Genomic DNA, 45,930 nt, shown 5'->3' with positions numbered 1-45,930 from the left:
TGCGATATGAGTACGATGAACTCAAATCTAAGTCTACAAAATTCATTAAAAATAGCTTATTGAATTTGACAGTTACCGTGGATTACATGAGAAATAAGGCAAAAAGATACATTTACGCTAATTTTGATGCAATAAATACACTGATTTTAAGGCAAAAAGGGATGAAATCGTAGAAATTGACTTGAATTATTTAATACTGTCAAATGGGTTTTCCTGACAAAAAAGTGAAAATTTTAGGTTGAAAGAGGAGACGTTTTCTTCAGCAAGGAGTGGATACTGTCAAACTTGGGTTATAACTACAAATAACTTATACAATTATATTATTATAGTACGGCTTTCATCCCCTACCTAACGGAAGGGGCCTTCACGCCTGTTGGGTTAAAGGTTTGCTTATGTGTAACAATGGCTTCTATAGAATAGCATGGTCACAAAGTATTATTTGGTGAACTCAATTTAAGTTATACAATGAGTGAAACAAAGGTACCAGCTATGATTATTGCCACGATTGATGCAGATAAAAAAATAGCGGAGTAAAATATAAGATCCCTGTCATGTTCCTGCACTCCATACATCAGGCCAAAAATGGTTATAAATATCCCGCCAACAGCTATAGCTATCAGATCACGGTATGCCGTATACAGAAAAAGAATTGCAATTATATAGATTACTGCTATAAGATAGGGGTTGCGATATAATGATTTTTCTTTTTTCATCCTGTCACCTGGGTACTTTCTATCAGGTATGGCCTGCAAAGGGGTGCGGTTACCAGAGTTTTTAAAATTAATGTTTTTGATGGTTGTAATTATAATATTCAAATCACAAAAGTTACAAAAGGAAAGTTGAGTAAATTATTTCTTTTCTTCAGGGGGTTTCCAGCCAAAACGTTTCATAACCATCTTAATACGGGCATTAACTTCTCTTTTGTCAAAGGGTTTTGAAATATAATCATCAATACCCAGTTCCATCCCCTTTAGTTTGTCATCTACTTTTGTTTTGGCTGTAATCATGATAATTGCAATGTCTCTTGTGTCCCTTTTCTTTTTCAGGATCTCAACGACTTCATAACCGTCCATATCAGGCATCATTATATCCAGCAATATAAGGTCGGGGAGTTCTTCTCTTGCAATTTCGATGGCATCTTTCCCGTTATATGCAACTAAAAAATCGTAGGGTTCATCTTTAAGGGACAATTTCAAAAGATCGGGAATATCGGGTTCATCATCTACAATAAGTATTTTAAGTCTTTCTTTTTTGACCTTTTTCTGGATATAGTATAGATTGATTTTTCCCTTGTCCACTACGTATTTCACATCAAGACTTTTCAGTCCCATTTCAACATGCATCTCTCCGGTATCCGAGGTATCTATTACAACATCGAAAAAGGATACCAAAGTTCCTTCTTTTTCACCAGCAGAACCTTTGTTGAGCATTGATACAGCGCTTCCTTCATACTGGTGGACATTTGACATGACGTATTTCAGGAAATTTTCAACAACCTGGAGATTATCCTTTGAAAGGATATTCATGTCATCAATGATCATTGTTGATCCGGGCATTTCAGAAAATAGTTTAGAGGTATGTGACCCGATTTTCATATAATCGGTCTGAGAAGAATAGTAAAGGATGTTTTCTTTTTTCTCTTTTGAAGGGTCTTCAATATCTATAAACCACATTCTGGCCAGATAGTCTTCGATATCCATCCCGTAATCTCTAAAATTAGCTATCACTTTGTCTCTTGAGTTTTTCAGGCAGAGCCATATTATATTCTTTTGATCATCATTTTCGAGTATGGAATGAATATAAAAATAGATTAACCTTTCACTGGATACACTTGCAGGAGCCAGAAAAACAGTAGTTTTGTCGGCAAGTCCTTCACGAAAAGTATCCATAATCTCTGCGGTATCTTCGCCGGACATTTCCCTCTACTCCTCCTGATATCTCTATTTGGCGTTTTAGAATATTAATGTTTGGGACTTCTGTTCACATTATAATAAGTCCCAAACCTGTTTGATGATTAATCCCTGAGTTGCTCTTCTACCATCCGGCGACCCAATGCAAGTCCTTCGTCAATCTTTGCACTATCCTGACCTCCACCACGTGCCATTGAAGGTTTACCTCCTCCGCCTCCACCGGTTAGACTTGCTATTTTACGTACGATGTTTCCTACGTTAACCCCTTTTGAAACTGCACTGTCACCCGCAGCAGCTGCGATCTTGACACCTTCATGATCACTTAAGAGTAATGCAACAATATCGTCACTTGAAGCAAGTTCTCCTGCCATTCGGGTAAGTTCATCGGCATCTGCACCGTCGACTCTTGAACTTATAAAGCGAATATCCTTTAGATGTTCAGCATTTTCAATTAAGTGATTTACGCGGGATTCTGCCAGTTCTTTCTTGAGCCGGGTATTTTCTTTCTTAAATTCTTTCCATTCAGTGAAGAAACGTTCAATGGTTGACGGTAGCTGCTCGGTAGATACCCTCAATGTTTCTGCAGAACTTCTGAGAAGTTTATCCCTTGCCTGGAAAGCTACAACAGCAGCTTCGCCTGCTGCATATTCAATACGTTCCACTCCATCCTGTATCCGTTCTGTCTTCAGGATTTTGATGGGGCCAACCTGACCGGTAAAGGTGCAGTGAGTCCCAGCACAGGCTTCAATATCGCTTCCTACATGCAATACGCGAATGCGGTCCCCTGGTGGTACTCCGCCCTGATAAAGGCTAAATCCGTATCTTTTTTCGGCGGTACTGCGATCCATCCACTCGCTAATTACTCGTTTGTTCTCCATTACCATCTGGTTTGCAATCATCTCAATCTCATTGAGTTCCTCAGGAGCAATCCTTTTGTAATGAGAAAGATCAAGCCTGGCGCGGTCGACGAATTTCTGTGCACCTGCCTGCCATATATGGTCTCCCAGCACCTGCCGCGCTGCATCATTTATTATATGGGTTGCAGTATGATTTCTTGCATGTGCCATACGACGTTTTTCATCCACTTTTCCCGTAACCATATCTCCTTTTCGAATATGGAGTTCATCTTCGATTTCTTCTATGGTATGGGTGACCACCCCGTTAAATATCTGGACATCGATTACTTTGAGTAAGGCATCATCTACCATGAATGTGCCATGGTCTGGCGGCTGTCCCCCTCCTTCAGGATAGAGAAGTGTGCTGTCGAGCACTATATTATTGTCAAAAACATCAAGAACAACAGCTTCGAATTCCATTCTGTTTGGCTCATCGTAGAAAAGCCGTTTTGTAGGGGGGAGTTTCTTGAGATGATCTGCATAGGGGATTTCTTTTTCCTCTTCCTGTACGGATTTGCTGTGCCGCTCAGCGACAAGGGAGTAAAAATTATCGGGTAGTTCGATTTCCACTCCTACTTCAGAGGCAGCTTCTTTGGATATCTCAGCCGGTATGCCATGACTGTCATACATGTCTATAACAGTGTCAAGAGGCATTTTTTCTCCCTTTTTCTTGTAGTGCTTTGCAGATTTTTGTATGAGTTTCTTCCCACGCTGCAGGGTTTCCTGGAATTTCTTTTCTTCGTTATCCAGTATGTCGTTTATTATATCAAATCTGTCGGCGAATTCAGGGTATTCGGGGAGATGGTTGATGTGCATCTGTATAATGTCAGATAACGGGATTGTGATGCCAAGGTCCTGCATCATCTTCATTGTACGTCTGATCACAAGTCTTGCAAGATATCCTGCTTTGACATTTGAAGGTATTATTCCGTCACCCAGCATAAATGTTATACAACGGGCATGGTCTGCAATGGCATATGCCGTTTCCACGGGCTCCATTATGGTGCCCAGTTTATCAGCAGTAATTCCTATGTTTGAAGCTACCTGTTTGCGCAATTCCAGCAGGTTTGCTTTTTCGCTTACATCCATCAGGCCTGCAAGCCGGGCGTTCTGGGATAAAATATTTGCATAATCTTCATCTTCCAGCCGATGTTCCACACCTGCCAGTTCCATAAGTTCCCCGACAACTTCCGGGAATATAGCATCATATACAGTAGGGGTTCCCTGGGATGCCCATACCAGCCTTTCCAACCCGTACCCTGTGTCCACGATGTAATTGTCCATTTTCCTGTAAGTATCACCTTTAATCACGATATCTCCGTCTTTGGATTGCTGGAGATTCATAAACACAAGGGTTGCCACTTCCAGGCCACCTATAAGAACTTCAACACAGGCACCGGCGTTTCCGCCACCTGCCCAGGGTTCTTCTTTGTAGGTTACAGCAAATGGGTCTACTCCAAGTTCGTTGAGCAGGCCGTCACAGAGCTGTACTGTCCGGTCTTTCCAGTAGATCTCATTATCCTTTTTGTTGAATGCGTGGTGTGCCATCATCTCAAAGGTAGTCAGATGACGGCCACTTCTTCCTACTGCGTCAAGATCAGAAAGGCGAATACATGGTTGTGATATGGTGAGTGGATTTGCAGGGGGAGCAACCTGTCCGGAAGTTACAAAGGGCTGGAAATCTGCTATGGAGGCGATAGTAAGATAGATATCATTTCTCCAGCGTGCTATCACAGGGTATCTTTCAATACGTGTGTGTCCATTTTTCTCAAAGTAACTAAGATAAAACTCCCTCATCTGTGCAAGATTAAACTTTTTCTTGAAGACGGGGTTGCCGATGAATGAATATGGGTCACAGGGTGCATCTCCGCATGTATCCCTGTCTCTGTCACGGGTCCAGAAATAACTGCCACATTTTTGGCACTGTTTTCTGATAAAACCGTTTTCGTAGAAGAAATTTATATCGTATTCCTCTTCAAGCATAATAATCCCAAATTGAATAGTTAATCGTAACAATAGAGCCTCAGATTCTTATGCCTAATGCCCCCATGTTTAAAAATATTTCTCATATATACACCTTCTCAACTAATTATTATTTGATATTTATATTTATTTCATCATATTTTTTGAACACAAGCATACATTAATAAGCTTATCTATGAGCAATTTGTGTACATTCAGGTTATATCAATGTCCATAAGTAGATTCTTCTATTTAGGAGATGATATTAATGCAGACTATTAATTACATGTCAATGGTTTTCAGGAGCGCAGTAGAAGATTACGAAAAAACCGGTGTTCATCCTTCAGTATTCCTTGATCCAAGTGGGCAACTCCAAATATATCTCTGTGATCCTGTTGCAGCGGAAGAAGAATTTGAAACTACCTATGGAATGGGTGACTATGAAGTTAACGGAGCCCAGTTTGTGAGCGACATTTCCGAAAATGAGAATATTCATGAAGTTAATTATGCAAAGTTAGTAACTCCCTTTTCTATGGATGATTGAATTCTTCTTATTTTTCTTACCTCCTTTTTATGCGAATCAGTAAATACATAATCAAAACTTTTTTATAACTTGTCTCTGTGCCAGTCTATTATATAGATAGGAGGCAACATGCAGATAAAGGCAAGTCCCGGGTTTCAGGTAAATCCTCATGTTTTTTATGTATCGGCAGTTCTGGTATTATTTTTCGTGTCGATTGGGGTCTTTTTTACAAAAAGATTATCTGAAATTTTTGAAACATTCCAAAATACGATTGTAGTAAACTTTGGCTGGTTCTACATTCTCTCAGTTGCATTTTTCCTCCTATTTGTTATCTGGCTATATTTCAGTCCCTATGGATCCATCCGGTTGGGCAAGGATTCGGATCGGCCGGAATATAAAGATACCACCTGGTTTGCAATGCTTTTCAGTGCAGGTATGGGCATAGGGTTGCTTTTCTATAGTGTCGCAGAACCAATTCTTCATTTCGCTTCTCCCCGGGATGCTGCACCCGGGACAATTGAGGCGGCAGTTGAAGCGGTGAACCTCTCTTTTTTCCACTGGGGGCTTCATGCCTGGGCAATATATACTGTGGTGGGGCTTTCGCTTGCATATTTTTCCTACAGGCATGATATGCCGCTGACAATTCGCTCTACAATGTATCCGTTGTTTGGTGACAGGATATATGGAATACGTGGAAACATTGTAGAAGTGCTGGCCATCTTTGGCACATTGTTTGGTGTTGCCACTTCACTGGGTCTGGGTGTAATGCAGATTAATGCAGGAATGGATTATCTTGGTCTGATGTCGGTGTCTATAAATAACCAGATTTTGCTGATTGTATTCATAACTCTTGCAGCCACTACTTCTGTGATATCAGGTCTGAACAGGGGAATACGTATATTGAGTCAGGTTAATATCCTGCTGGGTCTTGCCCTTGTCATATTCGTCTTTATCGTAGGTCCCTCTGTTTTCCTTTTGAGTTCATTTGTACAAAGTATAGGTTACTATTTGCAAAACATTGTTTACCTTACTTTCCAGACCGATGCCTTCACTGGTCTGGAATGGCAGAAAATGTGGACCATGTTCTACTGGGGTTGGTGGATCTCCTGGTCACCCTTTGTTGGCATGTTCATTGCACGTGTATCCCGGGGGCGCACAATCAGGGAATTTATCAGGGGAGTACTGCTTGTTCCTGCAATTGTAACTTTCATCTGGATTATCGTCTTTGGTAACACGGCAATTCATATGGAGGTGTTTGGCAACGGAGGTATTGTAAATGCCGTCCAGACAAGTATTCCCACTGCTCTTTATGTCCTGCTGGATAAATTACCGGGTTCATTAATAAGTTCTGCTCTTGCAACGATTGTTGTAATGACTTTCTTTGTCACATCTTCTGATTCGGGGTCCCTTGTTATTTCCATCCTTTCCTCAGGGGGAAATCCCAAACCTGCAATTCCCCTGAGGCTATTCTGGTCCCTGCTACAGGGTGCTGTTGCAGCTGTTCTTCTGTTGACAGGGGGTGTTGTGGGGTTGCAGACAGCTGCCCTTACCACGGCTCTGCCGTTCTGTGTAGTTTTAATTCTGATGTGTTACAGTATATCGAAGGGACTGAAAGCCGAATATGATGGAAAGAGGGTTATAGACTCGGAGAAAAAACCGCCGGAAAATACATCAAATAATAAAGCTAAACAACTGGTGGGAGAACTTTTCAAGGGTGGATCCAAATGAACATGTGGGAACAAAAATTGCGGGATATTTTCCAGACGGAAAAGAAAAATTCCGGGGAAAAGACTGCTCAGGAAATGAATGTCAGGTTTGCAGAACTCAATATGAGGGATTTTTTCAAACATGTGGTATTTCCTGCCTATGACGACCTGAAAAAGGAAATTGAAAAATATGGCAGAACTGTTGAGGTTAATGTGGATGATTCCGGGATGAATTCTGCCTCTATGACCATTTATGCTCCTTCCGACAAAAACCCTGATGAACAGGTTGAAGAATTTTATTTTGAAATGAGAGGGAGGGCCTACCAAAAGGCAGGCTTTGCTTTTCCGCAACATGCAGATGAAGAGCAGCCCCGGATCCGTAAGGTGGAAATATTACTTCGCAACGGTACTGTCGATGAATATGATATAGAGAATCTGACACGGGAAGATATCATCGAATGTTTTGTTGCGGAATATTCCAAGTGGATCAATTACTGATTTATTCAATTCATTACCTTTAAAAACCTTAAGGTCAATTTGGCGTTTCATGTCGAAAAAAATTCTGCTTACCAACGATGATGGTGTTTATTCAGCTGGTATACGTGCTGCTTACAAAAGTGTGGATTCACTGGGTGATGTGACGATTGCTGCACCGGCTTTCCAGCAAAGTGGTGTAGGGCGGTCAATTTCTATTTTTGAGCCCCTGCGGATGAACCGTACAAAGATAGATGGCGTGGATGCTTATGCAATAGACGGCACTCCCACTGATTCGGTGATACTGGGGATATTTTCGGTTATGAAGGAAAAACCCGACCTGATTGTATCGGGCTTCAATGTCGGGGAAAATATAAGTACCGATACCGCCACTACCTCAGGAACCGTGGGTGCAGCTCTGGAAGGTGCAAGTTATGGCATCCCGGCAATTGCTGTTTCCATCCAGGTCATAGAACAGGGGCTCAAGTTCGATGACCTGCGGGATTATGAACATGATTTCGACGTTGGTATCAAGGTAGTAAACCGGATTGCGAAAAAGGTCCTGGAACACGGGATGCCTGATAACGTTGATGTATTGAATGTGAACCTGCCGCATGATGTGGAAGAAGATACCGAGATTGATATCACCCGTCTTGCAAGGAAGTTTTACAATATGGAAGTGGAGGAGCGTCATGATCCCAGGGACAGGCCATATTACTGGCTGGCAGGTGGCCTTATGCCACAGGGTGAAGAAGGTACCGATGTGCATGCAGTTATCCAGAAGGGGCACATATCTATAACACCTCTGAGTCTGGATTCAACTTCCCGGGTGGACAACTCGGAAATAGAAAAATTACTTTGATCATTTTTTGATATGGATGTCGATCTCTTTCCATGTCGGGTCGACACCATGCAGACTTTCTGCAGAAGCTGCCGCAGTATTTCCCAGGAATTTCTGAACAAAATCGTTTATTTCTATATTTTCACCATCAACATTGAGTTCGACTTTCATTTTTGACACTTCCCTTTTTGTGCATATAGAATGGATTCCAATATTTATTATTCTTTGTATCCTTCTATTTCTGTATTAGAGATTCTAATTTGAACCTGGTGTCCGGGAGTCGATTTAATATTTATGTTCAATTCTTCTTCATGCAGAATCTTTTTAACAAATCACCATGTTTTTTCATCTGAATATATGGATTTCCTCAAGAAACTATTTGGTAAGGGCAAGGATGAGCCTGAAGAATTACATCTGGAATTTGAAAAACTCCGTGAATGGAGTAAAATCAGGTATGAAAAGGAAGTTAATGCTGCAAAACCCCTTATAAGCAATCTTTATTCCGATATTGGCAATAAACTTGAACAGCTCAGGGTCGACAAAAATTCCTTTCTGGATGCCACACCGATTGAATCAGCTGATAAGAAAATGGGTAAGATCGCAGATTCAAACCGGGATGTTATTGTTGATAACCTGGAAATACTTGATGAGAAAATCACTGTCCCACATGACAATTCCATAGAGGGGGCTTATGCCTTCTATATTGAATCGCTTTCCCATATGGATACTTTCCTGGACAATACCCGAAAAAGCATGCTTTATGCAAAAAGTCTCTATCCCACTGAATATAACAGAATAAACGGCGACCTTGCAAACCTGAACCATGCTTTAAGTGATTTATTTTCTACAATTGAAAAGCCCCGCAATAAGCTGGATATGATCAACAATATATTTGTAGATATTGAAGATATCCATAATCTGGAATCTGAAATTATAGATAGTCGAAATAAAATTCAGGAATTGAAGAATAAGTGTACCGCCCTGGATGCAAATATTCAGGATGCAAAATCAGATCTTGAAAAGTTGATTAACGGTTTGGAATATCCACGAGCAGAAGCAATTAACAGTGAAATTGACGATGTCAGGCAACAGGTCATGGATGTAGAAGCTGATATCAAAAGAATGTTCACCCCATTATCCAAGGCATTATCCAGAATGAAAAAACAGGATGAAAACGGAATTCATACCCTATCGCCACAAGTGCGTAATATACTTGGTATTGTCATGAAAGATCCTGTCTCTGCACTGGATTACGATCTGGATCCGTTATATGATGAATTAATTCTGAGACTTCAAAGTGATTCACTTGGTCTGAAGGATAAAAAGAAAAATAAAACTCTTGAACAGCTGCATTCAATAAAAAACTCTTTTTCTCTCAAATCCTTATATGAGAATAAAAAGAAATACGATAACAGGCTCGAGCAGTTAAGAGACCAATTGGATTGGATGGATGTGTATCATCAGAAAACCTCAATGGAAAAGGATATTTCAAAAAAGCAAGAGGCTTTTGTTTCCACACAGGATAAACTGGAAGATGAGACAAAATTCCTGAAATCCCTGGAAGAGAAACTGGAAAATACAAAATCGGAGTTGAGTTCACATGTGAATGATGCATTCGAGGAGGATATAGAGATACTTTTCAGGTAACAATTCACCTGTTAGTACTCCGTGATATTTCCCTGAAAAAAGGCACCCTTTTTTCCACAACTTCCTCCAGCAACCGTGGAATATCTTCTGAATTTGCGCCTTTTGTATCCACAAGATTATCATTTACCAACAGGCATGGTTTGAGTTTCCCGTCGGCTGTCACACGCAACCGATTGCAATTGGCACAGAATTCAGTATTGTCGATGGGTCTTACTACTTCAACTTCTGCACCGTCGATGATGTACTTTTTGCGGCGGTGCATTTTGCGTACATGGATTTCATCGGCCCTTTCTTCAAGTTGTTTTTCAATTTCTTGCACGTCAACCTGGTATTTTACAACATCCTGGAAATCCATTAACTGTATGAGTTGTAGTATGATGTTGCCTTTGTGTTTACGGACAAATTCAAGCATCTGGTCGATCTTGTCTTCATTGATCCCTTTGAGCATTACCATGTTCAGTTTTACAGGAGTAAGGCCAACTTCGATTGCTTCTTCAATCCCTTTGAGTACTTTATATACATCACCCGGATTTGCTGCAGTAATCAAACTGTAGTTTTTGTCATCAACACTATCCAAACTTACATTTATCCGATCCAGTCCTGCTTCCTTGAGGCTTTGGGCCCTCTCTTCCAGCAGTATCCCGTTGGTAGTTGCAGATACATCCTTCAAGGGGGGCAGGCGTTTCAGTATATCCTCGAAATCCCTGCGGACAAGTGGCTCTCCGCCGGAGAATTTCACCCTGTCTACTCCATACAGGCTGGCTGCCTTGATGATATCAGATATTTTTTTGGCTGACATTTCATCTGCCGCTTTCATATTCCCTTCATTGTGACAATAAATACAATTGAGATTACACCTATCAGTAATCGATATCCTGAGGCTCTTTATAGTGCGTCCGTAGGAATCTGTGAGATGTTTTTCAGGAGTCATGCTATATCGGTAATTGGTGTTTAATTTGGGATGGTGAAGGGAGTATATAAACTTAAGTTTATCCGGTAACAGTGAAGCTTACTGCCCCATATTTTAAATACCAAATCAAACCAACTTGTGCCATGAAAAAATCAATAGTTATTGCAGGCACACACAGTGGAGTCGGTAAGACAACCGTTTCCATGGGTATCATGGCGGCCCTGACCCGCCGGGGAATGAACGTGCAGCCCTATAAGGTGGGTCCGGATTACATCGATCCCACCCATCATACCGCAATCTGCGGGAGACCTTCAAGGAACCTTGATACATTCATGATGGGCGAGGAAGGTGTCAGGCAGAGTTTTCATTGCAATTATAATGATGCGGATATAGGGGTCGTTGAAGGTGTCATGGGGCTTTTTGACGGCATAAATTCTTCAGATCTTGCAAGTTCGGCCCATGTGGCCAAATCCCTGGGTGCTCCTGTGATCCTTGTGGTCAATGTGCACGGTATGTCCAGAAGTGCTGCGGCCCTCATCAAAGGCTACTCTGAATTTGACAATGATGTACGTATTGATGGGGTGATTCTCAATCGGGTGGGAAGTCCCAGGCATGCTCAAATGATCAGGGATGCCCTGGGGGATGTGCCGGTAGTTGGTGCCCTTCCAAGGAATCAGGACCTGACCGTTCCATCCCGTCACCTCGGATTACATATGGCCGATGAACGGGATTATGATCTGGAAAAACTGGGTAACTTCATCGAGGAAAACGTTGATCTGGATACTGTGCTGTCCCTGGCAAAAGAACCTCTCCCGGCTGCCCCTGAGGAATGCATACCCGACAAGGAGGCGGATGTGACAATAGGTGTTGCAATGGACAGTGCATTTTGTTTCTACTATCAGGACATGCTGGACTCCTTCCGCAGGGCCGGGGCTGAAATCAAATTCTTCAGCCCGCTTGAAGGTGATATTCCTGATGTGGACGGCATGTACTTCGGAGGCGGTTATCCCGAGCTCCACATAGCAGAACTTGAAAAGTCACGGACCACTCATAAGCTAAAGGACCTTTCAGCAGATGGGATGCCAATCTATGGGGAATGCGGTGGTCTGCAATATCTCTGCACTTCCTACGAAATAGAGGAGAGGGTCTATAAACTGGCGGATCTTTTCCCCGCTGAGACCGTCATGACGAAAAAATTGCAGGCACTGGGCTATACCAAAGGTCAGGCCGATTCCCCCATATTCAGGGGAGAAGTACGTGGCCATGAATTCCATTACTCTGTAACAGATTGTGCGTCTGACAGCCGTCTGGCTTACACTATGGAGCGGGGCAAAGGAATTGTTGATGGTATGGATGGTATCTATGAACACAATTCCGTGGCAAGTTACATGCACGCCCACCCTGGTTCCTTCCCTGTAGATGATTTTGTGAACAGCTGTCGCAAGTACAAACAACGCTGATCTCAGGTCTCATCCATGCTGCCACTTCTGTAGCCTTCGAGGTCCAGGCAGACATGTTTGATCCCTGTAGCTTTCAGGTGACTGATTAGATCATCCATTTTTAGGATGGCTGTTGGAATCTGTTCAGCGGGGACTTCTATACGGGCAAGGGTTCCCCCGTCATGCAATCTCATCCGGCATTGCAAAAATCCCATTCTGTGCAGAATATCCTCTCCCTGTTCAATTTTGCCGAGTTTCTCGACGTCCAGCATCTCGCCATAGGGTATACGTGAGGCCAGACAGGCAGAAGAAGGCAGGTCCCAGAAATCGCAATCTTTTTGTTTTGCTATCTGCCTGATATCTGCTTTGGTGATATTTGCAGATACGAAAGGATGAAGTATTCTCTCTTCCCGACTGGCGGCAAGCCCCGGTCGCAATGTCTGTGTATCCGAGACGTTGGTACCATCAGCAATAACCGTATAACCCAGGGATGCAGCATATTTCCTTGCAATTTCTATTACTTTCTTCTTACAGTGGTAACAGCGATCCCTCGGGTTCATTCTTATATTTTCATATTCAAGGGGATCAATATCCAGTACATGCAGCTTTAATCCGTAATCATGGGCAGTTTGTTTTGCCCTGCATACCGCATATTCGGGTATGAGTGGGGAATTCAACAGGATGCAAATATGTTTGTCCCCAAGCACTTCCCTGGAGACAACCGAAAGCAGGCTGCTGTCCACACCTCCCGAAAAAAGAATTGCAACTGGGCCGGTGGATTGTATGAAATCTTCCAGTTGTTTCAATTTGTTATTTGTCATGTTTTTCATATTATAAGTGGCCGCACTCTGGACAGTCCATCCTGCGGCATATTTTCATCCTGTCTAACGTTCCGCTCCTGCCGTCCCACATTACAATATGGCCGGTATGTAAATCTTCCCAGCCAAGCAGGTACTTGATCACCTCGTTTGCCTGCATCGTACCCACTACGCCTGCGGTGCAACCGATGATTGGAAATACTTCTTTCGGGGGTTTTTCAGGGATCAAACATTCAATGCAGGGTGTTTTGCCCGGGATGACTGTAGTGAGTTGCCCGTGGAATCCGTGAACTGCACCGTGGACCAGAGGCAATGATTGTCGGATTGCGGCCCTGTTGAGCAACATTCGTGTTTCATAGTTATCCAGCGCATCTACGATTATATCTGCTCCCTGTATCAATTTATCTATGTTTTCGGCATTGATTTCCTTATTGAAGGCTTCCAGTTCGATGTTGGGGTTGAGTTCTGCAAGTTTTTCTTCAGCAGACTGGCTCTTGCTTTTTCCGATATCCCGGTGCCAGTGCAGTATTTGTCTGTTGAGATTGCTCATTTCAACAGTATCCTTATCGACAAGGCGGATGTGACCTATACCGGCAACAGCAAGGTAATGCATAATTGGTGAACCCAGACCTCCACAGCCGGCTATCATTACGGTTGCGTTTTTAAGTTTCTCCTGGCCTTCTTCACCGACCATCATTATCTGGCGGCTATAGAGTTCTTTTTCAGTATCATTAAGCATCGGTTTTCTCCTTCAAAGGCTCAAAACCCTGTTTTTCCCTATAATCATTGATTGCCTTGTGTATGCCTTCTTCAGCCAGTACCGAACAGTGCATTTTTACAGGGGGTAATCCTTCAAGTGCCTCTGCCACTGCCTTGTTTGTAACCTCCCAGGCTTCTTCAAGGGTCTTGCCTTTGATCAGATCGGTTGCCATACTACTGGATGCGATGGCGGCACCGCATCCGAAGGTCATGAACTTTGCATCTGTGATTACATCATTCTCAATGCGCAGGTATATCCGCATGATGTCTCCGCACTGGGGATTGCCTACCTCTCCGACTCCGTCGGGATTTTCCATCTCGCCTACGTTGTGGGGATTCATGAAATGTTCCATTACTTTTTCACTGTACATCATTAATATCATTCCCTCTGTTCCTTTGGTGTCATAGGTGACATCGCCCTGAGCCTCCTGATAATTGGCTCCAGCGTTTGCAACAGGTAATCCACATCCTCTTCCGTATTTTCCTTTCCCAGGGTCAGGCGCAGGGACCCGTGTGCGACCTCATGGGGGAATCCGCAGGCAATAAGCACATGTGACGGTTCAAGGGAAGCCGAGGTACAGGCACTTCCCGTAGAGGCTGCAATAGAGTACGAATTCAGCATCAACAGAATGGATTCGCCTTCTATGTATTCAAAGATTACGTTCACATTGTTCGGCAAGCGTTTTTCCGGATGGCCTGCAAGGTGGGTGGCCGGGATCAGCAGGAGGCCTTCTACCAGCTGTGCTCTCAGTTTTTTCATATGAGCGGCATGCTCTTCCAGTTGAGATGTGGCCTGTTCGATAGCTGCACCCATTCCCACAATACCGGGAACATTTTCTGTGCCTGCCCTCTTTTTCTTCTCCTGGGCACCCCCATGGCTATGGTTATCGAGCCGGGTGCCTTTTTTGATATACAGGGCACCTACACCCTTTGGTCCGTAGAATTTATGGGAGGAGAGGGAGAGTAAATCCACATTCAGAGCTTCTACATCCACAGGCACCTGACCGATGCCCTGTACGGCATCCGTATGGAAATAGATGTTCTTCTCCCGGGCTATCCTGCCAATTTGGGGGATTGGTTGAATTGTGCCGATCTCGTTGTTTGCCAGCATTACAGATATCAGGATTGTATCGTCCCGGATGGCTTTTTTTACATCCTCTGTTCTGACCTGTCCGTATTTGTCCACTGGAAGATAGGTAACCTCAAAACCCTGCTTTTCCAGCCACTGGCATGTATGCAGGACTGCATGGTGTTCTATGGAGGAGGTGATTATATGGTTGCCTTTTTTCCTGTTGGCAAAGGCAATACCCTTGATTGCCCAGTTGTCGGACTCGGTCCCTCCACCTGTAAAATATATCTCATCTGTATCTGCATTGATGGCAGTGGCCACCTGCTGTCGGGCACTGTCAACCGCTTCTTTGGATACGTTTGCCATATCGTAAGGTGAAGAGGGGTTGCCGAAATTTTCAGTGAAATATGGCATCATCGTCTCCAGTACCTTCGGATCAGTAAATGTTGTGGCTGCATGGTCCAGATAGATGATATTTCCTGTATCATCCTTGTTGGTGTTCATTGTGACCTCCTTTATTTATTGTGATATTTTATCGTTCTTTAATGCTTAATACGTCCGTGTCACAATTGTGAACATATTATCTTTTTATGCCTTTTAAGTTTTTGCACGTATGTTCGGTAGAAAGCACCAACTGCCATTCACAATAGTGATATACCTGTAGGTCAATATCTATAGAAAATGAAGCGTGAGAATATGAAAACTGAAACTCCGTGTCAGGTTGTGGTATGGGATGTCCTGCCTGCTATCAGGGCTGCCCTTGCAAAAGAATTGGTGGATAACGGTGTAACCCAACAGGAAGTGGCTAAGCTTTTCGGGATGGCTCCTTCAGCGGTTTCCCAGTATCTTACCAAAAAAAGAGGTTACAGGATTGAATTTGATGACGAAATAAAAGCTTCTATAGCCAGTCTTGCGGTCGATATCCAGAATGGTACGGTTGATGATCTCTCTCACAGGTTCTGTGAGATTTGCCGCCAGCTCAGGGCTGATGATGCCTGCCCTGACGATCAGTAATGACTAACTTTTCTTTTTGCTATTCCTCCACAAATTATATATACAAGGGGCAACAATTCACAATTGTTAATTCACTATTGTGAATTGAGGGCATCAAATGTCTGCAAACACCAACCACCACGAAAGAAGCGATGAAGGCACTGGCTGCCTTTATCTCTTCTTTATAGTTTTTCATCTGGAAAAACAATGATGTGGATTAATAATGGATACGTATCGGCCGGGTGGCAGAGCGGTTATGCAACCGACTGCAGATCGGTGTAGGTGAGTTCGACTCTCACCCCGGCCTTTAGGAGGAAGAAAATGAAAGGCTCCAAAGACCATTTGATAGAGAAGACCTTTGAGGCCTTTTTTGAGCTGGAGGATATGCGGGAGATAATTCGTCGATCCCTTCCCACCGGCATGTCTGCCGTGGAAGAAGACGCATTCATGAAATCTACTGCTAACCTTAAATCGGTTATTGAGGCCCTCGAAAAAGGTACTTCTGAAAAACAGGCCAATTTTCCCCAAATAGTTGACCGTATAGGATTGAGGTACAGGGAAGAGGGAAATATAAACATCCAGCCTATCCAGGCTGCAGGCAGACTTACACCTGAGGCAAGGAAGGCTCTCATATCCTACGGGGATGGATATTCCACTTGTGACTCATGCCGCAAGCCTTTTCGTCTCGACAAAATTAGTCGCCCTCCAATTGCTGATTTCCACGAAGAACTGGCAGGCTTTGTGAATATGGATACTGCCAGGGTGGTTCCCGGGGCCAGGAGAGGTTTCCAGGCAGTTACATCTTCTCTTGTGGAAAAAGATGATCCGGTAATCGTTTCATCCCTGGCACATTACACGGAATTCCTGGCAGTTGAGGCTGCCGGAGGCAAGATCAGGGAAATACCACTGGACGATGACAACAAGGTAGATGTTGGCTCAACGGCCGAAAAGATAGAGGATGTTATCAGAGAGGACGGAAAACCTCCTTCCCTTATGATGATGGACCACTTTGATTACCAGTATGCAAATGAACACGATATCAAATCCATAGCCGGGGTTGCACATGATTATGACATACCGGTGCTCTATAACGGTGCATACACCGTGGGTGTGATGCCTGTCGATGGCAAGAAACTGGGTGCCGATTTCGTGGTAGGTTCCGGTCACAAAAGTATGGCCTCCCCGGCTCCCTCAGGGGTGCTGGCCACAACGGATGAGTATGCAGACCTCATCTTCCGCACAACCCAGATGAAGGGAGATGTAACTGGACGTAAGTTCGGCATCAAGGAAGTGGAGATGATGGGATGTACTCTTATGGGAGGTACCCTGCTTGCCATGATGGCCTCATTCCCGCATGTGAAAAAACGTACACAGAACTGGGATGAGGAGGTCCGCAATTCCAATCGGTTCATGGAAGAGTTCTTGAAAATAGAAGGCAACAAGGTGATTTCTGAGTACCCCCGTAGACACACACTGACCAAAGTGGATACAACACAGACCTTCGATAAAGTGGCAAAGGAACACAAACGCCGTGGCTTCTTCCTGAGTGACGAACTTTCAAAACTAGGGATTGTCGGGATGTTCCCGGGTGCCACCAGGGCATGGAAACTGAACACCTATGGCCTCAGCAGGGAAAAGATAGACTATCTTTCAGATGCCTTTAAGGAGATAGCAGTAAAATATAACCTTAATGTCGATTGAGGTGTAAACAATGAGCAGATCAAATAATTATGATCCGGAAACCCTTTCCATACATGCTGGACAGGAACCGGATCCCACCACAGGTTCAAGGGCTGTTCCCATCTACCAGACCACAGCCTATGTCTTTGATGATACAGAACACGCGGCAAACCTGTTTGCCCTGAAGGAATTTGGCAATATTTACACTCGCATGATGAATCCTACCACCGATGTCTTTGAAAAGAGGATGGCGGCCCTGGAAGAAGGAACAGGCGCTTTAGGGGTTTCCTCCGGCATGTCGGCCATTTCCCTTGCTCTGCTGACTATCACCCAACTGGGTGATGAGATTGTGGCTGCCGATAACCTCTATGGTGGGACATACCAGTTATTCAACCATACATTCCCCAAACTGGGCAGGAAGACCACCTTTGTGAATTCCACCGACTCGGAAGCCTTCCGGCAGGCCATCAATGAGAATACCCGGGCTGTGTATATCGAGTCCATAGGAAATCCCAAACTCGATGTCCCGGATTTTGAAGCAATTGCGGCCATCGCCCACCAAGCCGGTATACCGCTGATCGTGGACAACACAGTCGGTGTCGGGCTTGTGAAACCCATCGAATACGGTGCTGATATTGTCGTTCTTTCCGCTACCAAGTATGTCTGTGGCCACGGAACCTCTATTGGAGGTGTCATAATAGATTCCGGCAATTTCGACTGGAGCAACGGTAAATTCCCTGAGTTCACTGAACCTGACCCGAGTTATCATGGGCTGGTGTACTGGGATGCTTTCAAGGAAGTTCCTGAAATGGGTAACGTTGCTTTTGTCATGAAGGCCCGGGTCCAGTGGCTAAGGGATCTGGGAGCGGCAGTAAGTCCTTTTAATTCGTTCCTTTTCCTGCAAGGACTGGAGACTCTTTTCTTGCGTGTGAAAAAGCATTCTGAAAATGCATTCGAGATTGCCCGTTTCTTGCAGCGTCATCCGAAAGTTGCATGGGTAAATTATCCGGGATTTGAAGACCATATCAGTCATGAAAGGGCTGCAAGGTATCTCAAAGGGGGTTTCGGACCGATCGTAGGATTCGGTATCAAGGGAGGATTTGAGGCAGGTAAACAATTCATAGAAAATCTTGAACTGTTTTCCCATCTTGCCAATATCGGGGATGCAAAGAGTCTCGTTGTCCACCCCGCTTCCACCACCCATCAGCAGCTTACCTCCGAAGAACAGGCAAGTACCAGTGTTACGCCTGATTACATCCGCTTGTCCATTGGTATCGAGGATGCAAAAGACCTGATCGCAGACCTTGATCAGGCGTTGAACGAGGTGGATGTATGACCGAGAGGTCTGTAGGTTATGTGGAAACAAAACATCATCATCATCTAAAAGAACTCTTCAGGCTTGTGAATGGTGATGAACTGGCAGGGGTTTCCATAGCTTATGAGACCTATGGCAAACTTAATTCTGACAAATCCAATGTGATTCTTATATGTCATGCTCTCACGGGGGATGCCCATGCTGCCGGCTGGCATGAAGGCGATAAAAAACCGGGATGGTGGGATATTGTAATTGGGCCCGGGAAAGCCTTTGATACCAATAAATACTTTGTAATCTGTTCTAACGTTCTGGGGGGGTGTAAGGGAACCACAGGTCCGGCCTCCACCAATCCCCAATCCGGTTTGCCGTATGGTTTGTCTTTTCCCCGTATTACTATTGAAGACATGGTAAACCTGCAGTACAAATTGCTTAAAAATTTGGGTATATCCAGTCTTTATGCCATAGCCGGGGGTTCCATGGGAGGCATGCAGGTTCTGCAGTGGACCGTTTCCTACCCGGATTTCATGAAAAAAGCCATTGTACTTGCATCCACGGCAATTTCCTCGCCCCAGCAGATTGCCTTTAATGAGGTTGCAAGACAGGCAATAATTCGGGACCCTTATTGGAATGATGGGGATTATTATGGTGGGGAATTACCCAAACAGGGTCTTTCCCTTGCACGCATGATCGGACACATCACTTACCTGAGCGATGATTCCATGCATGATAAGTTTGGCAGGGATACCAGGGAAAACGAAATGTTCCAGGTGGAGAGTTATCTACATCATCAGGGTGATACTTTTACCAGCCGTTTTGACCCAAATTCCTATCTTTATCTTACCGGAGCAGTTGACAATTTTGATCTAAGTAATGGTTTTTCCCTTGCAAAAAGTTTCAGCAATATAGAATCAGAATTTATGATTATTTCTGTCTCTTCGGATTGGCTTTATCCTTCCTACCAGTCTGAGGAAATAGTCCAGGCGCTGGGTTCCAATGATATAAATGTGCAGTATCGTAAACTCATTTCACATTTTGGGCATGACGCCTTCTTGCTGGAAAAGGGGCAATTAAATTATCTTCTATCCACTTTCCTGGGGCATCTCACCGTGGGAGATGTCATGTCGGAGGATGTGTCGACTCTCCGTGAAGGGTGCACGCTGGAAGAGGCGGCACAACTAATGATTTTGAATAATGCAACACATATTCCGATTCTGGCAGCAAGTGGCCGTATTACTGGTATAGTGACTTCCTGGGATATCACAAGGGCTGTTGCCAACAAGATAAGTTCCATCGAAAAAATACTGTCACGGGATATTTTGACATCTCATCCAGATGAAAGCCTTTCAAATGCAGCTCTTATAATGGAAGATAATGCCATCTCGGCCCTTCCTGTGGTTGATGACAGAGGTTGTCTTGTTGGAATTCTTTCCAGTGATACTATCAGTGCAATGGTGGGAAGAGGTGCTAAGTGATACGAGTGCTGTGATTTATGGCAGTTACTCTGTATCTTTCTTTTCTTTTGTAGTCGCAGGCTTTTTTGATTTATTTTTATACCACATTTTCCTGCGATAATAGTTCAGGGGATGATTGATTCTTTTGCAAAGTTCATCGGCTCCATGGCAATTGCCGTAGGTCTTCATGGTACTGCATGAGGGAGGAGTATATTTTGTACCTGAGGAACCGGCAATATGTTCAATCTGGTATCGTGTTTTTTCTTCATCAAAATCCGGGGATACATTGAACATGTTGATTATATCATCCACTGTCATGCCAATACCTGCCAAAAAGGAAGTCATTGCAAAACGCATTGAATGAGCAAGGTTTACCCCTGTGCGAACATTATTGATGGCATAATTGATGCAGGGAGGAAACAGTTTACTGTCTACTTCTCCTGTCTGTCCACTTTCAATATCACCTTTCTTTTGCTGGAGGAGTTCCTTCAATCGTGACAGTGCATCTGAACAATCGGTGCAGGTCTTTTCGGGAACTTTGAGGGGCAGGCTGTCATGAATACTTTTTTTAATTGCTTCCTGCAGCAATCGGGCAAAATCTTTTCTTTCAACAAAAACGTTGCCATGTACCATTCTCTGGTTTATCAGTTTCCACTCAATTGCTTTGAGGGTTGTGGAATATTTCAAGAAATCCGCAAAATGTAAATGGAAGCCTCTTTCGTGCTGTTTGGCATGGATTCCGAATTCTTCTCCTATTTCCCTGAGAAAAAAATCTTCTCTCTCTAACAGCAGGGAATATGCAGCTTCGGCTTCAGCATGAGAATATTTACGGTTAAGGTAGGAATCGTTCAGGCAGGATACGAGTATTCTTGCATAAGGGTAGGAAAGAAGTTCTGTGAGTACCCGTCCCTCATCTGTATTTGTGAGGGAGGGTTTACTGATGCCCGTGGTCAGAGACTGGATTAATCTTTCCTCACCCCTGAGTCTGGCTGATTGGAATGCCCTTGAATTTATAAGGCGGTCCAGATCAAAATCCAGTTCTCCGACATATTGCGAAGCGGCGGATGTAAAGGGGTACAGTGCAAGTTCTGCCCTTTCCATAATTTACTCAGACTCTATTCTGGGGGCCAGCAGGTATCCGACCTTTCCTCTTCCACCTGCAATTTCAAAATTGATCTTGATAGGGAAATCATTTCCTATCTGAAGGGTTACCTCATTGGATTTAGAGGCAGGTTTAATGATGTCAGATAGATAATCCAGGGAAAACAACGATCGTGCAGGTGCCGGGGTGATGCTTATCAGTTCATCGCGGGGCATTTCCTGACGCATACGATCTGTGTCGCCTTCTGCTTCCAGGAAGAAGATTTCTCCTTCAACTCCCATTGACATATGGTCACTTATCTTCTCGGCTGCTTTTACGGTCCTGCTGAATCCTTTACCGTTCACAACGATCTCTGCAGGCAGTTCGAGCTGTGGGATCCTGGGTTCTGCACGGATTGTAGATGGATCAAGCAATGTAAGTGTATATGATATTCCGCCAATGCTTATGGAGAGTTTCCTGGAATCCTCTTCCAGTCTCATCTTCACTTTGTCCGTTTTTTCTGCGACACCCAATATGTCCAGTACTCTTGTAAGGTCTAAGCCAATCTCGCTTTCCTCTGCCTGGTATTCATCAAAGGCATCAGCCTGAAGTTCAAAGCTGACCATGGCAACGTTGGCCGGGTCCACAGCTTTCACGCCTATACCTTCGGGTGAGATGTGTACTCGGGCTTCGTCAACCAATACAGATAATGATTCAATGGAATCTTTCAGAAGTGATGCATCAATTGTTGCCTCTAACATTTTGTCGCTCCGCCTGATTATTTTAAAATCTGAAAATCATTATACGCGACAGGTTATATAAGTTTTTATTTTGTCGGAGGAATCAGTCATATTCTCTCCAGGTATAACTGCATTTTGTACACTTAAAGAATCTGGTCTCCGATTCATCTGCCGAACGTAGTTGTCGCATCCACCAGTAGGCTTTGTTATTCCCACATTCCGGACACTGGGCAAGGGTTGTAGGTAATCCTTCATCGACATTTTCCTCAAGCACTGTAACCTCATGTTCATCACGTTTGGCTTTCGAAACCATGTTTTCTGTGCCTTCTTCTCTGCTTTTCTCATATCCACATTTGCGACACTTAAGGTCCCCGTTACTGGGAAACATCATACTCTTACATTTTGGACAAAATTCCATCAATATCATCTCCTGCATCATTTAGAATCTGCTGGTGGTCAAAAGCGAGCTCTGGCAGGTTGTTGGGATCAAAACATCCAACGTCTGCAGCATCTGTATCTGCCTTTGGTTCGCCTTTGGCTACTGCAAGGTAGGCCACGGATACTGTGTGACCCCTGGGATCACGGGAAAGGTCTGAATATACACCAACCAATTTGAGTATTTTGATTAGAAGCCCCGTTTCCTCCATTACTTCTCTCTTTACCGCTTCTTCTGTGGTTTCGCCAATCTCTACAAAACCACCCGGCAGGGCAAACGATCCCCTGTAAGGTTCATTTTTCCTTTTAATAAGTACTATCTTTCCATTTAATATAATTACGCCATCGACTGTTAGTAGGGGTGTTTTCGGTCTCATTCTGACAAAACCTTAATAGGATAATACTATATTAAGATTGGATACTTATCAAGGTGCTTCCAAAATGACAGATTATATTTTATTGATAGCAATAGGATTAATGGTTCTTTCAGCTATTCTTCCCGGTAAATTATCCTATCGTAAACTGATAGGTGCTTTTGGATGGATTACTTTTGGTACGCACTGGGCTTACCAGCCAATCCATTATATGGAAATTAACGATTATTTCAATGTATTCCTTACAATAATGATTGCCTGCTTCTGTCTTATGATGGCTTACTCGATGGTAGATGAGTACAGATCAAAGACCCTGCCGATTGCGAATCTGGATATTACTTCAATGGTCACCAGCGCGACTGCAATAGGTTCGCTATTTTATTTTCCTTTTGCCCAGTTACCTTCACTTAATTACTGGATTATTGCTACTGTTACGGATAACATCACATGGGTTCTTGGCGTTCTGGGTTATCAAGTTACTCAGGATTCCTGGAACCTGATCTCCTACAATGGTTATACAGTGGAGATTATCCTTGCCTGCACTGCTATTGAAAGTATTGCCCTCTTTAGTGGCCTTATCGTTTCTGTCAGGGCGCCCGCTTCTAAATTGTTCCAGGCATTTATGGTTTCAGTACCGGTTATCTATATACTGAATATTTTTCGTGATGTTTTTGTAATTATAGCTTATGGGGAGCAATGGTTTGGTGCAGAAAGTTTTGAGATTGCCCATCATATGATTGCCAAGATGGGTTCGGCGGTAGCCCTCTTTGTAATAGGCTATGCTGTTTTGAAGATTCTTCCCCAGCTCTTCGATCTGATTGACGGACTTGTGTCCCTTTCAAGATTCAGGTTAAAGGACATTATTGATAAAATTGCAGGAAACAGGTAAATGCTTGCAAAAGGTTCTCATAGCTGGGTCTTTACGGCCTCATTGCTCACAATTGCAATGGGATTTATGTATGTAACTTCGCGATTACAGATATTTAACGTTCAATCAATGGTGGATGTGCCTCTGCTGGGCGGAAATACTTTCTTTCTGAGCCTGTTTTCCGGAAGCCAAATATTCCTCTACTCCACTTTTGGGTTTGGCTTGCTGACAATATTTTTTGTTTTCTTTTTCCGTGATCCTAAGAGGGATTCCACTCTCTGTAAAAGCTGTATCCTTGCCCCGGCCGATGGTAAAATTTCTGATATCAGGGGCCGTAAGGTTTGCATCTTCATGAACCTTAATAATGTTCATGTAAATCGCGCTCCCTTTTGCGGTAAAGTTTTATCTGTAAAACACTTCAAAGGAAGATATCTGCCGGCATTTACCAAGGATTCCTCACGCAATGAGAGAACAAATATCCTGCTGCAGACATCCGTTGGAAAAATAGAAGTAACCCAGATAGCTGGTTTCCTGGCGCGCCGGATAGTTACTTATGTGGAGGAAGGGGATGAAATCCTGCAGGGAGAAAAGATTGGAATGATAAGGCTGGGGTCCCGGGTGGATGTTACTATCCCTGAAGGATTTGATATTTGTGTCAGTAAAGGGGATAGGGTATATGCAGGCGATACCAAAATTGCAAAAATCCCACATCATGAGAGGTAATGGATGGATATCTTCAAGGACCTGGTCCTGCCGGACATAATGACATTAACAAACGCTGTTTTCGGACTTTTGGCTATTTTCGCAGCCTTCAGTGGACAGATTGAGCTGGGTTTTGTTTTTGTGCTGATTGCAGCGGTAGCCGATGGGATGGATGGTTATCTTGCACGTACCATAAGTCAGGGTCCAATGGGGGAATACCTTGATTCCCTTGCAGATGCTGTTTCTTTCGGAGTGGCCCCCTCATGCCTGATCTTTTTAGGTACCACAGTTTCCCTGCGTTATGCAGCAGGTGTTTTTGCGTGCCTGTATCTGGTATGTGGGATATTGCGGCTTGCCCGTTTCAACACAAAGAAGAAAACGATCCCGGATTTTGAGGGATTGCCGATCACGGCTTCTGCTGTGGTTTTATCGTCCTACGCCCTGCTTGCCCCCCAGTATATCTATACCTGGGTTATCTTTGGCCTGGTCGTGCTGTTGTGTTATCTAATGGTCAGTGACCATCCTTATCCCAAACTTCGCGGTCCCAGGGCCATGGGTGCTGTATCAATACTATTTTTCTCAACAATACTGTCCTATTTCCTGCTAAATTCCTATGTGTGGATATTCTCCACTATCCTGTTTTTGTCCCTGATGCTATATCTGGAATCTCCTATCATGAGGATTCCCAGACAGTATTATGAAAAATGAGTTAATTCAAAAAGAAAAAGGGAGATCATGTATGTTCTTCTCCCTTTCTGATCTCGAAATTAAGGCCCCGCTCATCGGCATCGACAACAACAGTATCGGATTCCATCACCTCTCCACTGACAATACGTTTGCCGACCTCGGTTTCAAGTTCGTTCTGAATGACTCTTTTCAGTGGTCTCGCACCGTACGTCTCACTGTAGCCAGCATCTCCCAGGTATTTCTTCGCCCGGTCAGTGATTTCAAGATCAATTCTGCGCTCTTTGAGCCTCTGCACAAGGTCCTCTATCTTGATATCCACGATGTATGTCAGCTGGTCCTTGGTAAGGGCGCGGAATATGGCGATCTCGTCGATACGGTTGAGGAATTCCGGCCTGAAGTGTTTGGTGAGTTCGTTCATGGCCGTCTCCTGCATCTTGCTGTAGGCAACTCCTTCTTCAAGTTTGGATATGGCGTAATCCACACAGATATTGGAGGTCATGATCACTATTGTATTCTTGAAATCCACAGTCCTGCCTTTTGAATCGGTCAGCCTGCCGTCATCGAGCAACTGGAGCATGATATTGAATACATCATGATGGGCTTTTTCGATCTCATCAAACAGGATTACCGAGTAGGGATTCCTGCGTACGGCTTCGGTAAGCTGGCCCCCTTCATCATGGCCGATGTAGCCTGGCGGTGCACCGATAAGCCTTGCAACTGTGTGTTTTTCCATGTACTCGGACATATCAATGCGGATCATATGATCTTCGCTATCGAAAAGTTCGGTTGCAAGGGCTTTGGCGAGTTCGGTCTTACCCACACCGGTAGGTCCCAGGAAGATGAAACTGCCGATTGGCCGGCGGGGGTCCTTGATTCCCGCCTGGGCACGGATCACAGCATCTGAAACGGCCTTTACTGCCTCGTTCTGGCCGATCACTCTTTCATGCAGGCGATCCTCCAGATGCACCAGTTTTTCCCTTTCTCCCTCCATGAGTTTGGTAACCGGGATTCTGGTCCACTCGCTTACTACATGGGCGATATCCTCCTCATCCACTTCTTCCTTGAGCAACATATTGGTTTGTTTTTCCTTCAGCCGATTTTCCTCTTCCTCGTATTCATGCTGCAGGGGGACCAGGGTACCGTATTTCAGGCGGGATGCCTTTTCAAAATCGCCTTCTGTCTCTGCCAGTTCCAGCTGGGTCTTGGTATCATCGATCTGCTCTTTGAGGCTGTTCAGTTTTGCAATGGTGGCCTTCTCATTTTCCCAGCGAGTGCGCATTGCATCGGATTCGGCCCGTATTTCTGATATCTCTTTCTCCAGGCTCTGCAGCCTTTCCTTTGAAGCAGCATCTTTTTCCTTTTTCAGGGCTTCCTTCTCGATTTCAAGTTGCATCAGTTTCCTGTCAGCTTCATCCAGGCTGGCCGGTTTGCTGTCAATGGCAGTCTTGACTTTGGATGCTGCCTCATCCAGCAGGTCTATGGCTTTGTCAGGCAGGAACCTGTCCGATATATATCGGTCACTCAACACGGCGGCTGCTACAAGGGCACTATCCTTGAGCCGTACTCCGTGATGAACCTCATATTTCTCTTTCAGACCCCTCAAAATAGAGATTGTGTTCTCGACATCCGGAGCATTCACCATCACAGGCATGAACCTGCGTTCCAGAGCTGCATCTTTCTCGATGTATTTCCGATATTCATCAAGGGTGGTTGCACCTATACAGTGCAGTTCTCCCCTGGCCAGCATAGGTTTGAGCAGATTGCCGGCATCCATTGCACCTTCAGTGGCTCCTGCTCCTACAATGGTATGCAATTCATCGATGAACAGTATAATCTGGCCTTCAGATTCAGCTACTTCCTTCAGGACTGCCTTGAGCCTTTCCTCAAATTCTCCCCGGAACTTGGCTCCTGCGACCAGGGAACCCATGTCCAGGGCCACTATACGTTTGTTCTTCATTGCATCGGGAACGTCCTTTTTTGCAATACGCTGCGCCAGTCCTTCCACAATGGCGGTCTTACCCACACCTGCTTCTCCGATAAGTACCGGGTTATTCTTCCTGCGGCGGGACAGTATTTCTATCGTATGCCTGATCTCATGATCCCTGCCGATTACCGGGTCAAGTTTCCCCTGGTTGGCAAGTTCTGTAAAATCTATGCCGTATTTTTCCAGAGGTTCATATGTATCCTCCGGGTTTTCTGATGTCACTCTGCGATTCCCCCTGATTTCCTTTATCGCCTGGTTCAGGCGTTCTTCATCTGCCCCGAATTCCTCGAGTAGTTTCTTGCTGTAGCTGTCCTTTTCCCGGGCCAGGGATACCAGTATATGCTCTACACTGGTATATTCATCATTCATCTTACTCGCAAGGGTTGCAGCATTATCCAGTACCCGGATGGCTTTCTGGGTGAAGTAAACATTCTCGCTTCCCGGACCTGATACCTGCCCAAGACCTGACAAATGTTTTTCGAGTTGTTCTTTTACCATTGCACTGGAAATATTCATCTTGTCAAGCAATGAAGGCACAAGTCCTTCCCTTTGTTCTAAAAGAGAAAGGAACAGATGCTCCGTATCAATCTGCTGATGATAATATCTTGCAGCAATGGTGCGGGAATTTTGTATTGCCTCCTGGGCTTTCTGTGTGAAATTATTCAGGTCCATAATTATCCTCCCTCATTAAATTCAATGTTTCAGGGCTTTATACTTTTGGAGTGTTTTTTTGAAGACATTCTCCCCCCCCCGGGTGTAAAGCCTCAAAAAAGCCCTGCAAGATGGCAGGGCTTGCCCTATGCCATCAGATTATTATTGCAGGTGCCTTCTCATCCTTTTCCTCATCGTATTCAGCGACAAGGGCTTCGGTGGAGAGTACCATTCCTGCAATAGAGGCTGCATTCTGTAAGCCGCTTCTGACTACTTTTGTCGGGTCAATTACACCTGCATTGTAAAGGTTTTCAACGATTCCCTTCTTGGCATTGTAGCCCACTTCTTCGTCAGCTTCGGCTTTAATAAGTGCTATCACCTCGGCACCTTCCTTACCTGCGTTGTGTGCAATCTGGCGCAGGGGTGCTTCAAGAGCCTTTTTAACAATATTGGCACCAACCATCTGCTCTTTCTCGAGTTCCAGGGTTTCCAGACTTGGGATTGCATGGAATAATGTCACACCGCCACCTGCAAGTACGCCTTCTTCAACGGCGGCTTTTGTGGCATTGAGGGCATCGTCGATTCTCATCTTCCTTTCTTCAAGTTCGGTTTCTGTTGCAGCACCAACTTTGATTACTGCCACACCACCGCCGAGTTTGGCCAGTCTTTTTTGCAATTCCTTCTTCTTGTATTCAGCATCAGTGATATTGATCTGAGACTCTATCATTTTCATACGGCTTTCGATAGCACCTTTATCCCCTTTACCTTCAATGATTGTGGTCTTCTGCTTGTCCACACTGACCTTGTGGGCACTTCCGAGCATATCGTCGGTAACATCCTCGAGTTTCATTCCCTTGTCTTCACTGACAACAGTTCCGCCTGTCAGGACAGCCAGGTCTTCCAGCATATCCTTCTGGTCGTTACCAAATCCGGGGGCCTTGACCGCACTGACTTTGAGGGACCCTCTCATAATATTGAGAATAAGGGCTGCCTGTGCATCCCCCTCTACATCCTGTGCGACTATCAGGAGGGGTTTTCCTTCCTGTGCGACTTTTTCGAGCACCGGTACTATCTGGTTTACATTATTGATTTTCTTGTCTGTAAGGAGGATGTACGGATTCTCAAGTTCACAAACCATTTTTTCCTGATCGGTTGCCATATACGGTGAGACATATCCTCTGTCAAACTGCATGCCTTCAACAACTTCCAGGGTTGTCTCCATTGTTTTGGAGTCGTCTACGGTAATTACGCCATTGTATCCGACCCTGTCCATAGCATCGGATATCAGTTTGCCTATTTCCTCATCATTGTTGGCAGAAATTGTTCCTACCTGTATGATTCTTTCCTTATCCTTTACTTCCTTGCTCTGGGTCTGCAGGTATTCAACGGCTTTAGCGGTTGCTTTATCGATTCCCCTTTTGATTTCAATCGGATTGCCACCCGCTGTAATATTACGTATGCCTTCACTGATCATTGCCTGTGCGAGCAATGTTGCTGTAGTTGTCCCGTCTCCTGTATTATCCTGTGTGCGTGAAGCGACTTCCTTGACAAGTTTTGCTCCCATATTCTCAAACTTGTCTTTCAGCTCGATTTCTTTGGCAATTGTGACGCCGTCATTGGTAACTGTAGGGTTGCCTGATTTATCAAGCACAACATTTCTACCCTTGGGTCCAAGAGTTACTTTAACGGTGTTGGATACTTTGTCGATACCTCTCAGTAAAGCCTGCCTGGCATTTTCGTCGAAAGTGATCTGTTTAGTAGTCATTTATATACCCCGATAATTTATTCCTCAATAATTGCAAGTACATCCTTGAAGTCTATGAATAGATATTTCTCTCCGTCCATTTCCATTTCATCACTCTGGAATCCACCATAGATGATATGGTCGCCTTTTTTGACCGGTAATTCTTTACCGTCTTCATATGTGCCTACGGCTACAATATTTCCTTCCTTTTTCTCTTTCTGGGCACTTTCCGGGATGTATATTCCACCGGAAGTGACCTCCTTTTCCTTAATGGGTTTGATAAGAACTCTTTCTCCAACTGGTTTTATGTTCATGCTTTGTCCTCCTGACCATTTTCAGACTGACTCGGTCAGTATAGAATCTTAATGGTATGTATATTATTTAAACTTTTTGTATTTTATGCATTTCATATGTGTTTTGTATACATCATATCTACATAACTCAGTTATTTTTATATACTAGTATTCTGTTATTATCTTTTATGAGCCAGCAGATTATTCTGGTAAAACTGGAAAAACCCAGGGAGAAGGACCCTGACCAAGATCTATACTGGTTATGTAATAGCTTTGGTCTGTCTTCGGGAAGGGACATAGAAAACACGGCAAACCAGATTGTAATGACTTTGCTTGATAACATTGCCGAGAATGAACGTGTTTCATCGGAAATGATAGCTGAGGCCCTTGGCATAAATCTCTCTCGTGTTAATCACCATGTGCGGAATTTGGTAAAGGCAGGACTTGTTTACCGTGAAAAACGTCTGCTTCATCTAAGAGGAGGAAGCCTGAAGGCAGCAGTACATGAAATGCGCAAAGACTCCGAGCGTATGTTTGATGAACTGGAAGCCATTGCTTCAGATATTGACAAGCAAAAAGGTATTAGTAATCGTTGAAGAATATTTTTGTTGTATCCAGCTTATAAATTAAGGTCTTTAATTTCCATACTTTTTCTTCGGTATGCCAGTTTATTTTATATGGATAAATATTAAGATACTTCTCTATGGCAGAATATGCCTGCCAGAAAACAATTTATGGATTATTCAGATTTGACATTTTCTTTTCCTGGATATTTTTTAAATCGGAGGACAAAACGAGCCCCATGTGGATCATTGTCTTCTACCTGTATTGAACCATAACGATTCATCGTGGTCTTGACAATGTATAATCCCATTCCGCCTTTGCCTGTGGAAAATCCTTCATCAAAAACCTTCTTTTTTATGGAATCAGGTATGCCGGTTCCGTTATCACTTACCCGAACCTCTACATCATCTTCTTTCTCTTGCACCTTTATGTCAATAATATCTGCTTTTCCATGTTTAATTGAATTTTCTATCAGATTTTCAAAAATTGAATATATGACCTCATCGGCCATGACTGTGGCATCACCCTCTATACTTATTTTTAAGTCATATTTACCACGTAGCTTTTCAAAAACCTTACTTAATTGAAATGGTTTGAGTTTTTTCTCAAAATCCAGTGTTTTTTCAAACATTCTCATTTCGTTTATCCGGGAAATACTCTTTTTCACTGCCCTTTTAATCATGTCAAGGTATTTATCATCCCTTTTGTTCCTGAATATATCTACAGACATTGAAATCGCACTCAGATCATTGGATATATCATGGCGAAGGATCTGGTTGACGGTTTGCAGTTCTTTTGTGAGCTGTGCCTGCTGCCTTTGCGTGTTCTTTTTTTCTGTAACATCCTCATAAACAGCAACGACATCTCCGTTTGCAAGTTTGTAGATGTCGTTTTCCCTCCATCCTTCTCTTTCTGAGTCACAATAATGGATGGGTTCCGTATGTATGGGATCGCCGGTATTCCATACCTTCCTTAAGTTGTCCAAAAAGCCTGTTTCTCTGGAATTGGGGAAGGTTAAAGTTACTTTTTTCCCTATGACATCTTCCTTCTTCACCCCTTCAATTTTTTCCACTGCCGGGTTTATATCCTTGATAAGGAAGTCTTCTCCGTTATCAACCGGCTCAAAAACAGCTACTCCGTTTTTCATTGCCCTGAAAAGGTCTGTATATTTTTTCCTTTCCTGATTCAATTCCCCAAACAACATCTCATAGGGTTTGTCAAGACTTGTAACTATTACTGCCTTGTAGATAAGGTAAAAGGAAATTAACTTGAAAAAATGTCCCACAAGGTTTGAAAATCCATACACGCTTATGTAGAATGTAAAAGCGAGTTCTCCAATTATGGTAAAAACAATAGCCAATGCCAGATATTTGTACACATTAGGGAGGAAGTTGCTTCTTTTTTGGTGCAGTAATGTAAGTGCTACTAGCAGGATAGAAGCGATCAGGTATTCACTGTATATTTTAAAAGAAGTCAACCCTGCTCCTTCTATGTAAGAATCCGGGAAATATCCGCCAAAAATTGAAACAATCAGGATTGTTGTGATGATTAGATAGGTTGTTGTCACATTTGAAGCTTTCACCTTTTTCCCCATGAGGAAAAATGATACTACAAGGATCAAACTTTCCAGATATCTTGCTGCTATCCACAGCTGTGTGGGTAGATTTGTATCATAGCCTGGAAATATACCCATGCCTTTATACGCAAAGGTATGCAAAAGATCAATCGAGGCTATGAAAAGGTATCCAATCCCTGCAGCCAGTATGTAATTGTTTTCTATAATGTTCCTGCGGTTCCAGACTATCAGGAAAAAAGCAACTGCAACTACTATGCTGAATAATTCCACAAGTGAATGGAATAAAAGAAAATTATCAAGGCTTATAATATACAATCCGGCTATTACCACTGCTAGAAAGATAATATCACTGTCTTTCCTAAAATCGGTATTATTTTGATTCATATAGCCTCTTCAATGCGAATAGAAGGAACTGTTCTTTTCATTATATGTATTAATGTTATATATGTATTATATTATCCAAATACTGTCGTGTAATACATGAAAAAGAAAAATACGAAACCTATGATAATTGAAATGGAGAATGTCACAGTTTGTAAAAATGGCAACATATTACTGGACAATTTCTCTCTTAATATTAAAAATGGAGAAAATGTTGCGATTATCGGTCCTAATGGAGCGGGCAAATCCTCTTTTATCAAAACGGTTACAGGAGATTTACGTCCTCTTCAATCTGAAAAAACGATTGTCCGCTTATTCGGAAAGAAACGCTGGGATATTTTCGGATTGCGCAACAAAATGGGTATAATCAGCGGTGATCTGCAGGACGAATACATGCGTAATATTCCGGGAATCGAGGTGGTGGTATCTGGTTTTTTTAGCAGTATAGGCCTGTATCGCAATCATACTATTACAGGGGATATGAAAAGGCGGGCTCATGAGGTGCTCGGCTTTCTTGGTATTGAGCATCTTGCCTCACGTCCCATAAACGAAATGTCAACAGGACAGGCTCGCAGGCTACTGGTTGCCAGGGCACTTGTGCATGACCCGGATGTACTGATACTGGATGAACCTGCAAACAGCTTAGATATCAGGGCACGGCATATTTTCAGGCAGTCCATGCGCACTATTGCTTCAAAAGGTAAAAACATAATTCTTGTGACACATAATCTCGAAGATCTGATTCCCGAAATTGACAGGGTGGTCCTGCTCAGCGAAGGAAGGGTATACAGGGACGGGCCAGCGGATGAAATATTAACTGCAGAAAACCTGTCTGATATATTTGGAATACAGGTGCAGGTTTTCTCTAAGGATGGTTACTATCACGCCTGGTGATTATTTACGTATCATGGACTGGATTTCTGAACTGACTGTGGGGAACACATAAACCACTCTCTTGAATTCAGAGAGCGTCAATCCGAGCCTTATTGCCATTGCAAAGAGATTAATCACTTCTTCTGAATGAGACCCCAGTAGGTGGGCGCCTGCAATTGTTTGGCTATCTTTTTCTATGATGACCTTTGAGGCTGCATAGTTTTCCGACAGGCGCCTGCTGTTATACCAATGGCTGCGGTCATGGATCAGGACTTCATACTTTTCAGTAGATTCGGACAGGCTAACACCTACACTTGAGAGAGGAGGAAGGGTAAATACTGTGGAAGGAATGCCGGTATAATCCACTGTCTTGACATTTCCTTTTATTATATTGTCTGCTGCAGTAGTTCCCTGCAGACTTGCAACAGGGGTTAAAGGAGCTCCCGGCTTTACACAATCGCCGGCTGCATATACATAAGGATTGGAGACACTTTGCATGTACTCATTTGTCTCCACGAATCCGTCTTTGGTTTCAACATTCCCCTTTTCAAGTTCCATTCCTTCAAGGGCTGCAACCCTGCCGGAACCGTTGACAACCAGGTCACATTCAATCCGGGATTCTTTGCCCTCACTGTCCCTGGTATTCACAGTATATCCTGCTGAAGTACTTTCAACAGAACTGACAGAGACACCGGTATTGACATTTATGCCGGCTTCTTCGGAAGCTTTTACCAGTAATTTGACCATGTCCCTGTCAAAATGTTTGAGCACTTCACTTCTTTGTAAGATAGTTACCTGGCTTCCCGCCCGGGCAGCGATATGGGCAAATTCGAACGAAATATAGCCACCACCCACAAAAACAATTCTACTGGGCAATTCATCGAGATTGAGAAATTGTTCACTTGTAATCAGATGTTCTTCTCCCTTGATTCCGATTTTTCGGGGTACTGAGCCGGATGCAATCAAAATGTGTTTGCCCTTGAGGACTGTATCTGCTATCTTGACTTCATTTTGGGAAACAAACTTTGCCCCGCCATGATAGGTCTCAACATCCATATTTTTGAACTTTTCTTCCTTGTTGGCGGGGAATTTTTCCACAAACGTTTGCTTATATTCCATTAACTTGCTCCAGTCTACGGAAGATTGTGGCATGATCCCCAGTTTGTTGAAACGATTAACCTGTTCAACGGTTTCTGCAACACCCACAAGTACTTTTTTTGGCACACATCCCCGAAGTGCACATGTCCCGCCATATTCTCTGATATCTGTAATTGCGATCTTCATTCCTGCCGCAGCTGCCTTGTTCGCACAAACGGTACCTGCTACACCTGTCCCAATGATTATAATATCATATTCTCTGGCCATTTCTTTCAACCCTTAGGGGAAAATTAGGTGGTTGGAAGATAAATGGCTATCGCAAATATGGTTTAAAAATCGAAAAGAGTCTTCTGGGATTTGGCAGGTTTTGGATTATCCTTTTCCTTTCCTCCCATTTGATTTTCTTCTGCAGGGTCTTTTTCTGCTGAAAACATGGAATCAAGGGTCGACTGTCCCTTGTCTTTTTCAGGAGCATGCATGAATATGTCGATATCTTCATCTTCCTTTTCATGCATCATTTCCCGGGAAGCATCATAGATTTTCTGGATTTTCTTTGTCACCCTTTTGCTTTCCGTCAGGTAGGCTATCTCATCTACATCGAGTTCAAGAGTATATGCTGCATCAACTGCATAGTCCTCGTTTTTGAGTAAAAGCCCGTACATTCGAAGCAGGTCTATACGGCAATCCCTGATTGGTTCATTGCAGTGTAATCCCACCTTTGCAGCTATGTTATCCCTCATGTTTCTTTTGGAGCGCAGTTGGCCCATACGTCTCCACATGGAAGGGGGTTGTAACTTGCGGAAACCGGAATGGGGATGCTTCTTTGCCATTGCCGTTCCTCCGCTTAACAGAAATCCTGCATATCTCCAGAGCCCGTAGTTCTGCCGCAATCGTACCCTGCCAAGATATGTGTCAGCTCTTGAAAGATTATGGTAGGCGGCAGTTAAATCTTCACTTAGTGTTTCATCCTTGTCCAGATACTGGTTGGGGAGGTTCTCGTCCACCCACTGAATAAGGTCTTCAGGTGTTTCGTCCAGGGAAAAAGTAGCCCTGTAGGCTTCAACAGGGTCCATGCCCTTGAAAACTTTGGTAAGTACTTTGAAAATAGATTCTTTTGTATCCCTTTCGGCTGTTGTTACATCCACAACTTCTATCTCTTTTTTATCGGTTGCTGTTGCCTGCAAATCTTTTATGGCACTTCTTAGATCACCGCCTGTATTTTCAGCGATTTTCTCCAGCACGCCTGTACCACATATTATCCCTTCCATTTTGCATATCTTTTTCAGTGCAGACAGAATGGAGCGCTGGGGAATGGGATTGAATTTTATATTCACACAATGAGAACGCAGAGTTGATGAGAGGGCATACAGGTCATTGGCAATGAGTATAATAGGTTGATTGGATTTCTTGATCACATTCGTAATGGCCCCGGTTCCTCCCCTGTCGGCCGAGCCGTGCATATTATCTGCTTCATCCAGTATTATGAGGCGCTTTTGTATCCCTGTAAGTGTACTCATGCGTGAGGCAGAACCCGCCACCTTCTCGATAATCCCGGCAGTCCGCTGGTCACTGGCATTCATTTCTATAATTTCCCAACCCGTCTCATTTCCCAGTGCATGAGCAGCGGATGTCTTTCCAACACCGGCAGGCCCACTCAATATGACTGCTTTTTTTTCAGGAACTCCATGCTCCCATTCTTCTTTCCAGTCACGGAGGGCCTGCAGGGGCTTATTGTTCCCCACAACATCTGCCAGTTTGGCAGGACGGTATTTTTCTGCCCAATCTTGCGCTATTGTCATCTGTGACCTCACCTATATTAAAGCGAAAACTAATTAATAATTGTGTTGTTTGTTGATTGTTTAACTTTGCCTATTAATGAGGGTGCCCATGCAGAAAAAGACAGACGGATTGCTGGATATCATACGTACGAGGGCTCTTGATAATTGTCCCCGGGTTGCACTGGGTGTGCACAATCCCACCCCCAAATTGATCCAGAGTGCAGAAAAAGCTCAGGTTGAAGGTTATGCCAGGGTGGTTCTTATAGGCAACCAGCGTGAGATATCGGCAATCGGGACAAACCTTGAAGTGATCGATACCCCACAACCGGAAAAAGTTCTCGGCAGTCTGCTTGCATCCGGGGATGTTGATGCGGCTGTGAGAGGCACGGCAAAAGCCTCGGGTACCCTGTCTCACCTCAAAGAAGTACTCGGCATCGAGAAATTATACAGGGTTGCTTTCCTGCTAACTCATGACAATAATCCTTTTTTCCTTGCACCTGTGGGTATTGATGAAGGCCACTCTCTTTCCGATAAAATCGAACTTGTACAAAGAAGTGCTGCCTATATCCGCAGGTTTGGTATTGAGCCTGAAATTGGCATCCTGTCGGGAGGGCGTATGGGGGATCTTGGCCGTGACGAACGTGTGGATCGCACCCTGGCAGATGCGGATTTCCTGGCAAACCGGTTAAACGATGCAGGAATCGATGCAAAACATTACACGATACTTATAGAGGATGCCATCAGGAAATCTAACTTCATCCTTGCCCCGGATGGCATATCAGGTAATCTTATCTTCCGTTCACTTGTATTTCTGGGTGGAGGCAATGGAATAGGGGCACCCGTCCTACTGGATAAACATGTGTTTATTGATACATCCCGGGCGGGAGGCCATTATACTCTGGCCATAATGCTTGCCGCATCTCTTGTTTCCAACAAAAAGGAGATAGTATAAATTGTATACAGTTTCTGAAAAATGGCCTGTTACAAAAGGGGATTTCAGTGCAGGCAATCCCAAATCCTGTATTGCCGTGGTAACCCTTGCAAGTTCGATGCCTCTGTTTGAAAAAGCAGCAATCTGGGGTAGTTGCAAAACGGAAAACCTGGGGGCTGAGAAAGTCGTAATGAATGTCGTTTCCAACTGCAATATCAGGTACATACTTCTCTGTGGTAGTGAATCCCGGGGCCATCTTGCCGGCCAGACCCTGAAAGCCCTTTATGAAAACGGTATTGATGAAGATGGCAGGATTCTGGGCTCCGAGGGGGCGATTCCCTTTATTGAGAACCTGGAGATTGAAACCATTGAGCGTTTCCGCCAACAGGTGGAACTTATAGACCGTACCGGGCTTACTGACATTGAGGAAATATACTCGATTGTTGACAATTATCATGATTCGGAGAAACCCTTTGAAGCTTCTCCAATATCCTTTAAAAAAGCTGTCAGGAAATATCAGCCACCTGAATCCATCGGTGCTGATATACTTATCAGTGAAAAAGTGGTTATGGATGCATTTTCCGGTTTTATTTACGAGATCGCTTGAGGTTTTCAGATGTTCAGGTTCCAAAAAGAGCAAAAAATTGCCAATATTGCCGGTGTGAAAATCGGCGCAAATCCCGGTGAACTGCCCACAGCCCTTGCAGGCACAATATTCTACGAAGGACATGATATAGTGGAGGATGCTAATGAAGGGTTGTTTGATCGCAAAATTGCAGAGGACCTGCTCAATTCCCAGCGGGCATCATCTGATGAAACCGGTAATCCCTGTCTGGTGCACATATTCGGCAATACCGAACAAGCCCTACGCAACTATATTGATTTTGTCAGTGAAATTACGGATTCTCCTTTCCTTATCGATTCCCCCGACCCCTTGGTCCGGATGGCTGCGGCAGAATATGTGAGCGAGATTGGTTTGGGGGACAGGGCAGTTTACAATTCCATAAATATGACCATTGGTGAAAAGGAGCGCAAGGTGTTAAAAGATTCAGATATAGACAGCTCCATAGTTCTGGGTTTTAATGCCATGGATTCAGGTTTCAAAGGCAGGATGCAACTTCTGGAGTCCGGTACATTTTCAATGGACAAAGGCCTGATTGATATCGCTCTGGAATGCGGAATGTGCAATATACTGATTGACCCCGGGATAACTCCTATGGGTAATGGTTCCGGGGTCAGCCTGAGGGTTACGCTGGCAGCCAAGGCCAAATGGGGGTTGCCGGTAGGTTCGGGAATTCACAACGCTCCTTCTTCCTGGGAATGGCTCAGGGATAAAAAGAAACATGATCCCCTTGTGTTTAAGATGTGTGATATCGCATCTGCCGTAATGCAGCAGGCAGCGGCCGGAAATTTTGTGCTTTATGGCCCCATTGAGAATGTACCCTACATCTTCCCGGTGGCTGCGATGTCAGATATCATGATCTATGAATCTGCCGAGGAATTTGAAATAGAACCTGCTTCTTCCCATCCATTTAACAGGTTGGTCTGACTATATCGTTTTATAAATAAGTCAATGGTCTATACTAATGAAGTGATTCAGATGAGACAATTGAAAATTGACATTCCTGATAACCTCTTTGCGAAACTGGAACTGATGCCGGATAGTGACAATTTTATATGCAGTTTGCTCGAAGATGCCCTTGATACTGAAAAGACAATCGATGATTCAGGCTTGATGGCTCAAAAACTCATCTCAATTGAAAACAGATTGAAATCTATTGAGGACCACATTGCATGCACTTCCTCGCCAGGTCCAGTTCCCCCTTCTTATGTGGCTGATACTTCATCTGCGGATGAAATACCTGTAGTGACTGCAAATCCTGAATCCGGCGAAGTTGGTGAACAGGATGATGATCCGTTCTATACTGGAATGAAAAGGATAAGGAATAATGAAAAAGTGATCTCCGTGGACGAAGTGCCTTCTCCTCTTAAACAGAGTATACTCCAGTATCTTCCTGATGGTATGATAATTAAAAAGCAAGTTCTTATAAGCCTGCTTTCGGTCCGCTATCCGAAGGATGAAGTTGAAAATAGTATTGAAGATATGATAGGGGAAGGCACCATCTCCACCGTGGATAAAAAAGATGGCCCCTGCGTTCAACGTAGCTGATTATTCCCTGATAGCGCCCTTGTTGGCAGAACTTACGGATTTCCTGTAACGGGCAAGATATCCTTTTACTTCTTTTACAAGAGGTTCGAAGTTTTCTTTTCTCTTTTGCATCTCTTCTTCATCGATAAGAAGCTCCAGTTTCCTTGCAGGAATATCGATCTCTATCATGTCCCCTTCCTCTATTAGGCCAATTGGTCCGCCTTCCATGGCTTCCGGAGAAATATGGCCTATACAGGGCCCCCTGGTTCCACCGGAAAATCTGCCATCTGTGATAAGGGCAACTGAATCTGCCAGCCCCATGCCTGCAATTGCCGATGTCGGGGAAAGCATTTCCCTCATTCCCGGCCCTCCTTTGGGGCCTTCATAACGGATTACCACAACATCTCCGGGATTGATGTCATTATCAAGGATTGCATGCATGGCTCCTTCCTCGCTTTCAAAGACCCTTGCAGGGCCCTTGTGCTGCATCATTCCGGACTCAACAGCTGCCTGTTTGACCACTCCACCTTCCGGGGCGAGGTTTCCTTTCAGTATTGCCAGGCCTCCTTCCTTATGGAGGGGCTTATCAAGGGTCTGGATAATCTTCTTATTTATGGCAGGATTTATGATCACGTATTCGTCGATATTTTCTCCAACTGTCTTTCCGGTGATAGTTCTTTCTCCGGGATTGAGTTTTGGTTTCAATCTCTGCATTATTGCATGCACACCACCGGCTCTTTCAAAATCGATCATGTGATATTTGCCACCAGGTCTCAATCCGATGAGATGCGGGATTGAACGGCCCAGGCGATCAAATGTATCCAGGGGCAGTTCCATATCGAACGCATGGGCAATAGCCGGCAGGTGCAGGGCTGTGTTGGTACTCCCGCCTACTGCCATGTCTACCATGATCGCATTCTCGAAAGATTTCTGGCTGACCACCTTGCGTGCTGACAAACCTTCATCCACCATTGCAACGATACGTTCTCCGGATTCCTTGGCGATGTGGATCTTTTTGGCATCTACCGCATGGGCCGTGGCACAGCCGGGCAGGCTCAGTCCAAGCGCTTCGGTCATACAAGCCATTGTATTGGCGGTAAACATTCCGGCACATGATCCGGCACCCGCACATGATACATTTTCAAGTACTTTCAGTTGCTCGGCGGTGGCTTTGCCGGTGCGGTGTTCCCCGATTCCTTCGAATACGGAGATCAGGTCCCGGGGCTCATCTCCCGAAAAACCGGGTAGCATAGGTCCGCCGGTAACCACGATAGTCGGAATATCAAGCCGGCCGGCAGCCATGAGATGGCCGGGTGTGATTTTATCACATGATGTGATCATTACCATGCCGTCCAGACGGTGGCCTTCGAGCATGAGTTCGATCGAATCCTCGATGACTTCCCTGCTGGGGAGGGAATATCTCATTCCTTCATGCCCCATCGCAATACCGTCACATATACCTATGGTATTGAATTCAAAGGGAACTCCCCCGGCATTGCGTATGCCTGCCTTGACGGCTTCGGATACTTTATCAAGATGAATATGGCCTGGAACAACTTCGGTCCAGGAATTTACCACCGCGATAAACGGTTTTTCCATTTCTGAATCGGTAACTCCTGTAGCTCTGAGGAGGGAACGGTTGGGTGCCCTCTCTGTCCCTTTTTTGATACTGTCACTTCTCATGTGGAAACCTCTGGGTAATTACTCCATATGTATGAAACATTAAATATAAGTAAGCTTTCTGTTTGTCATTATAGGAAGGTCCACGGTATCCATGAAAATTGCAATCATAGACGGTTATGTTGACGAACCCGCATGTTTCGGAGTTCCTCCTTATATTTCTCCCTACATACGCTATATAGCAGGAGCCCTGGTTGAGCGTGGTATCGGTCGGGATAATATATCCTATTTCACAATAGACGGTATCAGGAACAGTAAAAAGGAAGACCTTGCCCTGCTTGGTCGGGCTGATCTTGTAGTTATCCTGTCGGGAATGACCGTCCCCGGCAAATACCTGCGCTCCTCTCCTATCACCCTGAAGGAAATCGAATACCTTTGCAGGACCGCTGCGGGTGTGAAGGTGATCGGTGGACCTATACGCCTGGGTTACAGCAGTGAAGGCGGCATGGCAGCCTCAACCCTTGAAATGGCTGATGAAAATGTATTTGTTGCACGGCAGGACATCGAGGCATTTGTGCATGATATAATTGCCCCCGGCCCTTGCATCGGGGACCCTGATAATGTTGAACACCGGATGCGTACGGTTGGGGAGATTGGCAGATGGGCCGACAAGGGTGCCTTTATAATCAGGCAGCATCCGGATTTTCCGAATATAATGTGTGAGATGGAAACCTATCGCGGATGTGGCAGGGATACTCACTGTTCTTTTTGTACTGAATTCTTTTATGGTCCGTCAACCTACCGTTCCGTGGAGGATGTCGTTGCCGAAGCCGCCAGTCTTTATAAGGAAGGTGCCCTGTATTTCCGCCTGGGTCGTCAACCTGATCTTTTCACCTATCATGCAGTGGATTCAGGGGATTCTCTCCCAAGGCCGAATCCGCAGGCGCTTGAATCTCTGTACTCGGGTATCCGGAAAGTGGCTCCGGGGCTGGAGGTACTGCATATGGACAATGCCAATCCGGCCACTATAGCCACCTATCCGGATGAATGTAGTAAAATCATGAAGACCATTTTGAAATATCACACACCCGGGGATGTAGCAGCCATGGGTATGGAAAGTGCTGATCCCGCTGTAATCAGGGCCAACAATCTCAAAGCAATGCCTGATGATGTATTTGAAGCTGTAAAATTGATGAATGAGATTGGAAGCATAAGAGGTGAGAATGGTCTTTCACATCTGCTTCCCGGACTTAATTTTGTACACGGTCTGGCAGGAGAAACAAAGAAAACCTTCGGATTGAATTATGATTTCCTGAAAAATATCCTGGATGATGGTCTTTTGTTGCGCAGGATAAACATTCGCCAGGTTATGCCTTTTAGCGGAACTCCTGTGGCAGAACAGCAGCTCCCTCTGGCCAAAAACCGGAAAATGTTTTTGAAATACAAGGAAAAGGTCCGCAAGGATATTGATTTACCCATGCTGAAGAGGGTCGTGCCCGAGGGGACTGTACTTAAGGATGTGCTTTGCGAGGTATGGAGTGAGAGTTCGGTGGGTACCTTTGGCAGGCAACTGGGTTCCTACCCAATACTTGTAGGTATCTCAGAAAAACTTCCCATAGGTGAATTTGTTGATGTGAGGGTAACAGGTCACGGTTTCAGGTCTATTTCAGCCACAGTAGTTCGTGAATGACAAGTTTTATCATGAATAGTAAATTAGTCGGAGCATGAGAAAACTACTATTTATTTTGGCACTTGCCGCAATTCTTCTCATAAGTGGCTGCTCGACCCCCGCTGAAGTTGCAGAGGAAGGAGACAATGTCACCGTGGATTATGTTGGTGAGTTTGAAAACGGTACGGTATTTGATACTTCCATAGAAGAAGTTGCCCGGGAAGAGGGAATACACAACCCTGCCAGATCATATGAACCTCTGGGCTTTACCCTGGGAGGAGAAGGGATGATCAAAGGTTTTGACAGTGCAGTGCAGGGAATGGCTGTCGGGGAAGAAAAGACAGTGCAACTTTCACCTGAACAGGCATATGGTACCTACAAGGAAGAACTTGTCAGGGCAGTACCCCTTGGTGATTTGCCCAATACAACGACACCATACCAAATAGGTGACCGGCTTTCAACCGCCTATGGCCGGCAGGTAGTTATTGTTGATGTCAATGACACCGCTGCAATGATTGATTTCAATCATCCTATGGCCGGTAAAACACTGAAATTCAATATTACGCTGGTATCCATAGAAGAATAAAAAGTAACATTAAATGGTTGAATATCCTGAGTGGATATTCAATCACTCTTTTTCAAATTAACCATAATCAGGATTAAGCAAATTGTCCTGTATTGTGGACCCACTTTTGATTGTCAGGTCCGGCCAGATCTTGACATTGGAATGGATTGTTGAATCGTTCCCTATATGTACTCTTGGGCCTATTACAGTCCCGTTTTCCAGGCTGCAGTTTTGGCCAACCACTGTAGTGTTGTCAATCACAGTACCTGAAGTGTTACAATTACTTCCTATGGTCACATCATTGAATATATAGGATGAAAGAATTCTGCATCCATCCTTGATGACACAGTTAGAACCAATCGTCGTATATGGGCCTATCAGGACATTGTTGCCTATTGTTGTGTTCTCACCGAGCACCACTGGGCCCACAACTGCGGAGTTGGAACCGATCACCACATTGTTGCCTATTTTGAGGGGTCCGTTTATACGGGAATCCTTGGTGTTGAAGTGACCTTCAATGGTAGTTCCAGGCATTGATTCAAGCATCCAGCGCTGTGCCTGGCGATAGGCTGCCGGATTGCCTACATCGGTCCAGTGTCCTCGCACAAGCAAACCATTGATTCTTCTGTCTTCTGCCATCAGTGATGGAAACAGATCTTTGGCAAAATCGTAGGGCTGGTTTTCCGGGATCCATTTGAAGATTTCCGGGTCACACATATATATACCCGTGCTTGCAAGATTGCTGAATGTTTCACCGGGTCCTGGTTTTTCAAGGAATCGATTTATACGGTTATTCACATCCATATCCGCGATGCCGAATTCCCTGGGATCATCTATGGATAGCAGACCGATTGTAATGATTGCGTCATTGCGCTCATGGAACCTGTACATATTACGGAGTTCAAGATCCATGACATGATCTCCTCCAACAACCAGGAACGGTTCATTACAGAGGTACTTCTCGGCATTTTTCACACCTCCTGCTGTGCCCAGTTTTGTTTCTTCATACACATATTCCACATGGACACCAAACATGCTGCCATCACCCAGTTTTTCCAGTATCTTATCACCCATGTAGCCCAGGGTGATAATTATCTCAGTGAATCCCTCTTTTGCAAGTTGCTCCACAAGGTGTACCACTGATGCTTTGTTGATGATTGGAATATTTGGTTTTGGTCTGTCAAACGTTAAAGGCCTAAGTCGGGTCCCCTTTCCTCCACACATAATACAGGCTTTCATATATAGGAATGATATTTTTTATGACTTAAAATTGTACCGATTTACATTTTCTTGATATCGTTTTCATTTTTCACTATGATTTCCTGTTCCCCCTTATACTCATCCACTTCTCCCTTTATCCTCAATTTATCCCCGACAGTTATCCGTGAATCTATATTCATTGCACCGTTATCTTCCGGTATAAATACAGTTAGCAAATCGGAATTATAATCTATCTGAAGAATCAGGTGATTTCCATTGAATGTGGCTTCCTTACTGTATAGGGTTCCTTCGATTGTCACAGTTTTCCCTACTTCTGTAGAATCTGTTAAGGGCTGTTCACCTGTTTTGTTAAAAGAGTTGGGAAAATAGGTGACATATGCTACAGCCAGGGATAATATCGCCATTGTCAGCAAAATCGCAATTACCTTTTCTTCTTTCTCCATGCTTAATTTTCCGTTCATCTTATTATGTTCGACCAATGTGTGTGACCTAGAAATATTTTTGTATCGATGACTAGTCGTGTCGTTTATGCGATAGAAGATAAAATTTCCTCTGATGGCAAATACTGGAAGGATTCACTGGCTCAATGAGGAACCTATTGGAAGGGGAACATACGTACTTTACTGGATGCAATCGGTTCATCCCCACATGTGTGGGGAACTCCCATGCAAACAATCTTCATCACCGGCGGACCCACCTGAAACGCTTCGTCTACTTCAGCTCCGCCGCCATCTATGGCGACACCTTACATACCCCCATCGATGAGAACCATCCCACACAACCCCTCTCCCCCTACGGCGTCAGCAAACTCGCAGGCGAACAGTACGCCCTCATGTACCACCGCGCCTTCGGCCTGCCCGTAGCAGTGCTGCGCCCCTTCAACATCTACAGCCCCCGCCAGGATCCCTCCAATCCCTACTCCGGTGTCATCACCAAATTCATCGAGCGTGCAAAAGCCGGCCAATCCCCGGTAATCTTCGGCGATGGCGAGCAGACCCGCGATTTCATCTCCGTGCACGACATCGTGGATCTGGTAGAACTGCTGGTCGAAAAGGACGCAGCCATCGGCAGGGTCTTCAACGCCGGCACCGGCACACAGACCGCTGTCAACCGGCTCGCCGAAATCGTGCTGGAGGTTTTTGGCAGTGACCTGGCCCTGGAATACCGGGAGGCCCGCACCGGTGACATCCGCCACAGTGTGGCCGACATCAGCGCGGCTAAAACACTGGGATTTGTCCCGCAAGTTTCCCTGGAGGAGGGGCTGGCGGAATTTGCGGGGGAGTGAAAATAACAATATTAATTTGTTTCAAGCCATTTGTCCCTGGCGATTTTGGCCTGCTTAAGAATTCTTTTTAGTAAAGCCACACCAATTTTCCCTTTGTGTGGATTTGGTATGGTTAAAACAAGATCGCCTTTTACCATAAACGGATGCTTTCCTCCGGAATAGGGACCCTCAAAACCCAATTCTCTGAGTCTTTTTACAAGGGTTTTCCAGTCTACAGGATTTAGCTTAGGCAACGGCAAATTCTCCGAGATCGTCTATTGTATGGTTG

45 protein-coding genes, 1 tRNA gene and 1 pseudogene are annotated in these 45,930 nt (G+C 44.4%); 24 read left to right on the top strand and 23 right to left on the bottom strand.

Features of this window, described 5'->3' with window-relative positions:
* A pseudogene (locus A9957_RS02065) lies at positions 1-173 on the top strand (IS1634 family transposase); the annotation flags it as partial.
* Between the two features lie 285 nt (positions 174-458).
* Here the strand turns inward: A9957_RS02065 and A9957_RS02060 are convergent.
* From A9957_RS02060 to alaS, 3 genes are all read right to left on the bottom strand, one after another.
* Entirely contained in the window at positions 459-713 is a 255-nt protein-coding gene (locus A9957_RS02060) for a hypothetical protein (RefSeq protein ID WP_105461038.1), read from the bottom strand.
* Between the two features lie 135 nt (positions 714-848).
* Positions 849-1,916: a response regulator transcription factor gene (locus A9957_RS02055; protein WP_292343019.1), complete on the bottom strand. Its 1,068-nt coding sequence runs from the start codon at positions 1,914-1,916 to the stop codon at positions 849-851.
* Positions 1,917-2,014: 98 nt separating this feature from the next.
* Positions 2,015-4,789: an alanine--tRNA ligase gene (gene alaS, locus A9957_RS02050; RefSeq protein WP_096712603.1), complete on the bottom strand. Its 2,775-nt coding sequence runs from the start codon at positions 4,787-4,789 to the stop codon at positions 2,015-2,017.
* Positions 4,790-5,036: 247 nt separating this feature from the next.
* Between alaS and A9957_RS02045 the strand changes: the two genes are divergently transcribed.
* The 4 genes from A9957_RS02045 to surE all read left to right on the top strand — a co-directional run bounded on the left by A9957_RS02045 (position 5,037) and on the right by surE (position 8,333).
* Positions 5,037-5,312, top strand: a complete 276-nt coding sequence (locus A9957_RS02045; RefSeq protein ID WP_128754652.1) for a hypothetical protein — start codon at positions 5,037-5,039, stop codon at positions 5,310-5,312.
* A 108-nt stretch (positions 5,313-5,420) separates the two neighbouring features.
* Entirely contained in the window at positions 5,421-7,019 is a 1,599-nt protein-coding gene (locus A9957_RS02040) for a BCCT family transporter (RefSeq protein ID WP_292343017.1), read from the top strand.
* Entirely contained in the window at positions 7,016-7,495 is a 480-nt protein-coding gene (locus A9957_RS02035; RefSeq protein ID WP_292343015.1) for a hypothetical protein, read from the top strand. The genes A9957_RS02040 and A9957_RS02035 overlap by 4 nt, the downstream gene beginning before the upstream one ends.
* 49 nt (positions 7,496-7,544) lie before the next feature.
* Positions 7,545-8,333, top strand: coding sequence for a 5'/3'-nucleotidase SurE (gene surE / locus A9957_RS02030; protein WP_373420718.1), 789 nt, complete (start codon positions 7,545-7,547; stop codon positions 8,331-8,333).
* Here surE and A9957_RS02025 read toward each other — a convergent pair whose 3' ends face one another.
* On the bottom strand, positions 8,334-8,483 hold the full coding sequence (locus A9957_RS02025; protein ID WP_181079401.1) for a hypothetical protein: 150 nt from the start codon (positions 8,481-8,483) through the stop codon (positions 8,334-8,336).
* Positions 8,484-8,669: 186 nt separating this feature from the next.
* Here A9957_RS02025 and A9957_RS02020 point away from each other — a divergent pair, with 186 nt between their 5' ends.
* On the top strand, positions 8,670-9,959 hold the full coding sequence (locus A9957_RS02020) for a hypothetical protein (RefSeq protein ID WP_292343013.1): 1,290 nt from the start codon (positions 8,670-8,672) through the stop codon (positions 9,957-9,959).
* 4 nt (positions 9,960-9,963) lie between these two features.
* Here A9957_RS02020 and moaA read toward each other — a convergent pair whose 3' ends face one another.
* The gene (gene moaA / locus A9957_RS02015) at positions 9,964-10,890 is read right to left on the bottom strand and encodes a GTP 3',8-cyclase MoaA (protein ID WP_096713003.1); all 927 of its coding nucleotides are present in this window, start codon (positions 10,888-10,890) and stop codon (positions 9,964-9,966) included.
* Positions 10,891-11,012: 122 nt separating this feature from the next.
* Here moaA and A9957_RS02010 point away from each other — a divergent pair, with 122 nt between their 5' ends.
* Positions 11,013-12,329 (top strand): cobyrinate a,c-diamide synthase, encoded by a 1,317-nt coding sequence (locus tag A9957_RS02010; RefSeq protein WP_292343011.1) that lies wholly within the window; start codon positions 11,013-11,015, stop codon positions 12,327-12,329.
* Positions 12,330-12,331: 2 nt separating this feature from the next.
* On the opposite strand, the gene larE is transcribed toward A9957_RS02010, so the two are convergent.
* From larE to nifS, 4 genes are read right to left on the bottom strand one after another with little or no spacing between them, the layout of a single operon-like run.
* On the bottom strand, positions 12,332-13,129 hold the full coding sequence (gene larE / locus A9957_RS02005; protein ID WP_253247335.1) for an ATP-dependent sacrificial sulfur transferase LarE: 798 nt from the start codon (positions 13,127-13,129) through the stop codon (positions 12,332-12,334).
* Positions 13,130-13,139: 10 nt separating this feature from the next.
* Complete coding sequence (locus A9957_RS02000) at positions 13,140-13,865, bottom strand: HesA/MoeB/ThiF family protein (RefSeq protein ID WP_096713000.1); 726 nt, start codon at positions 13,863-13,865, stop codon at positions 13,140-13,142.
* On the bottom strand, positions 13,858-14,259 hold the full coding sequence (gene nifU, locus A9957_RS01995) for a Fe-S cluster assembly scaffold protein NifU (protein ID WP_164909082.1): 402 nt from the start codon (positions 14,257-14,259) through the stop codon (positions 13,858-13,860). The genes A9957_RS02000 and nifU overlap by 8 nt, the downstream gene beginning before the upstream one ends.
* 5 nt (positions 14,260-14,264) lie before the next feature.
* Positions 14,265-15,458, bottom strand: coding sequence for a cysteine desulfurase NifS (nifS, locus tag A9957_RS01990; protein ID WP_096712999.1), 1,194 nt, complete (start codon positions 15,456-15,458; stop codon positions 14,265-14,267).
* Between the two features lie 177 nt (positions 15,459-15,635).
* Between nifS and A9957_RS01985 the strand changes: the two genes are divergently transcribed.
* The 5 genes from A9957_RS01985 to A9957_RS01965 all read left to right on the top strand — a co-directional run bounded on the left by A9957_RS01985 (position 15,636) and on the right by A9957_RS01965 (position 20,414).
* Positions 15,636-15,968, top strand: coding sequence for a transcriptional regulator (locus A9957_RS01985; RefSeq protein WP_096712998.1), 333 nt, complete (start codon positions 15,636-15,638; stop codon positions 15,966-15,968).
* A 215-nt stretch (positions 15,969-16,183) separates the two neighbouring features.
* Positions 16,184-16,254: transfer RNA gene (locus A9957_RS01980), tRNA-Cys, on the top strand.
* Between the two features lie 14 nt (positions 16,255-16,268).
* Positions 16,269-17,648 carry an O-phospho-L-seryl-tRNA:Cys-tRNA synthase gene (pscS, locus tag A9957_RS01975; protein WP_096712997.1) on the top strand — a complete coding sequence of 460 codons (1,380 nt, stop codon included), beginning with the start codon at positions 16,269-16,271 and terminating at the stop codon, positions 17,646-17,648.
* Between the two features lie 10 nt (positions 17,649-17,658).
* A complete protein-coding gene (locus A9957_RS01970) occupies positions 17,659-18,963 on the top strand; it encodes an O-acetylhomoserine aminocarboxypropyltransferase/cysteine synthase family protein (RefSeq protein WP_292343008.1) in 1,305 nt (434 codons plus the stop codon).
* The gene (locus A9957_RS01965; protein WP_292343006.1) at positions 18,960-20,414 is read left to right on the top strand and encodes a homoserine O-acetyltransferase; all 1,455 of its coding nucleotides are present in this window, start codon (positions 18,960-18,962) and stop codon (positions 20,412-20,414) included. The genes A9957_RS01970 and A9957_RS01965 overlap by 4 nt, the downstream gene beginning before the upstream one ends.
* Positions 20,415-20,438: 24 nt before the next feature.
* On the opposite strand, the gene priL is transcribed toward A9957_RS01965, so the two are convergent.
* The 4 genes from priL to A9957_RS01945 form a co-directional block, all read right to left on the bottom strand.
* The gene (gene priL / locus A9957_RS01960; protein ID WP_292343004.1) at positions 20,439-21,494 is read right to left on the bottom strand and encodes a DNA primase regulatory subunit PriL; all 1,056 of its coding nucleotides are present in this window, start codon (positions 21,492-21,494) and stop codon (positions 20,439-20,441) included.
* Between the two features lie 3 nt (positions 21,495-21,497).
* Entirely contained in the window at positions 21,498-22,235 is a 738-nt protein-coding gene (locus A9957_RS01955) for a DNA polymerase sliding clamp (RefSeq protein WP_096712993.1), read from the bottom strand.
* 82 nt (positions 22,236-22,317) lie between these two features.
* The gene (locus A9957_RS01950; protein ID WP_292343002.1) at positions 22,318-22,632 is read right to left on the bottom strand and encodes a transcription factor S; all 315 of its coding nucleotides are present in this window, start codon (positions 22,630-22,632) and stop codon (positions 22,318-22,320) included.
* The gene (locus A9957_RS01945) at positions 22,610-23,026 is read right to left on the bottom strand and encodes an NUDIX hydrolase (RefSeq protein WP_096712991.1); all 417 of its coding nucleotides are present in this window, start codon (positions 23,024-23,026) and stop codon (positions 22,610-22,612) included. The genes A9957_RS01950 and A9957_RS01945 overlap by 23 nt, the downstream gene beginning before the upstream one ends.
* A gap of 64 nt (positions 23,027-23,090) precedes the next feature.
* Between A9957_RS01945 and artA the strand changes: the two genes are divergently transcribed.
* From artA to A9957_RS01930, 3 genes are read left to right on the top strand one after another with little or no spacing between them, the layout of a single operon-like run.
* Complete coding sequence (gene artA, locus A9957_RS01940; protein WP_292342999.1) at positions 23,091-23,912, top strand: archaeosortase A; 822 nt, start codon at positions 23,091-23,093, stop codon at positions 23,910-23,912.
* Positions 23,913-24,614, top strand: a complete 702-nt coding sequence (locus A9957_RS01935; protein WP_367121649.1) for a phosphatidylserine decarboxylase — start codon at positions 23,913-23,915, stop codon at positions 24,612-24,614.
* A 3-nt stretch (positions 24,615-24,617) separates the two neighbouring features.
* Positions 24,618-25,301 carry an archaetidylserine synthase gene (locus A9957_RS01930; protein ID WP_096712988.1) on the top strand — a complete coding sequence of 228 codons (684 nt, stop codon included), beginning with the start codon at positions 24,618-24,620 and terminating at the stop codon, positions 25,299-25,301.
* 25 nt (positions 25,302-25,326) lie between these two features.
* Here A9957_RS01930 and clpB read toward each other — a convergent pair whose 3' ends face one another.
* The 3 genes from clpB to groES form a co-directional block, all read right to left on the bottom strand.
* Positions 25,327-27,936, bottom strand: a complete 2,610-nt coding sequence (gene clpB, locus A9957_RS01925) for an ATP-dependent chaperone ClpB (RefSeq protein ID WP_292342997.1) — start codon at positions 27,934-27,936, stop codon at positions 25,327-25,329.
* Positions 27,937-28,069: 133 nt separating this feature from the next.
* A complete protein-coding gene (gene groL, locus A9957_RS01920) occupies positions 28,070-29,680 on the bottom strand; it encodes a chaperonin GroEL (RefSeq protein WP_096712986.1) in 1,611 nt (536 codons plus the stop codon).
* 17 nt (positions 29,681-29,697) lie between these two features.
* Positions 29,698-29,973: a co-chaperone GroES gene (groES, locus tag A9957_RS01915; protein WP_096712985.1), complete on the bottom strand. Its 276-nt coding sequence runs from the start codon at positions 29,971-29,973 to the stop codon at positions 29,698-29,700.
* A gap of 167 nt (positions 29,974-30,140) precedes the next feature.
* On the opposite strand from groES, the gene A9957_RS01910 reads away from it, so the two are divergent.
* Positions 30,141-30,548: a MarR family transcriptional regulator gene (locus tag A9957_RS01910; RefSeq protein WP_096712984.1), complete on the top strand. Its 408-nt coding sequence runs from the start codon at positions 30,141-30,143 to the stop codon at positions 30,546-30,548.
* Positions 30,549-30,691: 143 nt separating this feature from the next.
* On the opposite strand, the gene A9957_RS01905 is transcribed toward A9957_RS01910, so the two are convergent.
* Positions 30,692-32,476 (bottom strand): MASE3 domain-containing protein, encoded by a 1,785-nt coding sequence (locus A9957_RS01905; RefSeq protein WP_292342995.1) that lies wholly within the window; start codon positions 32,474-32,476, stop codon positions 30,692-30,694.
* A 96-nt stretch (positions 32,477-32,572) separates the two neighbouring features.
* On the opposite strand from A9957_RS01905, the gene A9957_RS01900 reads away from it, so the two are divergent.
* Positions 32,573-33,367 carry an ABC transporter ATP-binding protein gene (locus A9957_RS01900; RefSeq protein ID WP_105460965.1) on the top strand — a complete coding sequence of 265 codons (795 nt, stop codon included), beginning with the start codon at positions 32,573-32,575 and terminating at the stop codon, positions 33,365-33,367.
* Here the strand turns inward: A9957_RS01900 and A9957_RS01895 are convergent, their stop codons facing one another.
* Both A9957_RS01895 and A9957_RS01890 read right to left on the bottom strand, forming a co-directional pair.
* Positions 33,368-34,711, bottom strand: coding sequence for an NAD(P)/FAD-dependent oxidoreductase (locus A9957_RS01895; RefSeq protein ID WP_096712981.1), 1,344 nt, complete (start codon positions 34,709-34,711; stop codon positions 33,368-33,370).
* 62 nt (positions 34,712-34,773) lie between these two features.
* Positions 34,774-36,243, bottom strand: coding sequence for a replication factor C large subunit (locus A9957_RS01890; protein WP_292342993.1), 1,470 nt, complete (start codon positions 36,241-36,243; stop codon positions 34,774-34,776).
* 88 nt (positions 36,244-36,331) lie between these two features.
* Here A9957_RS01890 and mtxX point away from each other — a divergent pair, with 88 nt between their 5' ends.
* From mtxX to A9957_RS01870, 4 genes are read left to right on the top strand one after another with little or no spacing between them, the layout of a single operon-like run.
* A complete protein-coding gene (mtxX, locus tag A9957_RS01885) occupies positions 36,332-37,174 on the top strand; it encodes a methanogenesis marker protein Mmp4/MtxX (RefSeq protein ID WP_292342991.1) in 843 nt (280 codons plus the stop codon).
* A 1-nt stretch (position 37,175) separates the two neighbouring features.
* Complete coding sequence (locus A9957_RS01880; protein WP_096712978.1) at positions 37,176-37,760, top strand: tetrahydromethanopterin S-methyltransferase subunit A; 585 nt, start codon at positions 37,176-37,178, stop codon at positions 37,758-37,760.
* Between the two features lie 9 nt (positions 37,761-37,769).
* Positions 37,770-38,702, top strand: a complete 933-nt coding sequence (mtrH, locus tag A9957_RS01875) for a tetrahydromethanopterin S-methyltransferase subunit H (protein ID WP_292342989.1) — start codon at positions 37,770-37,772, stop codon at positions 38,700-38,702.
* Between the two features lie 51 nt (positions 38,703-38,753).
* On the top strand, positions 38,754-39,323 hold the full coding sequence (locus A9957_RS01870; RefSeq protein ID WP_292342987.1) for a hypothetical protein: 570 nt from the start codon (positions 38,754-38,756) through the stop codon (positions 39,321-39,323).
* On the opposite strand, the gene ilvD is transcribed toward A9957_RS01870, so the two are convergent.
* The gene (gene ilvD / locus A9957_RS01865; protein ID WP_292342985.1) at positions 39,324-40,985 is read right to left on the bottom strand and encodes a dihydroxy-acid dehydratase; all 1,662 of its coding nucleotides are present in this window, start codon (positions 40,983-40,985) and stop codon (positions 39,324-39,326) included. It lies immediately after the preceding gene.
* 91 nt (positions 40,986-41,076) lie between these two features.
* Here ilvD and A9957_RS01860 point away from each other — a divergent pair, with 91 nt between their 5' ends.
* Together A9957_RS01860 and A9957_RS01855 are read left to right on the top strand one after the other, a co-directional pair.
* Positions 41,077-42,612 carry a radical SAM protein gene (locus A9957_RS01860; protein WP_292342983.1) on the top strand — a complete coding sequence of 512 codons (1,536 nt, stop codon included), beginning with the start codon at positions 41,077-41,079 and terminating at the stop codon, positions 42,610-42,612.
* 34 nt (positions 42,613-42,646) lie between these two features.
* Positions 42,647-43,177: a peptidylprolyl isomerase gene (locus A9957_RS01855; protein ID WP_292342981.1), complete on the top strand. Its 531-nt coding sequence runs from the start codon at positions 42,647-42,649 to the stop codon at positions 43,175-43,177.
* A 57-nt stretch (positions 43,178-43,234) separates the two neighbouring features.
* Here the strand turns inward: A9957_RS01855 and A9957_RS01850 are convergent, their stop codons facing one another.
* Together A9957_RS01850 and A9957_RS01845 are read right to left on the bottom strand one after the other, a co-directional pair.
* The gene (locus tag A9957_RS01850; RefSeq protein ID WP_096712972.1) at positions 43,235-44,395 is read right to left on the bottom strand and encodes a sugar phosphate nucleotidyltransferase; all 1,161 of its coding nucleotides are present in this window, start codon (positions 44,393-44,395) and stop codon (positions 43,235-43,237) included.
* A gap of 41 nt (positions 44,396-44,436) precedes the next feature.
* Entirely contained in the window at positions 44,437-44,820 is a 384-nt protein-coding gene (locus A9957_RS01845; protein WP_096712971.1) for an OB-fold nucleic acid binding domain-containing protein, read from the bottom strand.
* 155 nt (positions 44,821-44,975) lie between these two features.
* On the opposite strand from A9957_RS01845, the gene A9957_RS01840 reads away from it, so the two are divergent.
* Positions 44,976-45,662: an NAD-dependent epimerase/dehydratase family protein gene (locus tag A9957_RS01840; protein ID WP_243641502.1), complete on the top strand. Its 687-nt coding sequence runs from the start codon at positions 44,976-44,978 to the stop codon at positions 45,660-45,662.
* Between the two features lie 11 nt (positions 45,663-45,673).
* On the opposite strand, the gene A9957_RS01835 is transcribed toward A9957_RS01840, so the two are convergent.
* Positions 45,674-45,895, bottom strand: a complete 222-nt coding sequence (locus A9957_RS01835; protein WP_096713086.1) for a type II toxin-antitoxin system HicA family toxin — start codon at positions 45,893-45,895, stop codon at positions 45,674-45,676.
* Positions 45,896-45,930 lie beyond the last annotated feature (35 nt).

This window comes from Methanohalophilus sp. DAL1, from assembly GCF_001683555.1.
GTDB classification, from domain to species: Archaea; Halobacteriota; Methanosarcinia; order Methanosarcinales; family Methanosarcinaceae; genus Methanohalophilus; species Methanohalophilus euhalobius.
This window is presented reverse-complemented; position numbering and strand designations above follow the sequence as displayed.

Coding starts and splice junctions, on each gene's coding strand:
- A9957_RS02060 (WP_105461038.1), bottom strand. CDS start 713: ATGAAAAAAGAAAAATCATTATATCGCAACCCCTATCTTATAGCAGTA.
- A9957_RS02055 (WP_292343019.1), bottom strand. CDS start 1,916: ATGTCCGGCGAAGATACCGCAGAGATTATGGATACTTTTCGTGAAGGA.
- alaS (WP_096712603.1), bottom strand. CDS start 4,789: ATGCTTGAAGAGGAATACGATATAAATTTCTTCTACGAAAACGGTTTT.
- A9957_RS02045 (WP_128754652.1), top strand. CDS start 5,037: ATGCAGACTATTAATTACATGTCAATGGTTTTCAGGAGCGCAGTAGAA.
- A9957_RS02040 (WP_292343017.1), top strand. CDS start 5,421: ATGCAGATAAAGGCAAGTCCCGGGTTTCAGGTAAATCCTCATGTTTTT.
- A9957_RS02035 (WP_292343015.1), top strand. CDS start 7,016: ATGAACATGTGGGAACAAAAATTGCGGGATATTTTCCAGACGGAAAAG.
- surE (WP_373420718.1), top strand. CDS start 7,545: ATGTCGAAAAAAATTCTGCTTACCAACGATGATGGTGTTTATTCAGCT.
- A9957_RS02025 (WP_181079401.1), bottom strand. CDS start 8,483: ATGAAAGTCGAACTCAATGTTGATGGTGAAAATATAGAAATAAACGAT.
- A9957_RS02020 (WP_292343013.1), top strand. CDS start 8,670: ATGGATTTCCTCAAGAAACTATTTGGTAAGGGCAAGGATGAGCCTGAA.
- moaA (WP_096713003.1), bottom strand. CDS start 10,890: ATGACTCCTGAAAAACATCTCACAGATTCCTACGGACGCACTATAAAG.
- A9957_RS02010 (WP_292343011.1), top strand. CDS start 11,013: ATGAAAAAATCAATAGTTATTGCAGGCACACACAGTGGAGTCGGTAAG.
- larE (WP_253247335.1), bottom strand. CDS start 13,129: ATGACAAATAACAAATTGAAACAACTGGAAGATTTCATACAATCCACC.
- A9957_RS02000 (WP_096713000.1), bottom strand. CDS start 13,865: ATGCTTAATGATACTGAAAAAGAACTCTATAGCCGCCAGATAATGATG.
- nifU (WP_164909082.1), bottom strand. CDS start 14,259: ATGATGTACAGTGAAAAAGTAATGGAACATTTCATGAATCCCCACAAC.
- nifS (WP_096712999.1), bottom strand. CDS start 15,458: ATGAACACCAACAAGGATGATACAGGAAATATCATCTATCTGGACCAT.
- A9957_RS01985 (WP_096712998.1), top strand. CDS start 15,636: ATGAAGCGTGAGAATATGAAAACTGAAACTCCGTGTCAGGTTGTGGTA.
- pscS (WP_096712997.1), top strand. CDS start 16,269: ATGAAAGGCTCCAAAGACCATTTGATAGAGAAGACCTTTGAGGCCTTT.
- A9957_RS01970 (WP_292343008.1), top strand. CDS start 17,659: ATGAGCAGATCAAATAATTATGATCCGGAAACCCTTTCCATACATGCT.
- A9957_RS01965 (WP_292343006.1), top strand. CDS start 18,960: ATGACCGAGAGGTCTGTAGGTTATGTGGAAACAAAACATCATCATCAT.
- priL (WP_292343004.1), bottom strand. CDS start 21,494: ATGGAAAGGGCAGAACTTGCACTGTACCCCTTTACATCCGCCGCTTCG.
- A9957_RS01955 (WP_096712993.1), bottom strand. CDS start 22,235: ATGTTAGAGGCAACAATTGATGCATCACTTCTGAAAGATTCCATTGAA.
- A9957_RS01950 (WP_292343002.1), bottom strand. CDS start 22,632: ATGGAATTTTGTCCAAAATGTAAGAGTATGATGTTTCCCAGTAACGGG.
- A9957_RS01945 (WP_096712991.1), bottom strand. CDS start 23,026: ATGAGACCGAAAACACCCCTACTAACAGTCGATGGCGTAATTATATTA.
- artA (WP_292342999.1), top strand. CDS start 23,091: ATGACAGATTATATTTTATTGATAGCAATAGGATTAATGGTTCTTTCA.
- A9957_RS01935 (WP_367121649.1), top strand. CDS start 23,913: ATGCTTGCAAAAGGTTCTCATAGCTGGGTCTTTACGGCCTCATTGCTC.
- A9957_RS01930 (WP_096712988.1), top strand. CDS start 24,618: ATGGATATCTTCAAGGACCTGGTCCTGCCGGACATAATGACATTAACA.
- clpB (WP_292342997.1), bottom strand. CDS start 27,936: ATGGACCTGAATAATTTCACACAGAAAGCCCAGGAGGCAATACAAAAT.
- groL (WP_096712986.1), bottom strand. CDS start 29,680: ATGACTACTAAACAGATCACTTTCGACGAAAATGCCAGGCAGGCTTTA.
- groES (WP_096712985.1), bottom strand. CDS start 29,973: ATGAACATAAAACCAGTTGGAGAAAGAGTTCTTATCAAACCCATTAAG.
- A9957_RS01910 (WP_096712984.1), top strand. CDS start 30,141: ATGAGCCAGCAGATTATTCTGGTAAAACTGGAAAAACCCAGGGAGAAG.
- A9957_RS01905 (WP_292342995.1), bottom strand. CDS start 32,476: ATGAATCAAAATAATACCGATTTTAGGAAAGACAGTGATATTATCTTT.
- A9957_RS01900 (WP_105460965.1), top strand. CDS start 32,573: ATGAAAAAGAAAAATACGAAACCTATGATAATTGAAATGGAGAATGTC.
- A9957_RS01895 (WP_096712981.1), bottom strand. CDS start 34,711: ATGGCCAGAGAATATGATATTATAATCATTGGGACAGGTGTAGCAGGT.
- A9957_RS01890 (WP_292342993.1), bottom strand. CDS start 36,243: ATGACAATAGCGCAAGATTGGGCAGAAAAATACCGTCCTGCCAAACTG.
- mtxX (WP_292342991.1), top strand. CDS start 36,332: ATGCAGAAAAAGACAGACGGATTGCTGGATATCATACGTACGAGGGCT.
- mtrH (WP_292342989.1), top strand. CDS start 37,770: ATGTTCAGGTTCCAAAAAGAGCAAAAAATTGCCAATATTGCCGGTGTG.
- A9957_RS01870 (WP_292342987.1), top strand. CDS start 38,754: ATGAGACAATTGAAAATTGACATTCCTGATAACCTCTTTGCGAAACTG.
- ilvD (WP_292342985.1), bottom strand. CDS start 40,985: ATGAGAAGTGACAGTATCAAAAAAGGGACAGAGAGGGCACCCAACCGT.
- A9957_RS01860 (WP_292342983.1), top strand. CDS start 41,077: ATGAAAATTGCAATCATAGACGGTTATGTTGACGAACCCGCATGTTTC.
- A9957_RS01855 (WP_292342981.1), top strand. CDS start 42,647: ATGAGAAAACTACTATTTATTTTGGCACTTGCCGCAATTCTTCTCATA.
- A9957_RS01850 (WP_096712972.1), bottom strand. CDS start 44,395: ATGAAAGCCTGTATTATGTGTGGAGGAAAGGGGACCCGACTTAGGCCT.
- A9957_RS01845 (WP_096712971.1), bottom strand. CDS start 44,820: ATGGAGAAAGAAGAAAAGGTAATTGCGATTTTGCTGACAATGGCGATA.